This is a genomic window from Kluyvera genomosp. 3 (genome assembly GCF_011765685.1).
Taxonomy (GTDB): Bacteria; Pseudomonadota; Gammaproteobacteria; order Enterobacterales; family Enterobacteriaceae; genus Kluyvera; species Kluyvera georgiana_A.
In genome coordinates, this window is sequence record NZ_CP050321.1 from 1,199,245 (window position 1) to 1,256,915 (window position 57,671).

At 56.0% G+C, this 57,671-nt stretch carries 49 protein-coding genes and 1 rRNA gene (1 of these 50 running past the window's edge); 25 read left to right on the forward strand and 25 right to left on the reverse strand.

Features of this window, described 5'->3' with window-relative positions:
• The first annotated feature begins 272 nt into the window (after positions 1–272).
• A 5S ribosomal RNA gene (gene rrf, locus GY169_RS05695) occupies positions 273–388 on the forward strand.
• A 311-nt stretch (positions 389–699) separates the two neighbouring features.
• Positions 700–1,998: an MFS transporter gene (locus GY169_RS05700; RefSeq protein WP_167575212.1), complete on the forward strand. Its 1,299-nt coding sequence runs from the start codon at positions 700–702 to the stop codon at positions 1,996–1,998.
• A gap of 1 nt (position 1,999) precedes the next feature.
• Here the strand turns inward: GY169_RS05700 and GY169_RS05705 are convergent, their stop codons facing one another.
• From GY169_RS05705 to trxC, 5 genes are all read right to left on the reverse strand, one after another.
• Positions 2,000–2,308 carry a YfiM family lipoprotein gene (locus tag GY169_RS05705; protein WP_411908122.1) on the reverse strand — a complete coding sequence of 103 codons (309 nt, stop codon included), beginning with the start codon at positions 2,306–2,308 and terminating at the stop codon, positions 2,000–2,002.
• Positions 2,309–2,370: 62 nt separating this feature from the next.
• Complete coding sequence (gene pssA, locus GY169_RS05710; RefSeq protein WP_064543404.1) at positions 2,371–3,726, reverse strand: CDP-diacylglycerol--serine O-phosphatidyltransferase; 1,356 nt, start codon at positions 3,724–3,726, stop codon at positions 2,371–2,373.
• Positions 3,727–3,834: 108 nt separating this feature from the next.
• Positions 3,835–6,486, reverse strand: a complete 2,652-nt coding sequence (locus tag GY169_RS05715; RefSeq protein WP_167575213.1) for a bifunctional acetate--CoA ligase family protein/GNAT family N-acetyltransferase — start codon at positions 6,484–6,486, stop codon at positions 3,835–3,837.
• A 35-nt stretch (positions 6,487–6,521) separates the two neighbouring features.
• On the reverse strand, positions 6,522–7,220 hold the full coding sequence (locus tag GY169_RS05720) for a tRNA-uridine aminocarboxypropyltransferase (protein WP_167575214.1): 699 nt from the start codon (positions 7,218–7,220) through the stop codon (positions 6,522–6,524).
• A 69-nt stretch (positions 7,221–7,289) separates the two neighbouring features.
• Positions 7,290–7,715 carry a thioredoxin TrxC gene (gene trxC / locus GY169_RS05725; protein WP_064543411.1) on the reverse strand — a complete coding sequence of 142 codons (426 nt, stop codon included), beginning with the start codon at positions 7,713–7,715 and terminating at the stop codon, positions 7,290–7,292.
• A gap of 203 nt (positions 7,716–7,918) precedes the next feature.
• On the opposite strand from trxC, the gene GY169_RS05730 reads away from it, so the two are divergent.
• Positions 7,919–9,019: a tRNA/rRNA methyltransferase gene (locus GY169_RS05730; RefSeq protein ID WP_167575215.1), complete on the forward strand. Its 1,101-nt coding sequence runs from the start codon at positions 7,919–7,921 to the stop codon at positions 9,017–9,019.
• Between the two features lie 61 nt (positions 9,020–9,080).
• Here the strand turns inward: GY169_RS05730 and ung are convergent, their stop codons facing one another.
• The gene (gene ung / locus GY169_RS05735; RefSeq protein ID WP_167575216.1) at positions 9,081–9,767 is read right to left on the reverse strand and encodes a uracil-DNA glycosylase; all 687 of its coding nucleotides are present in this window, start codon (positions 9,765–9,767) and stop codon (positions 9,081–9,083) included.
• A gap of 318 nt (positions 9,768–10,085) precedes the next feature.
• Here ung and grcA point away from each other — a divergent pair, with 318 nt between their 5' ends.
• Complete coding sequence (gene grcA / locus GY169_RS05740) at positions 10,086–10,469, forward strand: autonomous glycyl radical cofactor GrcA (RefSeq protein ID WP_064543417.1); 384 nt, start codon at positions 10,086–10,088, stop codon at positions 10,467–10,469.
• A gap of 85 nt (positions 10,470–10,554) precedes the next feature.
• Here grcA and GY169_RS05745 read toward each other — a convergent pair whose 3' ends face one another.
• Complete coding sequence (locus tag GY169_RS05745; protein WP_163448330.1) at positions 10,555–11,922, reverse strand: PTS transporter subunit EIIC; 1,368 nt, start codon at positions 11,920–11,922, stop codon at positions 10,555–10,557.
• A 273-nt stretch (positions 11,923–12,195) separates the two neighbouring features.
• Between GY169_RS05745 and GY169_RS05750 the strand changes: the two genes are divergently transcribed.
• Positions 12,196–13,395, forward strand: coding sequence for an enolase C-terminal domain-like protein (locus GY169_RS05750; protein ID WP_167575217.1), 1,200 nt, complete (start codon positions 12,196–12,198; stop codon positions 13,393–13,395).
• A gap of 1 nt (position 13,396) precedes the next feature.
• Here the strand turns inward: GY169_RS05750 and GY169_RS05755 are convergent, their stop codons facing one another.
• Together GY169_RS05755 and srmB are read right to left on the reverse strand one after the other, a co-directional pair.
• Positions 13,397–14,116 carry a GntR family transcriptional regulator gene (locus tag GY169_RS05755; protein ID WP_163448327.1) on the reverse strand — a complete coding sequence of 240 codons (720 nt, stop codon included), beginning with the start codon at positions 14,114–14,116 and terminating at the stop codon, positions 13,397–13,399.
• Positions 14,117–14,174: 58 nt separating this feature from the next.
• A complete protein-coding gene (gene srmB / locus GY169_RS05760; RefSeq protein ID WP_167575218.1) occupies positions 14,175–15,509 on the reverse strand; it encodes an ATP-dependent RNA helicase SrmB in 1,335 nt (444 codons plus the stop codon).
• A gap of 127 nt (positions 15,510–15,636) precedes the next feature.
• Here srmB and trmN point away from each other — a divergent pair, with 127 nt between their 5' ends.
• Positions 15,637–16,377 carry a tRNA(1)(Val) (adenine(37)-N(6))-methyltransferase TrmN gene (gene trmN, locus GY169_RS05765; protein WP_167575219.1) on the forward strand — a complete coding sequence of 247 codons (741 nt, stop codon included), beginning with the start codon at positions 15,637–15,639 and terminating at the stop codon, positions 16,375–16,377.
• On the opposite strand, the gene nadB is transcribed toward trmN, so the two are convergent.
• Complete coding sequence (gene nadB, locus GY169_RS05770; RefSeq protein WP_163448321.1) at positions 16,362–17,981, reverse strand: L-aspartate oxidase; 1,620 nt, start codon at positions 17,979–17,981, stop codon at positions 16,362–16,364. The two genes, trmN and nadB, sit on opposite strands and share 16 nt — an antisense overlap.
• 417 nt (positions 17,982–18,398) lie before the next feature.
• On the opposite strand from nadB, the gene rpoE reads away from it, so the two are divergent.
• The 11 genes from rpoE to acpS all read left to right on the forward strand — a co-directional run bounded on the left by rpoE (position 18,399) and on the right by acpS (position 27,769).
• Positions 18,399–18,974, forward strand: a complete 576-nt coding sequence (rpoE, locus tag GY169_RS05775; protein WP_064543429.1) for an RNA polymerase sigma factor RpoE — start codon at positions 18,399–18,401, stop codon at positions 18,972–18,974.
• 31 nt (positions 18,975–19,005) lie between these two features.
• The gene (gene rseA, locus GY169_RS05780) at positions 19,006–19,653 is read left to right on the forward strand and encodes an anti-sigma-E factor RseA (RefSeq protein WP_167575220.1); all 648 of its coding nucleotides are present in this window, start codon (positions 19,006–19,008) and stop codon (positions 19,651–19,653) included.
• Positions 19,653–20,606, forward strand: coding sequence for a sigma-E factor regulatory protein RseB (gene rseB, locus GY169_RS05785; protein ID WP_163448318.1), 954 nt, complete (start codon positions 19,653–19,655; stop codon positions 20,604–20,606). Before rseA ends, rseB begins: the two co-directional genes overlap by 1 nt.
• On the forward strand, positions 20,603–21,079 hold the full coding sequence (gene rseC / locus GY169_RS05790; RefSeq protein ID WP_167575221.1) for a SoxR-reducing system protein RseC: 477 nt from the start codon (positions 20,603–20,605) through the stop codon (positions 21,077–21,079). The genes rseB and rseC overlap by 4 nt, the downstream gene beginning before the upstream one ends.
• A gap of 171 nt (positions 21,080–21,250) precedes the next feature.
• Positions 21,251–23,050 carry a translation elongation factor 4 gene (gene lepA, locus GY169_RS05795; RefSeq protein WP_163448316.1) on the forward strand — a complete coding sequence of 600 codons (1,800 nt, stop codon included), beginning with the start codon at positions 21,251–21,253 and terminating at the stop codon, positions 23,048–23,050.
• A gap of 16 nt (positions 23,051–23,066) precedes the next feature.
• On the forward strand, positions 23,067–24,041 hold the full coding sequence (gene lepB / locus GY169_RS05800) for a signal peptidase I (protein ID WP_163448315.1): 975 nt from the start codon (positions 23,067–23,069) through the stop codon (positions 24,039–24,041).
• 218 nt (positions 24,042–24,259) lie between these two features.
• Complete coding sequence (gene rnc, locus GY169_RS05805) at positions 24,260–24,940, forward strand: ribonuclease III (RefSeq protein ID WP_064543445.1); 681 nt, start codon at positions 24,260–24,262, stop codon at positions 24,938–24,940.
• A complete protein-coding gene (era, locus tag GY169_RS05810) occupies positions 24,937–25,842 on the forward strand; it encodes a GTPase Era (protein ID WP_064543447.1) in 906 nt (301 codons plus the stop codon). The genes rnc and era overlap by 4 nt, the downstream gene beginning before the upstream one ends.
• A gap of 11 nt (positions 25,843–25,853) precedes the next feature.
• Positions 25,854–26,561 (forward strand): DNA repair protein RecO, encoded by a 708-nt coding sequence (gene recO, locus GY169_RS05815; RefSeq protein ID WP_064543449.1) that lies wholly within the window; start codon positions 25,854–25,856, stop codon positions 26,559–26,561.
• A 96-nt stretch (positions 26,562–26,657) separates the two neighbouring features.
• Positions 26,658–27,389, forward strand: a complete 732-nt coding sequence (gene pdxJ / locus GY169_RS05820) for a pyridoxine 5'-phosphate synthase (RefSeq protein ID WP_163448314.1) — start codon at positions 26,658–26,660, stop codon at positions 27,387–27,389.
• A complete protein-coding gene (gene acpS, locus GY169_RS05825; protein WP_163448313.1) occupies positions 27,389–27,769 on the forward strand; it encodes a holo-ACP synthase in 381 nt (126 codons plus the stop codon). The genes pdxJ and acpS overlap by 1 nt, the downstream gene beginning before the upstream one ends.
• Here acpS and GY169_RS05830 read toward each other — a convergent pair.
• The gene (locus tag GY169_RS05830) at positions 27,766–28,026 is read right to left on the reverse strand and encodes a YfhL family 4Fe-4S dicluster ferredoxin (protein ID WP_163448312.1); all 261 of its coding nucleotides are present in this window, start codon (positions 28,024–28,026) and stop codon (positions 27,766–27,768) included. The two genes, acpS and GY169_RS05830, sit on opposite strands and share 4 nt — an antisense overlap.
• Before the next feature lie 93 nt (positions 28,027–28,119).
• A complete protein-coding gene (locus GY169_RS05835; RefSeq protein WP_064543458.1) occupies positions 28,120–28,968 on the reverse strand; it encodes a MurR/RpiR family transcriptional regulator in 849 nt (282 codons plus the stop codon).
• A 226-nt stretch (positions 28,969–29,194) separates the two neighbouring features.
• Here GY169_RS05835 and yfhb point away from each other — a divergent pair, with 226 nt between their 5' ends.
• Both yfhb and tadA read left to right on the forward strand, forming a co-directional pair.
• Positions 29,195–29,830 carry a phosphatidylglycerophosphatase C gene (gene yfhb, locus GY169_RS05840; RefSeq protein WP_167575222.1) on the forward strand — a complete coding sequence of 212 codons (636 nt, stop codon included), beginning with the start codon at positions 29,195–29,197 and terminating at the stop codon, positions 29,828–29,830.
• Positions 29,831–29,895: 65 nt separating this feature from the next.
• The gene (gene tadA, locus GY169_RS05845) at positions 29,896–30,399 is read left to right on the forward strand and encodes a tRNA adenosine(34) deaminase TadA (protein ID WP_163448310.1); all 504 of its coding nucleotides are present in this window, start codon (positions 29,896–29,898) and stop codon (positions 30,397–30,399) included.
• A gap of 9 nt (positions 30,400–30,408) precedes the next feature.
• On the opposite strand, the gene GY169_RS05850 is transcribed toward tadA, so the two are convergent.
• From GY169_RS05850 to mltF, 4 genes are all read right to left on the reverse strand, one after another.
• The gene (locus GY169_RS05850) at positions 30,409–31,245 is read right to left on the reverse strand and encodes a helix-turn-helix domain-containing protein (protein ID WP_167575223.1); all 837 of its coding nucleotides are present in this window, start codon (positions 31,243–31,245) and stop codon (positions 30,409–30,411) included.
• A gap of 19 nt (positions 31,246–31,264) precedes the next feature.
• Positions 31,265–33,244, reverse strand: coding sequence for an amylo-alpha-1,6-glucosidase (locus GY169_RS05855; RefSeq protein ID WP_223882146.1), 1,980 nt, complete (start codon positions 33,242–33,244; stop codon positions 31,265–31,267).
• The gene (locus tag GY169_RS05860; RefSeq protein ID WP_163448308.1) at positions 33,244–34,605 is read right to left on the reverse strand and encodes an MFS transporter; all 1,362 of its coding nucleotides are present in this window, start codon (positions 34,603–34,605) and stop codon (positions 33,244–33,246) included. The genes GY169_RS05855 and GY169_RS05860 overlap by 1 nt, the downstream gene beginning before the upstream one ends.
• A gap of 154 nt (positions 34,606–34,759) precedes the next feature.
• Positions 34,760–36,298, reverse strand: a complete 1,539-nt coding sequence (gene mltF / locus GY169_RS05865) for a membrane-bound lytic murein transglycosylase MltF (protein WP_167575224.1) — start codon at positions 36,296–36,298, stop codon at positions 34,760–34,762.
• A gap of 245 nt (positions 36,299–36,543) precedes the next feature.
• Here mltF and purL point away from each other — a divergent pair, with 245 nt between their 5' ends.
• The 5 genes from purL (at position 36,544) to glnB (ending at position 44,881) form a co-directional block, all read left to right on the forward strand.
• Positions 36,544–40,431 carry a phosphoribosylformylglycinamidine synthase gene (gene purL, locus GY169_RS05870; RefSeq protein ID WP_167575225.1) on the forward strand — a complete coding sequence of 1,296 codons (3,888 nt, stop codon included), beginning with the start codon at positions 36,544–36,546 and terminating at the stop codon, positions 40,429–40,431.
• Positions 40,432–40,997: 566 nt separating this feature from the next.
• Positions 40,998–42,434, forward strand: coding sequence for a two component system sensor histidine kinase QseE/GlrK (qseE, locus tag GY169_RS05875; protein ID WP_163448305.1), 1,437 nt, complete (start codon positions 40,998–41,000; stop codon positions 42,432–42,434).
• Between the two features lie 17 nt (positions 42,435–42,451).
• A complete protein-coding gene (qseG, locus tag GY169_RS05880; protein ID WP_167575226.1) occupies positions 42,452–43,144 on the forward strand; it encodes a two-component system QseEF-associated lipoprotein QseG in 693 nt (230 codons plus the stop codon).
• Positions 43,137–44,474 carry a two-component system response regulator GlrR gene (glrR, locus tag GY169_RS05885; RefSeq protein ID WP_163448303.1) on the forward strand — a complete coding sequence of 446 codons (1,338 nt, stop codon included), beginning with the start codon at positions 43,137–43,139 and terminating at the stop codon, positions 44,472–44,474. Before qseG ends, glrR begins: the two co-directional genes overlap by 8 nt.
• A gap of 68 nt (positions 44,475–44,542) precedes the next feature.
• On the forward strand, positions 44,543–44,881 hold the full coding sequence (gene glnB, locus GY169_RS05890; protein ID WP_002914032.1) for a nitrogen regulatory protein P-II: 339 nt from the start codon (positions 44,543–44,545) through the stop codon (positions 44,879–44,881).
• Positions 44,882–44,926: 45 nt separating this feature from the next.
• Here the strand turns inward: glnB and dtpD are convergent, their stop codons facing one another.
• The 5 genes from dtpD to hmpA all read right to left on the reverse strand — a co-directional run bounded on the left by dtpD (position 44,927) and on the right by hmpA (position 53,191).
• Complete coding sequence (gene dtpD / locus GY169_RS05895) at positions 44,927–46,381, reverse strand: dipeptide permease DtpD (protein WP_167575227.1); 1,455 nt, start codon at positions 46,379–46,381, stop codon at positions 44,927–44,929.
• A 59-nt stretch (positions 46,382–46,440) separates the two neighbouring features.
• On the reverse strand, positions 46,441–48,588 hold the full coding sequence (gene cadA / locus GY169_RS05900) for a lysine decarboxylase CadA (RefSeq protein WP_163448342.1): 2,148 nt from the start codon (positions 48,586–48,588) through the stop codon (positions 46,441–46,443).
• 90 nt (positions 48,589–48,678) lie between these two features.
• The gene (gene cadB / locus GY169_RS05905) at positions 48,679–50,010 is read right to left on the reverse strand and encodes a cadaverine/lysine antiporter (protein ID WP_163448301.1); all 1,332 of its coding nucleotides are present in this window, start codon (positions 50,008–50,010) and stop codon (positions 48,679–48,681) included.
• Positions 50,011–50,358: 348 nt separating this feature from the next.
• Positions 50,359–51,864 carry a lysine decarboxylation/transport transcriptional activator CadC gene (gene cadC / locus GY169_RS05910; RefSeq protein WP_167575228.1) on the reverse strand — a complete coding sequence of 502 codons (1,506 nt, stop codon included), beginning with the start codon at positions 51,862–51,864 and terminating at the stop codon, positions 50,359–50,361.
• 136 nt (positions 51,865–52,000) lie between these two features.
• A complete protein-coding gene (gene hmpA / locus GY169_RS05915) occupies positions 52,001–53,191 on the reverse strand; it encodes an NO-inducible flavohemoprotein (protein ID WP_167575229.1) in 1,191 nt (396 codons plus the stop codon).
• Positions 53,192–53,517: 326 nt separating this feature from the next.
• Here hmpA and glyA point away from each other — a divergent pair, with 326 nt between their 5' ends.
• Entirely contained in the window at positions 53,518–54,771 is a 1,254-nt protein-coding gene (glyA, locus tag GY169_RS05920; protein WP_024157213.1) for a serine hydroxymethyltransferase, read from the forward strand.
• A 118-nt stretch (positions 54,772–54,889) separates the two neighbouring features.
• On the opposite strand, the gene GY169_RS05925 is transcribed toward glyA, so the two are convergent.
• The 4 genes from GY169_RS05925 to hcaC all read right to left on the reverse strand — a co-directional run.
• Positions 54,890–55,312, reverse strand: coding sequence for a DoxX family protein (locus GY169_RS05925; RefSeq protein ID WP_065355942.1), 423 nt, complete (start codon positions 55,310–55,312; stop codon positions 54,890–54,892).
• Positions 55,313–55,460: 148 nt separating this feature from the next.
• The gene (hcaD, locus tag GY169_RS05930) at positions 55,461–56,663 is read right to left on the reverse strand and encodes a phenylpropionate dioxygenase ferredoxin reductase subunit (protein ID WP_167575230.1); all 1,203 of its coding nucleotides are present in this window, start codon (positions 56,661–56,663) and stop codon (positions 55,461–55,463) included.
• 9 nt (positions 56,664–56,672) lie between these two features.
• Positions 56,673–57,485, reverse strand: coding sequence for a 3-phenylpropionate-dihydrodiol/cinnamic acid-dihydrodiol dehydrogenase (hcaB, locus tag GY169_RS05935; protein ID WP_167575231.1), 813 nt, complete (start codon positions 57,483–57,485; stop codon positions 56,673–56,675).
• Positions 57,485–57,671: the 3' portion of a 3-phenylpropionate/cinnamic acid dioxygenase ferredoxin subunit gene (hcaC, locus tag GY169_RS05940; RefSeq protein WP_167575232.1), read on the reverse strand. It continues 131 nt past the right edge of the window; the window shows 187 of its 318 coding nt (coding positions 132–318); its start codon lies beyond the right edge, outside the window; its stop codon occupies positions 57,485–57,487. Before hcaC ends, hcaB begins: the two co-directional genes overlap by 1 nt.

Below are 57,671 nucleotides of genomic sequence, written 5' to 3' on the forward strand. Positions count from 1 at the left end.
AACTGTGCACCGAAGCTGCGGCAGCGACATTAGGTGTTGTTGGGTAGGGGAGCGTTCTGTAAGCCTGCGAAGGTGTCCTGTGAGGGATGCTGGAGGTATCAGAAGTGCGAATGCTGACATAAGTAACGATAATGCGGGTGAAAAACCCGCACGCCGTAATGAACCGTGAGGCTTAACCTTACAACGCCGAAGATGTTTTGGCGAAGAGACGAAGATTCAGCTTGATTACAGATGACATCGACATGCTAAGGCGTGTTGATAAACAGAATTTGCCTGGCGGCTGTAGCGCGGTGGTCCCACCTGACCCCATGCCGAACTCAGAAGTGAAACGCCGTAGCGCCGATGGTAGTGTGGGGTCTCCCCATGCGAGAGTAGGGAACTGCCAGGCATCAAATAGTGAAGAAGCCCATCCTGACGGATGGGCTTTTTTGCGTCCGTACGATCCCGTCTCACATGCCGGATGTTGGCGCTAACATCTCCTTATGTGCACGTGATGCACAATACTCCACTTTTTTTCCACTCCATTTCCCTCTATTCCTCCTGCAGCTAATCCTAAATCGTGATCCTGCTAACAGAAAATGTGACTCTCATCACTAATTTGCAAATAACAATTATATAACATTTCATTTACTAAAATATCTGCCTGCGTGACGTGTACGCCCGGTAAGGCAGGAGAGCGCTTTTGGCAGGAGTTAACAAATGGCCGTAACCAGTGTGACCCCAGAAGAATCGCTGACCAACAGCGATACTCGCCGTCGCGTGATGGCAATTGTCGGGGCATCATCAGGGAACCTTGTTGAGTGGTTTGATTTCTACGTCTACTCGTTCTGTTCCCTCTATTTTGCTCACATCTTTTTCCCGTCAGGCAATACCACTACCCAACTGCTGCAGACTGCTGGCGTATTCGCCGCGGGTTTTCTGATGCGCCCAATCGGTGGTTGGCTATTTGGCCGCATCGCAGACCGCCGTGGACGTAAGGTCTCGATGCTCATTTCCGTATGCATGATGTGCTTCGGCTCGTTAGTTATTGCTTGTTTGCCGGGCTACAGCGTGATTGGCACCTGGGCTCCCGCACTGCTACTGCTGGCGCGTTTGTTCCAGGGGCTGTCCGTCGGCGGCGAGTACGGTACCAGCGCCACCTACATGAGTGAGGTAGCGGTTGAAGGTCGTAAGGGCTTCTATGCGTCCTTCCAGTATGTCACGCTGATTGGCGGTCAATTGCTGGCTGTACTGGTGGTGGTAATTCTGCAAAATGTGCTTAGCAGCGAAGATCTTCACGCCTGGGGATGGCGAATTCCATTTGCCCTGGGGGCCGTACTGGCGATTGTCGCCCTGTGGCTGCGTCGCCAACTGGATGAAACCTCACAGAAAGAGACGCGCACGCTAAAGGAGGCCGGTTCATTTAAAGGGCTGTGGCGTAACCGCAAGGCATTTGTGATGGTGCTCGGTTTCACCGCCGCAGGCTCGCTGAGCTTCTACACCTTTACGACCTATATGCAGAAATATCTCGTTAACACCGCCGGGATGAGCGCCAATCTGGCAAGCGTCATTATGACCGCCGCGCTGTTCGTCTATATGCTGGTTCAGCCGTTCTTTGGCCTGCTGTCGGATAAAGTCGGCCGCCGTACCTCGATGCTCTGCTTTGGCGCGCTGGCAACCCTGTTTACCGTGCCGATTCTCTCCGCGCTGCAGAACGTCACATCACCGTACGCGGCATTTGCGTTAGTCATGTGCGCGCTGCTTATTACCAGCTTCTATACCTCTATTAGCGGGATCCTGAAAGCTGAAATGTTCCCGGCGCAGGTGCGCGCGTTGGGGGTAGGCTTGTCTTATGCGGTGGCTAACGCCTTGTTTGGCGGTTCAGCCGAATACGTGGCGTTGTCGATGAAGTCTGCGGGTATCGAAACCGCCTTCTTCTGGTATGTGACGGTAATGGCGGCGATTGCTTTCCTGGTCTCACTTAAGCTGCATCGCAAAGGAAAAGGTCTACGCCTGTAGTTTAATGTTGCGCGAGCTGCCACACCGCATAGCCGGTGGTGGCGCCGGCAACGTCCCAGGCAAAGTCCTTCCAGCTCCAGCCGCTCCCTGCCGGGCGGCTGTCCCAGAGCTCTTTCGTCGCCCCCAGGCTGACGGAAAACATCAGGCCAATCGCCGCGCTGCGATCGCGGCTGACTCCCTGGTGCTGCGCATACTCATTACCGGCGGCTGAAAGCATCGCCGAGGCAATAAAATGCTGAGCTTTATCCTGCCCGCTCCAGCTATCGTTTGCCATATGACTGCAACCGCTGAGCGCCAGCATTGTGCACATCAGAAGAGGGCGTAGCATAAAGACTCCAGTCATAAAAAAGCCCCGATGTGCGGGGCTTCAGTTTACAGGATACGGCTAATCAGCCTGTCGATACGAATTCGACGCAGACGGCGAATCAGCTTGCGCACTTTTACCGGATAGTCCGCGATGCTTTGCAGGTCGCGGAAGTGATTAACCACCGTTGTGTGCTTACGAATAAGATCCAGCTCTTTCTGGCGCATCGACGCCAGCTGCTTTTTCGGATCGTGAATCAGCACCGCGTTTTCCAGATCAAGACGCCACGCACGAGGGTTGAGGTTATTGCCGGTCAGCAGAATCCACTCGTTGTCGACCCACATCCCTTTCAGGTGATAGCTATTATCGCCGTCTTTCCACAGACGCACCGTCAGCTGATCGGTATTGATGTAATATTGCAGGCGGCTCAGGAAGCGGCGCAGGTTAATCTCGTACAGATACGGCAGCGCGCCGATAATTTTAAACGGCTCATTTTCCGGAATATAGAAGTCATTCGCCGTTTTGTCACCGACGATAATCTCCACTTTCTTCCCTTCGCGCAGCAGACGAATGATGCTGCGGACCAGCAGTGCTGGCAGGTTAAAGTAAGGGGTGCAGATAGTGAGCTTTTCTTCGGTGCACGGCATCAGGTGGAAAATCGCTTTATTCAGCTGGCTGGTTTTCCCCAGACCAACCAGCGGCGTAACCGTCAGCTCATCATCACCGGCATTACCTGTGAAATGGTAGCTGGTATCACGCAGTTCCTGGCGATACTGGCGGATATCATTTTTGATTTCCGGGCTTTTCGGACGCTCAGTGTTGTCCAGACGATTCACGCCACGGCCTTCGACCAGATTCTCCGATACCCAGTTGAACATGATATCGGCCATCTGCGGATTACGAATACACTGGTAGCGATCATAACGATATTTATCGTGCTGATGCAGATAGACATCATTGATGCTCGCGCCGCTATACAGCACGCAGTCATCAATGATGAAGCCTTTAAAGTGCAGTACGCCGAGCGCTTCACGGGTATTTACCGGCACGCCATAAACGGGAACCTCGACACCTGGGTTCTCTTTTGCGGTGCGGCAGTACCAGTCCGCGTTGGTATTGGATGCGGCAGCACCAATGCGCCCACGCTGTGCGCGATGCCAGTCAACCAGCACGCGAACATCGAGTTCCGGGCGTTGACGTTTGGCATCGTACAGGGCTTGCAGAATCATCTTTCCGGCGTCGTCCTGCTCAAGGTACAACGCGACGATACAGATTCGGCGCGTGGCGCTGGCGATTTTTGCGAGCAACGCTTCACGAAAATCTGCTGGAGCATAAAAAAACTCAATATCATCAACAGACTGTGAAAGCTTGGGTAGTTGGGCAAGGTGTTGTTGATGTTTATTACGCTTAAATTTTGACAACATCACAGTGCGTTTCTTCTCTGGTTTAGTGAAGGGTCCTCTGTACCACGCAGACGACGTAAGCGGTCAATGATACCATCTCTGTCGGGTAAGGGCAGCATTTCCAGCAGCTTAGTCATCACTTAGCCTTAATGACAGCCCGACAATGCCATCTTCCAGCTGAATATCTACGTCAAAACCGAGCTTCCTCGCCAGGGCAATCATTCCACGATTGTTTGGCATGGTAATACCATTCAGGCGCTGTAAACCATGGGATCGGGTGTAGCCAATAAGTTTGTCCAGCAGACGCCCACCCAGCCCCAGACCTTTCAAGTCGGAGCGCACTAACACAGCAAATTCCGCATCAATGTTGTCGGGATCGGAAATCGCGCGAGTCACTCCCAGGATCTCGGTACGATCGCCTGACGAATAGACTGCCACGAAAGCCATTTCTCGATCGTAGTCGATCTGCGTCATATTGGCTAAATCGTCATGGGTAAATTCGTTGATCTCGCTGAAATAGCGGTAATAAAGATCTTCTTTCGTCACCCGGGCGATAAACTGCTGCAATAGCGGCTCGTCTTCCGGAAGAATTGGGCGGAACAGGCAGCGCTCGCCGTTCTTCATAGTCACCCACTCTTCAAGGTGCTGCGGGTAAGGCCGCACCGCCAGTCGACTTTCGCTTGACCCGCTAAAAGGCGCAATATCCAGCGTCACGTCCAGAGCGGTGAATTCGTTGCCAGAGGCAAGCAGCGGGTGAATATCCAGCCGCTGAATTTCAGGGCAATCCACAATCAGGTTCGACACCTGTACCAGCAGTTGGCTCAATCCCGCAACATCCAGCGGCCGCAGCGCGCTACGCCCGCGGATTTTCTTGTTTTTAATCGCCTGAATGACCAGATAGCGCGCCAGCGTCATATTCAACGGCGGTAAGGCGACAGCGGCCTGATCCTCTGCGCGCCATTCCACACCGCCTTCACCCAGCATAATCAGCGGCCCGAAAACCGGATCGTGCTCGACGACGACGCGCAGCTCCTGAGCGCCAGCGCGGTTGGCCATACTTTGCACCAGCAGCCCGTGAATACGTGCCTGTGGCCAGGTCATTTTTACACGGTCAAGGATGGCGTCCGCCGCCTGCTGCACTTCGCTGGCGCTACGCAGGTAGAGCATGACGCCCTGAACTTCCGATTTATGCGGAATGTCCGGCGAACGGAGCTTAAGCGCGACCGGATAACCAATCTGCTCGGCAATGTGTACAGCCTCGGCGCTGTCTGCGGCAATCCAGGTGGGAAGCGTATTCAGGCCGTAAGCGGCTAAAATTGGCCGCACTTCGTGCGTGTCCAGTGCGCTGATGCCGTTATCAATCGCCTGCTGTAATAATTCATGCGCCTGGCCGGTATTGGCGGTCAGGCTGTGCGGTAGGGCCGGGGTTTCCCGTAGCTGCTTCTGGTTGCGCCGGTACTCCACCATATGCATAAAGGCAGTAATGGTGCCTTCCGGCGTGCGGTAGGTCGGGATCCCGGCATCGCTGAACATCCGGCGCGCTTCTATCGATGAATACTCGCCGCACCAGTTGGTCAGTACGCTGATGTAGTTGCCGCGTGGGTGTTGCTTAATCAGGTCAATCAAGGCCGCGGCGCTTTCGCTGCCTGGCGCGGTGGCGCTGGGTGAGTGGATGACCATCAGCGCATCGAGGTCCGGGCTATTCAGCAATACATTCACCGCCGCCAGATAGTGGCCAATACTGGCATCATCACGTAAATCCAGCGGGTTGTTGGCCTCGACGGTATCGGGCAATAGCTGTTGAAGCTGCTGGCGCGTCTCGTCGCTCAGCGTGGCCAGTTTGCCATTACGCGCCCAGTGTTCATCTAACGCCAGCGCCGCAGGCGCCGCGCCGTTGCTGATGATCATGAGTCGCTCGCCGCGTAGCGGCCGCATATGACTGAGCGTTTCAACGGCAGAAAACAGTTCGTGCGTGTCCTGTACGCGAAGCAAACCCGCGCGCTGGATAGCCGCATCCCAGGCCGGATCCATCCCCGAGTTCACGTGCAGCAGCCGCTGCGCCGCTGGGCTACGACCGCTTTTAATCACCAGAATGGGCTTATTACGCGATGCGCTACGGGCGGCAGAGACAAAGCGGCGTGCGTCGCTGAGTTGCTCGAGATACAGCAGAATAGCGCTGGTTTTACTATCGCGCGCCAGATAGTCGAGCAGATCGTCGACGTCGATATTGAGGCTGTCGCCGAGCGCGATAAAATAGGAGAAGCCCATTTCGCGCTGCTGCGCCCAGTCCAGTATCGTGTTGGAGACGGCGGCGGATTGCGAGATAAAGGCCAGCTTGCCCTTGCGGATGGGCACCGGCGAGAAGCTGGCGTTCAGCCCCTGCCACGGGGCCAGTAACCCGAGGCTGTTCGGCCCCAGTAGTCGCATCTGATAACGGGCGGCGCAAGCTTTTAGCTCGCTGAACTGGTCCGGAGGGGAGGAGAGAATAATACAGGTTTTGCAGCCTTTTTCGCCCAGTGACTCCAGCAGCTCAAGATTGCGGCGCGCATGGGTACACAACACCGCAAGATCGGGGGAGAAGGGAAGGCTTTCAATCGTCGGCCAGGCCAGCACGCCCAGCACGGCTTTCCACGCGGGCGTCACCGGCAATACCGGACCCGCGAAACCACCCGCCAGCAGGTTTTGCATCATCAGAAAACCGGCGCGCTGAGGTTTCATTGATGCGCCAATCACCGCAATCGATTTGGGTCTCAGCAGTGCTTCCAGCCCACGTTGGCTCATACCGGTCTTCCTTACGCGACAATGACGGTAAGAGTTTAACCGTTTTCCGCCTCGACTGCTGTGACGCTGCCCTGATGCTGAGATTTTCCTGCCAGATAGCGGCTACGAAAGCGGGTGAAATGCTCACTGAGTGCCGATGCAGCATGGGTATCATTCGCTAAATCGAGCAGCGCAATCGCCACTTCAGCGGTGCAATACTGCCCTTCGGCGTGCACTTCGCGCAGGCTGTAGGCTGATACGCGCGAAAGGTCGACGGAGATCAGCGGCAAATTGTCCAGCCACGGGCTTTTGCGAAACATTTTGCGCGCTTCCGGCCAGGTTCCGTCTAACATAATAAAGAGCGGTGGTTTACCTGATGGCGGGGCGCTCAACACTTGCCTGTCGGCATCGGCGTAGGAGGAAGGAAAGACGACCATCGGCTGATAATCGGGGTTGCTGACCAAATCCAGCAGCGCCTGGGGCGGTTCGGTACGCGACCATTGGAAAGCCTCGGTCTGTGGCAAAATATCGGCGATCAGACGGCCAGTATTACTGGGTTTCATCGGCTCGGTATCAAACATCACCAGGCAGAAACGACTTTTTGCCGGCTGCGGCGTGATGGTGTCACAGAGACAATAGCGCTGTACCAGCAGGCAACGCTGGCAGCGACGAACCCGGTTACCGCGGGCAAGAAAAGGACGAGTCGCGCGGGCAAGACGCTCGGCGCGCAACCGAAGAACGGCGTTATCAATCATGGGATTCGAACGGCAAAAACGCTATTGTCGCAGAGGCGGATTCGGGGCACAAGATGTGCCCCGAGGGTATCAGGCCTGCAGGGCCTCGTTCAGCCAGCTTTCAAACGGCGCTTTGGGGACGGCGCCGTTGAGCATATCGATCACTTCGCCATTTTTGAAAATCATAATGGTCGGGATACTGCGAATACGGAAGCGGGCGCTCAGTTCACGTTCGGCTTCGGTGTTCACTTTGACGAAGCGCATCGTGCTGCTGCGCTCTTCGGCGACGTCTTCAAATATCGGCGCAAAATTGCGGCAGGGGCCGCACCATGGCGCCCAGAAATCAACCACAACCGGGAGATCGTCCTTCAGCAGTTTGTCCAGCGTGCTGTCCGTGGCGTTAATAACATCGCCATCAAACAAGTCTTCACCACAGCGTCCACATTTTGCCGCCTCGTTAATGCGTTCTTCTGGAATGCGATTAAGCGCCTGGCAGTGGGCACAAACGGTATTCATAACTCACCTCTGGGTCTCGTGTTGCAGAACGGCAATGTTGCCGGATGTTTCTATAATGTTACACATTATCGTTCAGAGCGTATTAATCGACAATGCGTTTTATCCAATGGGTACAATAGTCGTGGTCTTTTGTACGAAGTCATAGCTAAGCGCTGGCACATCAGGTAATCTGCGCGCTTCGCGCAGCGCAGGTGGAGAAAAACATGAGCGACGAACTGAAAAACAAAAACGGCAAGGTCAAAGTGATGTACGTCCGCAGTGACGATGACTCGGACAAACGCACCCAAAATCCACGTACTGGTAAAGGCGGAGGCCGTCCAGGCGCATCCCGTGCCGGTACTTCCCGTGCCGAAGGCGGTCGTCGCCCTGCCCGTGATGAGAGAAAGGGTCAAAACAGCGATCGTGGCCGTGAGCGCGGTCGCGATCGGGATGTTGAACGCGATCGCGAACGTGGTGAAGGCTCCCCATGGCGTACGGTTTCCCGTGCGCCGGGTGACGAAACTATCGTTAAGCCCGATCACGGCGGCATCAGCGGCAAAAGCTTTATCGATCCGGAAGTTCTGCGTCGTCAGCGTGCGGAAGAAACCCGCGTCTACGGTGAAAACGCCTGTCAGGCGCTGTTCCAGAGCCGTCCGGACGCGATTGTCCGCGCCTGGTTTGTGCAGAGTGTCACCCCGCGCTTTAAAGAAGCGCTGCGCTGGATGGCGGCAAACCGTAAAGCCTACCACGTGGTGGATGAAGCCGAGCTGGCGAAAGCGTCCGGCACTGAACATCATGGTGGCGTTTGCTTCCTGATTAAAAAACGTAACGGCACTTCCGTACAGCAGTGGGTCGCGAAAAGCGGCGAAGATGATTGCGTACTGGCGCTGGAAGATGCGGGTAACCCGCACAACCTCGGCGCGATGATCCGCAGCTGCGCGCACTTTGGTGTGAAAGGCGTGGTATTGCAGGATGCGGCTTTGCTGGAGTCTGGTGCCGCGATCCGTACCGCTGAAGGCGGCGCTGAGCATGTTGAGCCGATTACCGGCGACAGCTTCATTGCTGCACTGGAACAGTTCCGCGATGCGGGCTACACCATCGTCACGACCAGCAGCAACGGCCGCGGTCTGCCGCTGTTTAAATCAGAACTGCCGAAGAAAATGGTGCTGGCGCTGGGCCAGGACCGCGATGGCGTTTCCGAAGCGGCTGCCTCTATTGCTGACATGAGCGTGTCAATCGACGGGACGCGCGCCGTTGAAGGCCTGAACGTCTCCGTGGCGACGGGCGTGCTGCTGGCGGAATGGTGGCGTCAGCATAAAGCGTAAGTACGTGAATGAAAAAAAACCGGTAGAGGCGACTCTACCGGTTTTTTTATGCCTGCTTTAGCTAGACTTGCTCCGGCAGCACCGGCATCCAGTCAATCGGCTTCTCGCCGCGCTGTTCAAGCCACTGGTTGGCCTGCACAAAGTGATTACTGCCAAAGAAACCACGATGCGCCGACAGCGGCGACGGGTGCGGCGCTTTCAGCACGCGATGACGCTGAGGGTCAATAATTGCCCCTTTCTTCTGCGCGTGCGATCCCCACAGTAAAAAGACCACGCCTTCACGATGTTCGTTAATCAGCGCAATCACCTTATCGGTAAAGGTTTCCCAGCCAAGGCTGGCGTGAGAATGCGCCTGTCCGGCACGCACGGTGAGCACGGTGTTGAGCAGCAGCACACCCTGGCGCGCCCAGCTCTCCAGATAACCGTGGTTCGGACGGGTAAAGCCGGGAATGGTGCCTTCCAGCTCTTTATACATATTCAGCAGCGACGGCGGTATGGCAATGCCCGGCTGGACAGAAAACGCCAGTCCGTGTGCCTGATTGGGGCCGTGGTACGGGTCCTGGCCCAGAATCACGACTTTCACATCGCTCAGTTCGGTATAGCGAAAAGCGTTGAAAACATCTTTTTGCGGCGGATAAATGGTCACGCCCGACTGGCGCTCGCTGGCCACGGTCGCCAGCGTGTTAACAAAATAGGGCTGCTCTTTTTCGGCGGCCAGCACGTCGTGCCAGGTTAATGGGGTTGTCATCTCGCTCTCCTGCGAATTTCTCTCGCTATAGCTTAACTGCTTCTTTCTCCATCACAAAATCGGATAGTGGAAGGGGAAGTCTGTAGAATAAAAAAAGTTGAATATTTACAAATGTTTTTAGTGCTTACAGGGTGCGTAACTTGATGCAAAACAAGTATTTTCCTGTATCACCACTTTCATGGTGTGGTTTTTGTTGATTTAAATCAAAGAATCAAGGGTGTTCGAGGGGTATATATACACTCAAGCAACAATGGTTTTACCAATTGGCCGGGTAGCGGCCAGTTAAAAACGAATATAAAGAGCCTAGGGAGGCATCAAATGATTACTGGTATCCAGATTACTAAAGCTGCAAACGACGACCTGCTCAACTCATTCTGGCTGCTCGACAGCGAGAAAGGTGAAGCCCGTTGCCTGTGTGCGAAAGGCGGTTTTAAAGAAGATGACGTCGTTGCCGTTAGCGCGCTGGGCGATATCGAATACCGTGAAATCCCGGTTGAAGCGAAACCAGAAGTTCGCGTAGAAGGTGGTCAGCACCTGAACGTCAACGTACTGCGTCGTGAAACTCTGCTGGACGCCGTTGAGCATCCGGAAAAATACCCGCAGCTGACCATCCGTGTTTCCGGTTATGCGGTACGTTTCAACTCTCTGACTCCGGAACAGCAGCGCGACGTTATCGCCCGTACTTTCACCGAGAGCCTGTAATTTCTCAGGGGTGGGAAATGGAGGCGTTGGGTTAATCCGGTGCTAACAGACAAATCCCCCGCAGGATACCTGCGGGGGATTTTTTTTATCTGGACTGCTCGCGCCCGACCAGAATGGTGGTTAGCGTGAAGGAGAGCACCAGCGCGATGGCCACGCCAGAGATGGCGAAAATAAAGTAAGGGCCGATGTACGCGGGCAGGCTGAAAATACTCGATAAAATATAGCCATACAGTCGTACGCCAAAGAAGGCGATAAACGCTGAAGCCAGTGAGCTGGCGATCGTGGCGGCGATAAATGCTTTCTTGTAGCGGGTCAGTACGCCGAACAGCGCCGGTTCCGTAATGCCCAGCAGCGCGGAGATCGCAGCGGAAAGCGTCACCGTGCGGTTTTCTTTGTTCAGACGCCAGATGGCAAACGTGGCTCCGGCAATCGCCATATTGGCCATAAACATCATCGGCATCAGCATGTCGTAACCGCGATCGCTGAAGTTTTGTAGCGCGATAGGCGTCATCGCGTGATGCATCCCGGTCAGAATAGCGACCGGACGAATGGCGCCCACGACCAGCCCGGCGAAGCTCGCCGAAACGCCAAACAGCCCTTCGATAAACCACGCCAGCATTTTACCCAGCCAGATACCAATCGGCCCAATCACCACCAATGCCGCCAGCGCGCCGAGGAACAGCGTTAGCGTGGGCGTAAAGACGGTTTTCAGCACGTCGGGCATGATCTTGTCGACCGCCTGGTGAATGTACTTCAACGCCAGAATGGAGAAGATCACCGGGATCACGCTGGAGGCGTAGTTGAATACCGATACCGGAATGGCGTTAAACAACCAGAGCGCGGAGGCGGCGTCGGCTTGATGCGTGGCGAGCGCTTTCGCTGCGTCAATCAGCGTAGGGTACATCAAGCAGGCGGCGACGGCGGCGGCCAGGTATTCGTTGGTTTTAAAGATCTTCGCCGCCGAGACGGCAAGGAAGAACGGCAGGAAATAAAATACGCCGCTGGCGATAAGATCGATGATCATCACCGTTTCGCTTTTCGGCGATACCACTTTTAGCGCAATCAGCCCCGCAAGCAGGCCTTTGATCATCCCGGCACCGGCGATGGCGGGGACGATCGGGCCGAATACCCCGGAGACGGTATCCATAAACAGTGAAACCAGGCTTTTGCGTTCTTTGCTTTTGCCGCTAACAGTCGACTGGCCGCTATCGCCGAGGGCTTCCTGCAGCGCTTCATACCAGCTGTTCACCTTCGGGCCGATAATAATCTGGAACTGATCGCTTTGTAGCTGTGCGCCCAACACGCCGGGCAGTTGCTTAATTTCATCCTGCGCCACTTTATTATCATCAATTAAATCAAAGCGCAGCCGGGTCATACAGTGCCAGACTTTATTGATATTCTCCTGTCCACCTACCAGACGAATAATCCTGCTGATAGCCTCTTGCGTCCCCATAATGGCTCCTGCGGTATGTTTGTTGTTTTGTTTGTCTCGCTGAATGGTAAGTAAGCTCATCTTTAAAAACAAACCAATAGAATATGATTTCAATCACAAATTACGTATATAAGGTGGCTAAAACATGGTTTGTGTTTAAATTGGTTCGTTTTTTAAATAAAAACAAACCTGTTTTTGGACCAAAAAATATATTGAATAAAAAGGTTTACCGAACGCCGGAAATAGAGTGAAGATAATGGCAATCCTATTATTATTTTCCACAGGGAGCCTTCTGTGAAACCTACGCTGATTACTGCGATAGATTGTTTTATCACGCGTCCGGACCGCCACAACCTCGTGACGGTACGGGTGACGACCGACAACGGCACCATTGGTTACGGCTGCGCCACTTTCCAGCAACGCCCGCTGGCGGTAAAGACGATGGTCGATGAATATCTGCAACCGCTGCTGGTGGGGCGTGATGCCAACAATATCGAAGATCTCTGGCAAATGATGAACGTCAACGCCTACTGGCGCAACGGCCCGGTCATGAACAACGCCATCTCCGGCGTGGATATGGCGCTGTGGGATATCAAAGCAAAACTGGCCGGGATGCCGCTATATCAGCTGCTGGGAGGAAAATCGCGGGATGCGATTGCCGCATACACTCACGCCAGCGGCGAAACGCCGGAGGAACTGTTTGTCTCCGTGGATAAGCTGCTGGAGCAGGGGTATCGCCATATTCGCTGCCAGCTAGGCTTTTACGGTGGGACGCCGCGCGAAATGCAAACGCCGGAAAATCCGACGCCGGGAGCCTGGTTCGATCAGGATGAGTACGTTCGCAATACGGTAGAAATGTTCCTTCTGCTGCGCGCGCGTTACGGTCATCGTTTCCATATTCTGCATGATGTCCACGAGCGACTCTTCCCACAGCAGGCGCTCCAGATGGCAAAGCTGCTGGAGCCTTATCAGCCGTGGTTTATCGAAGATATTTTACCGCCGCAGCAGAGCGCGTGGCTGGCGCAGATTCGCCAGCAGACCTGCGTGCCGCTGGCGATGGGGGAGCTGTTTAATAATCCGGCGGAGTGGCATGACCTCATCGTCAACCGGCAGATTGATTTTATTCGCTGCCATATTTCGCAGATTGGCGGCATCACCCCGGCCCTGAAGCTGGCGGTGCTGTGCCAGGCCTTTGGCGTACGTTTGGCGTGGCATGGTCCGGGCGATATGACGCCTATTGGGGTCGCGGTGAATACGCATCTCAACATTCATCTGCACAATGCCGCGATTCAGGAGTTTATTCCGCGTTCCGCCGCCACGGATGCCGTTTTCCCCGGCGCGCCAGAGGTGAAAAACGGCTTTATCTATCCGCCGACGGCACCGGGTATTGGCGTGGGCTTTGACGAGGCGCAGGCGCTGGCGCATCCGGTCGTTTATCGCCCGCATGAGTGGACGCAGAGCCGCCTGCCGGACGGCGCGATACACACGCCGTAGGCTAACTCTGCGGCTGCTGGCGAAAAGCGAGATTGTCGCGATTATGGGGGATGACGTAGGTGCAGGAGTAGTTGATATCGACGATGTCGCTTATCTCATAAACCTGCCCGCCGTCGAGGATCCCCCGATTGTTGATGTGCATGGCCGGACTGCCTTTTTTACAGCCCAGTAGCGCAGCCTGCTCGCGGCTGACGCTAATCGCCCGATAGCTGGTGAGCAGGTGGGAGATGGGATAACCTTTTTCCAGCACGTACTGCTGAAGCGAGCGTTCAATCACCTCCTGGTTAAGGTCACTGAACATCGCCGCAGGCATCCGTGAGACTTCAATCTGGGTGGCAATATCATCGACGAAACGCAGGCGGCAGAACTGCCAGATAAAATCATCGTCGGTCAGGCCGAAAATCTGCCGGTCCTCCCGCTCGGGCCGTTTCTTGTGCAGGCTGATCATCCGGTAACGCATTTGGTCAAAGCGTTTTTCGGTAATCGAGTTATAGACCAGCGGATTGCCTCGCGTTTGCTCGTTAATCCAGATGCCAGAACCCTGCACGATGCGCACCACGCCAATGCTGGCAAGCTTTTCCAGCGCCTGGCGAATGGTGAAGCGCGAGACGCCGTACTCCTCGGCCAGCTGGCGCTCCGGCGGCAGCTTGCGCGGCCCATCGCCAGGCTGTTGGTAAATTTTGCTGAGGAGATCCTGAGTCACGAACTCTTTTTTCTTCATGGCCGCTGTCCCTTACTCTTCAATATAAAAACGCCGGGAACATGTCCCGGCGTTTGTTTTACTCTTCGGTGCTCTTTTCCGCTGCACCGGTACCGCTCGGCTTGCGGCGCTTGCCAACGTTTTTGAGATCGCGGTGACGTACCTTCACGCGCGGTTTTTCTTTATCTTTCTCTTTTTTCTTCTCGGCACGTCTCGCCAGCACTTTCTTCGACGGTTTGCCGGTCATCTTCTCGCTTGGCGCTCGCGTAGTGGGGCGCAGCCCGTCGATGACCCGCGCTTTCAGCTGTTCTTCGATATAGCGGCCAATCTTCAGCAACAGCAGATGATCGTGCGTTTCAACCAGCGAAATCGCCGTGCCTTTACGGCCCGCGCGGCCGGTACGGCCAATGCGGTGCAGGTAGGTATCGGCGCCGCGCGGCATATCGAAGTTAATCACGTGGCTGACATCAGGGATATCGATCCCGCGCGCTGCGACATCCGTCGCAACCAGCACATTCACGCGGCCATCGGTCAGACGTTTGATACCTTCGTTACGCTTAATCTGCGGCATTTCGCCTTCGAGATAGCAGTTGTTGATCCCGGCCAGACGCAGCGTTTCCGCCAGCTCATGCACGCGCTCGCGTTTGCGCACAAAGACGATGGTACGGGTGGCGTCTTCCTGCTTGAGCAGGTGCTTGAGCAGCTCAACTTTGTGCTCATAGTTGTCGGCACGGTAGTACCACTGGTGGATCTTCTTGCGCTCGCGGGTGGACGGCGTCGCGGAGACTTCCACCGGATCTTCCAGCAGACGCTCGGCGAAGTCTTTAATCGCTTCGCCTTCCAGCGTCGCGGAGAACAGCAGCGTCTGTTTGCGCCAGCGGGTTTCACCGGCGATGTGTTCGATATCCTGGGCGAAGCCCATGTCCAGCATGCGGTCGGCTTCATCGAGGATCAGCGTCTCAACGGCGCGGCAGTCGAAGTTTTCTTCTTTGATGTACTGCAGCAGACGGCCCGTGGTGGCGACCACGATATCCTGGTTTTCGCTGAACACTTCGGCGTGGTTCATATACGCCACGCCGCCAGTAATGGTGGCGATGTCCAGATGGGTGTTTTTCGCCAGTTCGCGGGCATGGTCAGCGACCTGCATTGCCAGCTCACGCGTCGGCGTGAGGATCAAAATACGCGGCGGACCGGATTTTTTACGCGGAAAGTCGAGCAGGTGCTGCAACGCAGGCAGCAAATACGCCGCTGTTTTACCGGTGCCGGTTGGCGCAGAACCGAGAACATCACGTCCATCGAGCGCAGGCGGAATGGCGGCAGCCTGAATGGCAGTCGGGCGTGTAAAGCCTTTACTCTGGAGGGCTTCCAGCAGGCTTTCGTCAAGTTCAAGTTCGGAAAAAGTCGTTACAGTCATGATTACCTCTGTGTGAGGCGCTGATTATAGACGTTACGGCTGTAATCTTCATCTGTTTGTATGGCTATCTGTTCTCGGGTATTGTTCATAGCCGAATGCTTATGTGGATTGGCCTGCAAGGTTACTTATGACGTCTGATTCTAAATCCGCGCTGCGCCGCAACGGATTTACCTTTAAAAAGTTTTTTGTTGCCCACGACCGCTGTGCGATGAAAGTGGGCACCGACGGCATTTTACTCGGCGCCTGGTCGCCGATCGCCCGGGTGAGCCGAATCCTCGATATTGGCACGGGAAGCGGGCTGCTGGCGCTGATGCTGGCGCAGCGTACCGAAGAGAACGTGACGATCGACGCCGTCGAGTTGGATGAAGAGGCGGCGGATCAAGCGCGGGAAAACGTGGCGGAATCGCCGTGGGCCGGGCGAATTGAGGTGCATACGGCGGATATCCAGCAGTGGGTTGCCGGGCTAACCACGCGCTACAACCTGATTGTCAGCAACCCGCCTTACTACGAGCTGGGGGTGGAATGCGCCACGCCGCAGCGAGAACAGGCGCGCTACACCACCACGCTCGACCATCAGGCGCTGTTGGCCTGTGCCGCGAATGCGGTGACTGAAGACGGCTTTTTCTGCGTGGTGCTACCGGAAAATATCGGCCAGACTTTTACCCAGCAGGCGCTGTCAATGGGCTGGCATTTACGTCTGCGCACCGACGTCGCGGAGACGGAGATGCGCCTGCCGCATCGCGTGCTGCTGGCTTTTTCACCGAAAGGCGGAGAGTGCTATAGCGACAGGCTGACGATCCGTGGGCCAGAGCAGCAGTACTCGGAAGGCTACACTGCGCTGACCCAGGCGTTCTATTTATTTATGTGAACCAGCGGCGAGAGCACCGATGGGCCGGATTCCGCGAGCAGTTCCGGGTAGTCCAGCGTGTAATGCAGCCCACGGCTCTCTTTACGCATCATCGCGCAGCGTACAATCAGCTCGGCCACCTGCACCAGGTTGCGCAGTTCCAGCAGGTTATTGGAGACGCGGAAACGTGAGTAATACTCGTCCAGCTCCTGCTGCAACATGGTGATGCGGCGCAGGGCACGCTCCAGCCGCTTGGTGGTGCGCACGATACCGACGTAGTCCCACATAAACAGGCGCAGCTCGTGCCAGTTATGCTGAATCACCACCAGTTCGTCAGAGTTTTCCACCCGGCTTTCGTCCCAGGCGGGTAGTTTCTCCACCTGACGGGCGTACGGCATGCGCTTATGAATATCTTCCGCCGCCGACCAGCCGTAAACCAGGCACTCCAGCAGCGAGTTTGACGCCATGCGGTTCGCGCCGTGCAGGCCGGTATAGCTCACTTCGCCAATGGCGTACAGGCCGTCAACGTCGGTGCGTCCATAGTCGTCGACCATCACGCCGCCGCAGGTGTAGTGCGCTGCCGGAACAATCGGCACCGGCTCTTTGGTGAGATCGATACCTAGCCCCAGCAGCTTCTCGTAAATCATCGGGAAGTGCTGGCGTACAAAGGCTTCCGGTTTGTGGCTGATGTCGAGGTACATGCAATCAACGCCGAGGCGTTTCATCTCGTGGTCAATGGCGCGCGCCACGATATCGCGTGGTGCAAGCTCGCCACGTTCATCAAAGTCCGGCATAAACCGGCTACCGTCGGGGCGCTTCAGATGTGCGCCTTCGCCGCGCAGGGCTTCGGTGAGCAGGAAATTACGCGCCTGCGGGTGATACAGCGCGGTCGGGTGGAACTGGTTAAACTCGAGGTTAGCGACGCGGCAACCCGCGCGCCAGGCCATGGCGATGCCGTCGCCGGAGGAAATATCCGGGTTGGTGGTGTACTGATACACCTTCGAGGCGCCGCCGGTAGCAAGCACTACGGACTTCGCCGAACAGGTTTCCACCTTCTCTTTATTACGGTCCCAGATCCACGCGCCAACAACCCGGCGAGTGCCCGGCAGGCCGACTTTATCCGACACGATAAGATCGACGGCGTTACAGCGTTCCAGCACGCGAATATTCGGGTGGCTCATCGCTTTACTGACCAGCGTGTTCTCGACTTCGCGTCCGGTGGCGTCCGCCGCGTGCAGGATACGGCGATGGCTATGGCCGCCTTCGCGCGTCAGATGATAACTCTCTTCCCCGTTAGCCTGGATTTGCGTATCGAACAGCACGCCTTGATCGATCAGCCACTGCACGCAGTGTCTGGCATTGCTGGCAACAAACGACACCGCCTGACGGTCACAGATGCCCGCGCCGGCAATCAGCGTATCCTCAACGTGTGATTCAATGCTATCCGTCTCGTCAAAAACGGCGGCAATGCCCCCCTGTGCATAAAAGGTGGATCCTTCGCTCATCGGGCCTTTGCTGAGGACAATCACGGAACTGTGCTCCGCAAGGCGCAATGCCAGCGAAAGCCCAGCAGCGCCGCTGCCTATAATCAATACATCACAGGAAAGTTCTGGAAGTGAGTTCATCTTCTTTGTTTAATTTACTAAACACGGTAATCGAAGATTAGCACTATAAAAGCGACATGTGCAGGGTTTTTTTACGTCAGGGTTATAATGGCTAAACATGCTGGCTGAAAAGGCGGCGTGGGCGAGGGCAAAAAATCTGAATAAAGCCAGGTGTTATCACCGCTATTTATGGTGAAATCAAGGCCGGGTTACGATACTCTTCACTGGATTTGCGTTTTTATTTCGCAACTTACACATCTGTTCACATCAGCAGACTTATAATGACAGACAATGAACGGCCTGCTGCGAAACAAAAAACAAAGCGTAACGGAACTTTACGAAAACCGGACACTCTAACCTTCTGCTTGCTCATAATGCAGTGTTGGAGTGGCATTCTGATTACGCATGGGAATAGGGTTTGGGGAGACATTACCTCGGATGAGCGAGCAGTTAACGGACCAGGTCCTGGTTGAACGGGTCCAGAAAGGAGATCAGAAAGCTTTTAACCTTCTGGTAGTACGCTACCAGCATAAGGTCGCGAGCCTGGTTTCCCGCTATGTGCCATCCGGCGACGTGCCGGATGTCGTACAAGAGTCTTTTATTAAGGCCTATCGTGCGCTGGATTCTTTCCGGGGAGATAGTGCTTTCTATACGTGGCTGTACCGCATTGCGGTGAATACGGCTAAAAATTACCTGGTTGCTCAGGGGCGTCGTCCGCCGTCCAGCGATGTGGACGCGAACGAGGCCGAAAACTTTGAAAGCGGCGGCGCTTTGAAAGAAATTTCGAACCCTGAGAACTTAATGTTGTCAGAAGAACTGAGACAGATTGTTTTTCGCACCATTGAAGCGCTTCCGGAAGATTTACGCATGGCAATTACCTTGCGGGAGCTCGATGGCCTAAGCTATGAAGAGATAGCGGTCATTATGGATTGTCCGGTAGGTACGGTTCGTTCACGTATCTTCCGTGCGCGAGAAGCTATCGATAATAAAGTTCAACCGCTTATCAGGCGTTGACGGAAGCGGGATACTGGAAAAGGTATTAGGCATGCAGAAAGAACAACTTTCCGCCTTAATGGATGGTGAAACGCTGGATAAAGAACTGTTAACTGAGTTAACACGTTCCACAGAGTTGCAGAAAACCTGGGAGAGCTATCACCTCATTCGTGACTCGCTGCGCGGCGAAATGAGTGAAGTCCTTCATTTTGATATCTCCTCTCGCGTGATGGCCGCCATCGAAAATGAGCCCGTTCGTATACCGACTGCGCCGCTCATTCCTGAAGCCCAGCCAGCACCTCATCAATGGCAGAAAATGCCGTTCTGGAACAAGGTCCGTCCATGGGCCAGCTCGCTCACCCAAATGGGCGTGGCGGCTTGCGTATCACTGGCTGTTATTGTCGGCGTTCAGCACTATAATGGGCAACCAGATTCCTCTCAACCTGAGTCACCGGTATTTAACACGCTGCCGATGATGGGCAAAGCCAGCCCGGTTAGCCTGGGCGTTCCTTCGGACGCGTCGGCGGGTAACGGTCAGCAGCAGGTTCAGGAACAGCGTCGTCGTATTAATGCTATGCTGCAGGACTATGAATTGCAGCGTCGCTTGCATTCAGAACAGCTTCAGTTTGAGCAGGCACAAACTCAGCAGGCTGCTGTTCAGGTGCCAGGCTATCAAACTTTAGGAACGCAATCGCAGTAATGAAGCAACTTTGGTGTGCCATGTCACTTGTGGCTGGTAGCCTGTTCTTCTCCGCAAACGCCTCGGCTGATGTATCGTCCGGGGCGTTGTTGCAGGAAATGAATCTGGCCAGTCAGTCACTCAATTACGAGCTGTCGTTCGTCAGCATCAATAAATCCGGCGTGGAATCGTTACGCTATCGTCACGTGCGTCTGAACGGTCAGCCGCTGGCGGAGCTGCTGCAAATGGACGGTCCGCGTCGCGCGGTGGTCCAGCGCGGTAACGAGATCAGCTATTTTGAACCGGGTCTCGATCCCTTCACGCTGAACGGCGACTACATTGTCGACTCCTTGCCTTCGCTGGTCTATACCGATTTCAAACGTCTGGCGCCTTACTACGACTTTATCTCCGTCGGGCGTACGCGTATTGCCGATCGCATGTGCGATGTGATTCGCGTTGTGGCGCGAGACGGCACGCGCTACAGCTATATCGTCTGGGTTGATTCCGAAAGCAAATTGCCGATGCGCGTCGATCTGCTTGACCGCGATGGCGAAACGCTGGAGCAATTCCGGGTGATTGCGGTCACCACCGGCGATCAGGTCAGCGGCACGATGCAGAACCTGGCGAAGGCTAATCTGCCGCCGCAGCTCTCTGTGCCGACCAACAACAATGTTGATCTGAATTGGTCCGCTGGCTGGGTGCCGCAGGGCTTTAAAGAGATTTCCAGCAGCCGCCGCACGTTGCCGAGCGTTGATAGCCCGGTCGAGTCGCGCCTGTTCTCCGATGGGCTCTTTAGCTTCTCAATTAACATCAATCGCGCCACAGCCAACAGCAGCGATCAAATGCTGCGTACCGGACGCCGGACGGTGAGCACCACGGTGCATAACCAGGCTGAAATCACCATCGTTGGCGAACTGCCGCCGCAAACCGCGAAGCGGGTCGCAGACGGTATTCAATTCAAGGGCGCGCAATGATTAAAGAGTGGGCCACCGTTATCGCGTGGGACAACGGCCTGGCGCAGGTCAGCTGCGATGTGAAAGCCTCTTGCAACAGCTGCGCCTCGCGCGCGGGCTGCGGCAGTCGGGTGCTGAATAAGTTAGGCCCGCAAACCACCCACACCATCACTGTACCGAGTGCGGAACCGCTGGTGGCGGGGCAAAAGGTCGAGCTGGGCATTACCGAAAGCAGCCTGTTGGGTTCCGCGATGCTGGTATATATGTCTCCGCTGCTCGGTTTGTTTGTGGTCGCGGCGCTATTTCAGGTGCTGTTCGGCACCGATATCGCCGCGCTGTGTGGTGCGGTGCTGGGCGGTGTCGGTGGATTTCTTATTGCGAAAGGGTTTTCACCACGCCTTGCCGCGCGGCAAACCTGGCAGCCGGTCATCATCAGCGTGGGGCTTCCCCCCGACCTGATTCGCACGGCATCTTCATCTGAAATGAGCCAGTGATTACACTGGCTTTATTTTTTGGAACGCTCCTCGCAGGAAGCGCTATGCTTGCGGGAAGAGCATTTCCTGGTTGCGCGGTTGTAGTGTAGAATGCGGCGTTTTCGAACGACAACAATGTCAGGCTCCGTACCGCGGCCTCAAAGTATCCGTAAGGCATAAATATTTTAATATATGAAGAATATACGTAACTTCTCCATCATTGCACATATCGACCACGGTAAATCAACGCTGTCTGACCGTATTATTCAGATTTGCGGCGGCCTTTCCGACCGCGAAATGGAAGCCCAGGTTCTGGACTCAATGGATCTGGAACGCGAGCGTGGCATTACCATCAAAGCGCAGAGCGTGACGCTGGACTTTAAAGCGGCCGATGGCGAGACCTATCAGCTGAACTTTATCGACACCCCAGGCCACGTCGACTTCTCTTATGAAGTTTCCCGTTCTCTGGCGGCCTGCGAAGGCGCACTGCTGGTGGTTGACGCCGGGCAGGGCGTAGAAGCACAGACGCTGGCGAACTGCTACACCGCCATGGAAATGGATCTGGAAGTCGTGCCGGTTCTCAACAAAATCGACCTGCCTGCCGCCGATCCTGAGCGTGTTGCGGAAGAAATTGAAGATATCGTCGGCATCGATGCGACCGACGCTGTACGCTGCTCGGCGAAAACCGGCGTGGGCGTTACCGATGTACTGGAGCGTCTGGTGCGCGATATTCCGCCGCCGGAAGGCGATCCGGAAGGCCCGCTGCAGGCGCTGATCATCGACTCCTGGTTCGATAACTATCTGGGCGTGGTTTCGCTGGTGCGTATTAAAAACGGCACCATGCGTAAAGGCGACAAGATTAAAGTGATGAGCACCGGTCAGGTTTACAACGCTGACCGTCTGGGCATCTTCACGCCAAAACAGGTTGATCGTACAGAGCTGAAATGCGGCGAGGTAGGTTGGCTGGTTTGTGCGATTAAAGATATCCTCGGCGCGCCGGTTGGCGATACCCTGACGCAGGCGCGTAACCCGGCGGACAAACCGCTGCCAGGCTTCAAAAAAGTGAAGCCGCAGGTTTATGCCGGCCTGTTCCCGGTCAGCTCTGACGACTACGAAAACTTCCGTGACGCGCTCGGCAAGCTGAGCCTGAACGATGCCTCCCTGTTCTACGAGCCGGAAAGCTCAACCGCGTTGGGCTTCGGCTTCCGCTGTGGCTTCCTCGGCCTGTTGCACATGGAGATCATTCAGGAACGTCTGGAACGTGAATACGATCTGGATCTGATCACCACCGCGCCGACCGTAGTGTATGAAGTGGAAACCACGGCGAAAGAGACTATCTACGTCGATAGCCCGTCCAAACTGCCGCCGCTGAACAACATCTACGAACTGCGCGAGCCGATCGCTGAGTGTCACATGCTGCTGCCGCAGGCTTACCTCGGTAACGTCATTACGCTGTGTATCGAGAAGCGTGGTGTGCAAACCAACATGGTTTACCACGGTAACCAGGTGGCGCTGACCTATGAAATTCCGATGGCGGAAGTGGTACTCGACTTCTTCGACCGTCTGAAGTCGACTTCCCGCGGCTATGCGTCGCTGGACTACAACTTCAAGCGTTTCCAGGCCTCTGACATGGTGCGCGTTGATGTCCTCATCAACAACGAACGTGTCGATGCGCTGGCGCTGATTACCCACCGCGACAATTCCCAGAGCCGTGGCCGTGAACTGGTTGAGAAGATGAAAGATCTGATCCCTCGCCAGCAGTTTGATATCGCGATTCAGGCGGCCATCGGCACGCACATCATCGCGCGTTCAACGGTGAAGCAGCTGCGTAAAAACGTTCTGGCGAAATGCTACGGTGGCGATATCAGCCGTAAGAAAAAGCTGCTGCAAAAACAGAAAGAGGGTAAAAAGCGCATGAAGCAGATCGGTAACGTCGAACTGCCGCAGGAAGCGTTCCTCGCCATTCTGCATGTCGGTAAAGACAATAAATAATCTCTAAGGAGTTGGCATGGCGAACATGTTTGCCCTGATTCTGGTGATTGCCACACTGGTCACGGGCATTTTGTGGTGCGTTGATAAGTTTATCTTCGCGCCCAAACGGCGGGAACGCCAGGCGGCGGCGCAGGTTGCCACCGGCGAAGCGCTGGATAAAAAGACGCTGAAAAAAGTCGGCCCGAAACCGGGTTGGCTGGAAACCGGCGCGTCGGTCTTTCCGGTGCTGGCGATCGTGCTGATCGTGCGTTCATTTATTTATGAGCCGTTCCAGATCCCCTCCGGTTCGATGATGCCAACGCTGCTGATTGGCGACTTTATCCTGGTGGAGAAATTCGCCTACGGGATTAAAGACCCGATCTACCAGAAGACGATTATTGAAACAGGCCATCCGAAACGCGGCGATATCGTGGTGTTCAAATACCCGGAAGATCCGCGTCTGGACTACATCAAACGTACCGTCGGCCTGCCGGGCGATAAGGTCACTTACGATCCGATTGCGAAACAAGTGACAATTCAACCGGGATGCAGCTCCGGCCAGGCGTGCGGTAGCGCGCTGCCGGTCACTTACTCCAACGTCGAGCCGAGTGATTTCGTTCAGACGTTCTCCCGCAGCAACGGCGGCGAGGCGACCAGCGGCTTCTTTGAAATGCCGCAGGGCGAGCGCAAAGCAGACGGCGTACGGCTGGATCAACGTCAGGAAACGCTGGGCGATGTGAACCACCGTATTCTGACCGTGCCGATTGCTCAGGATCAGGTGGGGATGTACTACCACCAGTCCGGTCTGCCGCTGGCAACCTGGATCGTCCCACCGGGGCAGTACTTCATGATGGGTGATAACCGCGATAACAGCGCGGACAGCCGTTACTGGGGCTTTGTGCCGGAAGCGAACCTGGTCGGTAAGGCAACCGCTATCTGGATGAGCTTTGAAAAACAAGAGGGCCAATGGCCTACCGGCGTGCGTTTAAGCCGCATCGGTGGGATTCATTAATCCTCCGTTTGACTTCACGCGGCGGCCAGGCGTGCGCCGCGTGAATTATTTAGTTTTAATCTATTCAAACTAACGACATCCCTTGTCGTTGCGTATAGAATATCCCCCCGAAGTTTCGGATGTCTCTTATGGGAGACACGGCACACGAAACCGCGTTGGTTTCCCTCAGGTCTGTTTCGTGTGCTGCATTGTGGACGCATTTATTTATTTGGTATCGCATGAACCCCATCGTAATTAATCGGCTTCAACGGAAGCTGGGCTACACTTTTCTTCATCAGGAGCTGTTGCAACAGGCGTTAACGCACCGCAGTGCCAGCAGCAAACATAACGAACGCTTAGAGTTCCTGGGCGATTCCATTTTAAGCTACGTGATTGCCAACGCGCTCTATCATCGTTTTCCGCGCGTGGATGAAGGCGATATGAGCCGCATGCGTGCGACGCTGGTGCGTGGTAACACGCTGGCCGAGATCGCGCGTGAGTTCGAGCTGGGCGAATGTTTGCGCCTGGGGCCGGGCGAGCTGAAAAGCGGCGGCTTCCGTCGGGAATCTATCCTGGCGGATACGGTTGAAGCATTAATCGGCGGGGTGTTCCTCGACAGCGATATTCAAACCGTCGAGAAGCTAATCCTCTCCTGGTACCAGACGCGTCTGGACGAAATCAGCCCGGGCGATAAGCAAAAAGATCCAAAAACACGCTTGCAGGAGTATCTGCAAGGCCGCCATCTGCCGCTGCCGTCTTATCTGGTGGTTCAGGTGCGTGGGGAAGCACACGATCAGGAATTTACTATCCACTGCCAGGTTAGCGGCCTGAGTGAACCGGTGGTCGGCACAGGTTCCAGCCGTCGCAAGGCGGAACAGGCTGCCGCCGAACAGGCGCTGAAAAAGCTGGAGCTGGAATGAGCGAAGAAAAAACCTATTGCGGATTTATTGCCATCGTCGGTCGTCCGAACGTCGGCAAATCCACGTTATTGAACAAGCTGCTCGGGCAGAAGATCTCGATTACCTCCCGTAAAGCGCAGACCACGCGCCACCGCATCGTGGGCATCCATACTGAAGGTGAGTATCAGGCGATCTACGTCGATACCCCGGGCCTGCATATGGAAGAGAAGCGTGCCATCAACCGCCTGATGAACAAGGCGGCCAGCAGCTCTATCGGTGACGTTGAGCTGGTGATTTTCGTGGTCGAAGGCACCCGCTGGACGCCGGACGACGAAATGGTGCTGAACAAACTGCGCGAAGGTAAAGCGCCGGTGATTCTGGCGGTGAACAAAGTGGATAACGTGCAGGAAAAAGCGGATCTGCTGCCGCACCTGCAGTTCCTCGGTAGCCAGATGAACTTCCTCGATATCGTGCCTATCTCTGCGGAGAGCGGGCTGAACGTGGACACCGTTGCCGGTATCGTGCGTAAGCACCTGCCGGAAGCGACACACCACTTTCCGGAAGACTACATCACCGACCGTTCTCAGCGCTTTATGGCCTCGGAAATCATCCGTGAAAAGCTGATGCGTTTCCTGGGGGCTGAACTGCCATATTCGGTGACCGTTGAAATCGAGCGCTTCGTTTCTAACGAACGTGGCGGCTACGACATCAATGGCCTGATCCTGGTTGAGCGTGAAGGGCAGAAGAAGATGGTGATTGGCAACAAAGGCGCCAAGATCAAAACCATCGGTATTGAAGCCCGTAAAGATATGCAGGAGATGTTCGAAGCGCCTGTTCACCTGGAACTGTGGGTGAAAGTGAAATCAGGCTGGGCGGATGACGAGCGCGCGCTGCGCAGCCTCGGTTACGTCGACGATCTCTGAGAATAACCCCGATGGAGGGCTGGCAGCGCGCATTTGTTCTGCATAGTCGCCCCTGGAGCGAGACCAGCCTGATGCTGGACGTCTTCACGGAAGAATCGGGTCGCGTGCGCCTTGTGGCGAAAGGCGCACGTTCCAAACGTTCCAACCTTAAAGGCGCGCTTCAGCCCTTTACCCCACTGTTAGTCCGTTTTGGCGGCCGTGGCGAAGTGAAAACGCTGCGTAGCGCTGAAGCGGTTTCGCTGGCGCTTCCTCTGAGCGGCATTACGCTGTATAGCGGTCTGTACATCAACGAACTGGTGTCGCGCGTGCTCGAGCACGAAACCCGCTTTTCTGAACTCTTTTTCGACTATCTGCACTGTATCCAGGCGTTGGCTGGCGCAACGGGCTCGCCTGAACCGGCGCTGCGCCGCTTTGAGCTGGCGTTGCTAGGGCACCTCGGCTATGGCGTCGACTTCCTGCACTGCGCCGGCAGCGGTGATGAGGTTGACGACACCATGACCTACCGCTACCGGGAAGAGAAAGGATTTATTGCCAGCGTCGTTATCGATAACAACACCTTTACCGGCCATCAGCTGAAAGCGCTGGCTAACCGTGAGTTTCCGGATATTGATACGCTGCGCGCAGCGAAACGCTTTACCCGCATGGCGTTAAAGCCGTATCTTGGCGGGAAACCGTTAAAGAGCCGCGAGTTGTTTCGACAGTTTATGCCGAAGCGGTAACCCTGATTGCACCCATCCCGCTTTTCCCCTCGCCCCTTTAGGGAGAGGGCCGGGATGAGGGGAAACGAAGTTAAAAATAAAAACACGAGGATTGTCATGGCTGAATTACTGTTAGGCGTCAATATTGACCACATTGCCACCCTGCGTAACGCACGCGGCACCGCTTACCCGGACCCGGTACAGGCCGCGTTTATCGCCGAGCAGGCCGGTGCGGATGGTATCACCGTGCATTTACGTGAAGATCGTCGCCATATCACCGACCGCGATGTGCGTATTCTGCGTCAGACGCTGGACACCCGCATGAACCTGGAGATGGCCGTGACTGAAGAGATGCTGGCCATCGCCTGTGAAACCAAACCGCATTTCTGCTGCCTGGTGCCGGAAAAACGTCAGGAAGTGACCACCGAAGGCGGTCTGGACGTTGCCGGTCAGTTCGACAAAATGCGTGATGCCTGCAAACGCCTTGCCGATGCGGGCATCCTGGTGTCGTTGTTTATTGACGCCGATGATGCGCAGATTAAAGCCGCCGCTGATGTGGGTGCGCCGTATATCGAAATCCACACCGGCTGCTACGCCGATGCCGTCACTGATGCGGAGCAAGCCAAAGAGCTTGAGCGTATCGCGAAAGCCGCGACCTACGCCGCAAGCCTGGGCCTGAAGGTTAACGCGGGCCACGGTCTCACTTACCACAACGTGAAAGCGATTGCCGCGCTGCCGGAAATGCACGAGCTGAATATCGGCCACGCCATTATTGGCCGGGCGGTGATGAGCGGCCTGAAAGACGCGGTGGCGGAAATGAAGCGCCTGATGCTGGAAGCGCGCGCGTAATGGCGATTCTGGGGCTTGGAACAGACATTGTCGAAATCGCCCGTATTGAAGCGGTGATTGCCCGTAGCGGCGACCGCCTTGCGCGTCGGGTACTTAGCGATAATGAGTGGGCCATCTGGGAGACGCACCAGCAGCCGGTGCGTTTTCTGGCGAAGCGTTTTGCGGTGAAAGAAGCGGCGTCGAAGGCGCTGGGCACCGGCATTCGTAACGGCCTGGCGTTTAATCAGTTTGAAGTTTTTAACGATGAACTGGGCAAGCCGAAGCTGCGTTTATGGGGAGAAGCAAAGTTACTCGCCGAGCGTATGGGCGTGGCCCATCTGCATGTGACGCTCGCTGATGAGCGCCACTACGCTTGCGCGACGGTGATTGTCGAAAGCTAGATTTTGTCCGCGTGATGCATCTGGACAAATTTATCCCACAGCTGCTCTTCACTTTCTAAATGTGCCGGGTCCTTGAGAATGGTATTCGGGATCGGGCACACTTTCTGGCAGGTCGGCGTTTCGTAATGGCCGATGCACTCGGTGCAGCGATCGTGGTCGATCTCATAGATGCTATCACCCATCGAAATGGCCTGGTTCGGGCATTCCGGTTCGCACATATCGCAGTTGATACATTTTTTGGTGATTAACAGCGCCATCAGTAAATTCTCAGTAACTCGATAAACAGGGCGCGCATTATACGCGCATTTTCCGCGCAGGCCATACCTTTTCTGTGGTCATCGCACCGCAGATCAAACCAGCTTTTTCACCAGCGCCTCGCTATGGCGAATACGCTCCGGCGCCTTTTCCAGATCCTGCTGCACCAGGCCCATAAACAGCAGGTCGGTGAGCATCATCTGTGCGCTGGTGGAGGAAATCGCGGCGCTGCGCGTTGCCTGCTCTTCGGCAATGGTATACAGGCAATGCGTCGCGCGCTGCTGTAGCGCGTTGGGCGAAAAGCCGGTAATGGCGAGCACTTTGCCGCCTACCCGTAACGTTTCGTCGGCGGCGAGATTGATCTCGCGACGCGCGCCGGAATAAGAGATTGCCAACAGCAGATCGTCCTGCGCCATTGCCTGAACGGTGGCGAGCAGGGCGTGCATATCAAGCTCCGCCACGGCGTTGAAGCCAATTTTCATCAGCTTCCAGCTAAAATTGCGCGCCACCAGCCCGGAAGCGCCGATGCCGGTGAGGATGATGCGCCGCGCGCCTCGCAGCAGGTTGATGGTCTCCAGCAGTTTGTCTTCACTGTTGACGTCCAGTGAAGCATGCATTGCCGCGACGTTATCTTTAATCAGCTTCTCGCCGACCAGCCGTAGCGGATCGTCGCCGCAAATCTGATTATGCACCGGCACCGAGTGCGGGTTGACGTTACTCGCCAGCGCCTCGCTGAGCGCCAGCTTCAGCGCCGGGAAACCCTTGAAGCCGAGCTTCTGGGCGAATTTCACCACGCTGGACTGGCTAACGCCTGCCTGGCTGGCTAGCTGCTGTGAACTTAAATGACGCGCCTGATCCGGCTGCGCCAGAATAAAATCCGCCAGCTTACGATCGCTTTGCGCCAGTTGAGGATAACGCTGGCGGATACTGATTAGACAATTCATAAGAACCTCATGGGCAAGATCGCCATCTCGCGCCAGAACACTGTTCTGATCATCTGCAAGAATTATGTATTCTATTATACCGGAATATACCGAATTAAATATTCCATGCGCCGCTAAAAACGCAACTCTTTTCGCGCATCAGGTCCGTTAACTCGCCGTTTGGCGAAAGACGGTCGACAATCTGCTAGTCTGTGGGCTGGCCCGCTAAGGAATACAGGAGGCTCTTTTGACTAGCCACTCTCGCCGCGTGGTGTTTTTCGACCTTGACGGTACGCTACATCAGCAGGATCTGTTCGGGGCGTTTATCCGCTATTTATTGCGTCGTATGCCGCTTAACGCGCTATTAGTGCTGCCGCTGCTTCCCGCCATTGGCCTGACGATGCTCATTAAAGGGCGTGCGGCCCGCTGGCCGATGAGCGTATTGCTGTGGGGCTGCACCTTTGGGCGTCGCGAAGCCACGCTCAATGCGCTGGAGGCGAGCTTCATTATCTGGTTTCGCGCTACGGTGACGCCCTTTCCGGTGGTGCAGGCGCGTTTAGACAACTATCTTCAGCATCATGATGCCGACGTCTGGCTGATCACCGGCTCGCCGCAAACGTTGGTAGAGCGCGTCTATGCCGATGCGCTCTGGATGTCGCGCGTGAACCTTATCGGCAGCCAGATGCAACGTGCGCTGGGAGGTCGGGTACTGTCGGTGCGCTGCCTTGGCCATGAAAAGGTGGTGCAACTGGAACAGCGCCTTGGCGCGCCGCTGCGCCTGTACAGCGGTTACAGCGACAGCAAGCAAGATAATCCACTACTCTTTTTCTGTGAGCATCGCTGGCGCGTCACGCCGCACGGCGAGCTGGAACAGCTGGAATAGCGGGCGCTGCGCTTTGCTGGATATTGTGTATAATGCGCCGCGTTTGAAAACCTGGAGTCCCGACGTTGTCCGACATTGAACAAAATCACGAATACTGGATGCGCCACGCGCTGGTGCTGGCTCGTCGTGCCTGGGAAGAGGGTGAGGTGCCGGTTGGCGCGGTGCTGGTACACAACAATCAGGTAATTGGCGAAGGCTGGAACCGGCCGATTGGCCGCCACGATCCCACTGCACACGCGGAAATTATGGCGCTACGTCAGGGCGGGGTGGTGCTGCAGAACTATCGGCTGATCGACACGACCCTCTACGTCACCCTGGAACCGTGCGTGATGTGCGCAGGAGCGATGGTACATGGGCGTATTGGCCAGCTGGTGTTTGGCGCGCGTGATGCTAAAACCGGCGCGGCCGGTTCGCTGATTGACGTCCTGCATCACCCTGGGATGAACCATCGCGTGGAAATCACCGAAGGGGTGCTGGCGGATGAGTGTTCGGCCATGTTGAGCGACTTCTTCCGCCATCGTCGCCAGCAGCAGAAGGCGCTGAAGCAGTCGCTGAAAAATAGCGTTTAACGGGCGAGTCTACGCCACCGTTCGTTTTTCTCTTTCCGCACTCGGCGAATGCTGAAAAAAACGACTGTAGGCCTCGGTTAAACGGGGCAATGAGCTAAATCCGCAGGCGCGGGCAATACTGGCTACCGAGCGTTCGGTGGTGCGCAGCAGTTCCTGCGCTTTCAACAGGCGGTAGCGCTGGACGAACTGATCCGGCGTAAAGCCAGTAAACTCCTTGATAAACCGGTACAACGTGCGTTTGGGAATGGCGCACTCTTCTGCCAGATGCTCCCAGATGACGGCCTGCTGCAAATTGTCCCGAATGCTGCGCAACAGCCGTCGTTTTTTATCATCATAACGACCGCCCCGCGGTAATCTGACGCTGTTCTCCATCAGCATGCCCACGATCGTCAAAAGTATGGCTTCGGTGGTGACGAAATAAGTGCTGTCATAATCATCATCCGTTTTGCTGTGAATCTCCCCCGCCAGCTGGACCACACGCGCCAGCGTCGCTTCGTTTAATGAGGCCGGCCGCTCGCGGGTCTGCGTCTGAAGCTGCATCAGCAGCGGCAGCAGCGATTTTACGAACTGAAACTCGCCGTCGCGGCGCAGCAGGATATTAATCAGCGACAGATGGCGGGTGGATTCGTAATAGTGAATGTCGTTGGCGGAGACGAAGAAAAAATCGCCCTTAAACACCAGATTGACGCGATCGTTGATGATGTGAAACCCGCAACCCTCTTTCACGATGACGATTTCGTGAAAATCATGGCCGTGAATATCCGCCATCTCCTGATCGCGCGAGCTGAACAGCGAAAACGCGTGGGTATCGGAGAGGAAGTAGTCCTGGGCGAGCATAATCTTCATTCTTCCTCTCCTGACATCGTTAGTTAACAGGCAGCGTTAACGCTTGCCCGGCGCTAAGCGGCCAGCTTTCGCCGCTCAGCCGCAGCACGCCGCCGCCGCGGGAGGCGCGAACCGTCAGCTGATTGTCGCGTAAGGTGAGCGTGACTTCACCCTCTTTAATCGGCAATGTGCAGTCCAGCACGCTAAAAGGTGCAAGCCACGGTTCAATGGCGAAGGTTTCATAGCCCGGCGTTAGCGGATGCAGGCCGACATAGTAGCGCCCCAGCAGGTAGAGCGGGCTCGCTCCCCAGGCGTGGCACAGGCTCTTGCCAAACTTGTCGCCGTACATCGCGTAGTGTTCGTCGCCTTTAATATCCGGGTTGTACTCTTCCCAGAAGGTCGTGGCACCCAGCGCCAGCATACCGCCCCAGTAATCGCGCATCCGTTGCCAGACCACATCCTGTCGGCCGCACTGGCAAAGCGTATCCAGCTCGAAAAAGGTGAAGTAGGGGGTGACGATGGGGGCAATGGCCTCGTTCATCAGTACTCGCTCGACGATGGTCTGTCGCCGCTCGGGGGTTACGGTATCAAACATCAGCGCGAAGATGTTGGCATGACGAGTCACGTGACGTTTGCCGCTCTCATAGCTATCGATATAGGCGCCTTGCTCTTCGTCCCAGAAGAAGAGGTCGATGCTTTCTGCCAGTTTATCGGCCCGCCGCTGCCACTCGGCAGGATCCGCGCCGACGATCTCCGCGCACAGCGCCAGCGAACGCCAGGCCTTCAGCAGCAGCATCTGTTCGGCGCACACCGCGCCGGTTTTATCGATCTCGGCCCAGTCGATAAAAATCCAGTCGCCTTCTTTACCGCGAATAAAACCGCTTTCGTCGATATCGGGCATCAGCCATTCCATCAGGCTGACCATTTTGCCGTATACCTGACGGACAAACGCCGCGTCGTTGCTCATCAGGTAGTGCTTCTCAATGTTGATCACCCACAGCAGCGAGTAGTCGACGATGGTATTGATATGCTGGCGCATCGGGTCGCGGCCGCGAAGGGCGAGCAGGGTGCGGCGGTTGATATCTTCATCGAAAAACAGATACGGGTTGATCAGCGTGCACTGCCAGGCATCGCCCGACCAGATCCAGCGGTCGCGTTTCACGCCGTCGATGAAAAACAGATCGCTGCACAGGGCGAAAGTCTCGCGTGAAACCTGCCAGATCTGGTCGATCAGCGGATCGTTGCTGTGGAAGCTGGCGCAACGCGGTTTGGCGATAAATTCATGCTCCGCCGCCAGGCTGACTGCGCCAGGTGCGACATCGGGAATAAAAACGTAGCGGAAGGCGCGTTTACGGATGGCGGAATCCGGCGTGACGTTGGTCTGTGAGTAGTAGCAATATTGGGTGTCCAGCGCTTCCGCCTGGGATTCGCCATAGCACAGCGTCACCGGCGGTTGCTTATCGCTGTTGAAGCTGACCGCGAGCTCCCCATTAACCACGCGCACGAAATCGAAAAGCACGCCGCCATTCATCGCGCGTTCGCTTACCGGCAGCCGTGGTTCACGCTCAAAGTTAACGGCGTTAGGAGAGGTCTGCGCCGAGGTATAGAGCGCATCACAGCCCACCGGGGCGGTGTCGATATAGTCACTGGCAAACCAGCTTTCATCGCTGAAGACCTGCTCGCCTTCGACGCGCAACGCGGGAAGCCCGCTGGCATTGGCGACGTAGAAGGTGAGCGTTTGCTCGCCCACCGGGCAGGTGAGAAGGCCGTTGAGCGGCTGTTTTTTGCCGTCAATCAGCGCGTAGCCGGAACCTTCTACCTGTACCGTGAAGGTCTGCGGTTCGCTAAAACAGTAGCGGCGGGTAAAGACGACGCTTTTGCAGCAGTCCTCTACGTGCCAGTAGGCGGGCCAGTCGAAACCGCGCTCTTCGCGCTGCAGGTTTTGCAATAACGCGTGGCGGATCTCAAAGTCTCCGGCCAGCCAGATCCATTTTGCGCGAGCATTACGCCTTGTCATCATCAATTCCCCAGACCTTCTGCATTCAGTAATTTTTGTTCTGCGAGCTGCTTCTTAATCTCTTCATACTGGTTATCGAGGGTATAAAAACGCCCCATCCACAGCATCGAGACCACAATTAACCCCGCCGGGATCCACAGATAGCAGGCTTTAATCGCCATAATCGCCGCCGCCGACTGCTGCGCTTCCGCAACGTAACCGGTAGCCGAGAGCATAAAGCCGCTTAATGCCCCGGCTGCTGCCATCGCCACCTTGCCGATAAAACCGTTTACCGAGGTGAGAATGCCCGCCGTGTTGATGCCGGTTTTCCACTCGCCGTAGTCCACCGGATCGGCCTGCATGGAAAAATAGATAGCATTACGTTGCCCGAAGCCCAGCGCCAGCAGCACCGCGCCGGACATCAGCCCCCAGACGTTGACGCCGGAGAGCATCATAATGACCATACCGCCGAGGTTGATGGCGCAGGCCAACTGATACACCTGAATCTTACGCAGCCGTTTGGCGAGGAACGGCACGGTCAGCGTGCCCAGCAGCGGTACAAACGAGGCGATACCTGCCGCCACGGAGGTGAGCGCAGTGTTACCCACGTAATATTTAAAGAAGTAGATAAGCGCGCCGGACTGTAAAAAGAACGCGCCCCACATAAAGAGAATATTGATGGCGAACACCTTCCACGGCGTGTTCTCTTTGAGCCCCTGCCAGGCGCGACGCAGGGTCATTTTTTCCGGCGTAATAGCGTAGCGCTCTTTCACGTTGCAAAAGCTGACAAACAGAAAGAAAGTCGACAGCACGCCGAACAGCGTGGCGGTATAGATAAACCCACGATCCTGATTACCGTTGCCCAACCAATTGACCAATGGCAGCGTGGCGACCGAGACAATCGTCGAACCAATAAAACTGAACATTATTCTCACGGAGGAAAGCACGGTACGTTCATGCGCATCGTTGCTTAAGAAAGGGAGCATCGCGTTATACGGAATATTGACTACCGTAAACATCACCGACAATAAAAAATAGGTGATAAACGCCCATATTAGTTTGCCGGTAGTGCCGAAGTCTGGAATATAAAAGGCGAGAATACATAACAGGCCAAAAGGGATGGCGCCAATCGCCAGCCACGGACGACAGCGGCCCCAACGGGTACTGGTATTATCAATGAGGATCCCCATTAATACGTCCGTAACCCCGTCGGCCAGCCGCGTGATCAAAAACATAATGCCGATATAATAGGCTGGGAGCTTCATTATATCGGTATAGAAATACATTAAATATAATGAAATTAATTGCCACACTAAATTACAGGAAATATCGGCTACGGAAAAACCAAGCCGTAATCTCCAGGGAGACGCCGTTTTTGTTTCCATACAAACCTCATTAAACTCATGGGATAGTTGGCCGTATTAGCGATCCGGCCTGAGTATAGAGGTATTAGATAACAGCGTCTTTGCCGAGTCATCGGCTTGATTTGGCACTGGCGCGGAAACGAGCGTGACGCTGTCGGCGTTTTTGAACGGTAATCTAGTGTTTCGCCGGAAAATAGAGCAAAGAGGCGTCGTTGCCGCTCTGGCTGTCCTGGCGTAAAAAGGAGAACAGCCCGAAAAGGTTGCTGTCGCGGTGAAGCTCATCAAGGGTCACCACCGGGTAAGCCTCTGCGATCTCCAGCCGCTCCGTCGCCTTCTTCTCTTTCTCCTGCAAATAGCCCACCAGGCTTATCTGGTACTTACGGATGTTCTCGACGTAGGTATAGGCCTCATGGCCGCGCGCGTAGCCATAGGTCAGCTTACTGTACCATGGCTTCTGACTGAGCAACGGCAGGCGCTGTTTTACGTCCGCCCAGCTGTCCGGGTTGCCTTTTTGCTTCGCCGTCAGCGCGCGGGCGTCGAGCATATGCGCGTAGCCCATGTTATAGGCGGCGAGCGCAAACCAGATTTTCTCTTCCTGCGGCACGCTGTCCGGCACCTTATCCATCATGTCCTGCAAATAACGCATACCGCCGCTGATACTCTGCTCGGCGTCGGTGCGATCGCTCAGGCCTAAGCTCTGGGCGGTATTTTTGGTCAGCATCATCAGGCCGCGTACCCCGGTCGGCGATGTTGCCAGCGGGTCCCAATGCGATTCCTGGTAGGAGATGGCCGCCAGCAGCTTCCAGTCTATTGCGCTGGCGTACTTTTCAAAGAGCGGTTGCAGGTCGGGCAGGACGTTATCGACCGCGCGCAGGAAAGAGCGCGTATCGACGTAATCAAAGTCGTCGCCGTGACCAAGGTACTTTTCCTCCAGGCGGGCGAGGGTGCCGTCTTCATTCATATTATTGAAAAAGTCGAGCATCGCCGCTGAAAGCGTATTGTCGCCGTCTTTCAGGCTAAACCAGGTCACCGGCTGTTCGTCGGTGACGTCGAGCGCGACGGCCAGCTCGGGATGTACGCGCTGGAACAGTCCGATGGCGACGGAATCCGCGATCGTGTAGTTGAGTTTACCGTCGATGACCGCCTGCATAAGATCGACCGAACCGCGTTTGTCATCCACCGTCCAGGCGAGGTCGGGGTATTTCTTCTCTTTTAACGTCTGGAGATCGTTGATGACCACCTGTCCCGGCGCGACGGTGAGTTGCTCTGCGGTGACATTACTCAGGTTACGCGGGCGGTTGCTGCCCACACGGTAGACCAGCTGTTGTGAGACGGAGTAGTAGGTTGGCCCCGCCTGGTAGTTCTGTACGCGTTCAGTGTTATAGACCAGCCCAGCGGCCAGTAAATCGGCATCGCCGTGGTCCAGGTCGTCAAACAGTTGGCTGATATTCTGACGCACGGTTATCTTCAGTTTGACGCCGAGGTAGTCGGCAAACTGTTGGGCCAGCTCGTAATCAAGCCCATACACTTTGCCGTTAATGGTGGCGTAGGTCAGCGGCGACTGGACGGTACTGACGCGCAGCTCCCCCCGCTCCACAATGGCGGCGATGCGATTCTCTGGTTTGCCAAACCAGGGGAGTGAGGGCCAAAGGGCCGCTGCCAGCAGCAACGTGACAACGCCGATCAGCAGATAATTAATCTTTAATTTTTTCAAACGGTTAATTCGCTGAAGTACCCGAGTGTGTCTCTGATAACATTACGGTTTGTTACAGAATGAGCGGCATTTTGCTTAAGATTACGCCAGTTGGCAACTGATTCGCGATGTGCGTCACACCTATTGGTAAAGACGAGAGATGATTTTATTTCGACGCAAACGGTTTCGTCAGGCCGCAGGATTCTCTATAATAGCCGCCGTTCTCCCCCATTGCGCACACTGAAAGCTGAGAAGACGAGAGACTTATGATGGAAATTCTGCGTGGTTCGCCTGCACTGTCTGCATTTCGTATTAACAAACTGCTGACGCGGTTTCAGGCAGCCAACCTCCCGGTAAGCAATATTTACGCCGAGTATGTCCATTTTGCCGACCTGGACGCGCCGCTGACCGAAGACGAGCGGGCCCGACTCGAGCGACTGTTGCAGTATGGCCCAAGCCTCAACAGCCATACCCCTACCGGTAAACTGCTGCTCGTCACTCCCCGTCCTGGCACTATCTCTCCCTGGTCTTCCAAAGCTACTGACATCGCCCACAACTGTGGCCTGCAGCAGGTGCTGCGTCTGGAACGCGGGGTGGCCTACTACGTTGAAGCCGCAAGCCTGACCGACGCGCAGCTGAACGCCGTGGCGGCGGAGCTGCACGACCGCATGATGGAGAGCGTGTTTGCTTCCTTACAGGATGCCGAAAAACTGTTTGCGCATCATCAGCCTGCACCGGTCTCCAGCGTCGATCTGCTCGGCCAGGGCCGTCAGGCGCTGATTGACGCCAACGTGCGTCTCGGCCTGGCATTGGCGGAGGATGAAATCGACTATCTGCAGGATGCGTTCAGCAAACTGGGGCGCAACCCGAACGACATCGAGCTGTACATGTTCGCGCAGGCCAACTCCGAACATTGTCGCCACAAGATTTTTAACGCCGACTGGATTATCGACGGTAAACAGCAGCCGAAGTCGCTGTTTAAAATGATTAAAAACACCTTCGAAACCACCCCGGATCACGTGCTGTCGGCCTATAAAGACAACGCCGCGGTGATGGAAGGCTCTGAAGTTGGACGTTACTTCGCCGATCACAAAACCGGTCGCTACGATTTCCATCAGGAACCAGCCCATATCCTGATGAAGGTGGAAACTCACAACCACCCGACGGCCATCTCTCCATGGCCGGGCGCGGCAACCGGCTCTGGCGGTGAAATTCGTGATGAAGGCGCCACCGGGCGCGGCGCGAAGCCGAAAGCCGGGCTGGTAGGCTTCTCTGTTTCCAACCTGCGTATTCCTGGCTTCGAACAGCCGTGGGAAGAAGATTTCGGCAAGCCGGAACGTATCGTTACCGCGCTGGATATCATGACCGACGGCCCGCTGGGCGGCGCGGCGTTCAACAACGAATTTGGTCGTCCGGCGCTGACCGGTTACTTCCGTACCTACGAAGAGAAGGTCAACAGCCATAACGGCGAAGAGCTGCGCGGCTACCATAAGCCGATCATGCTGGCGGGCGGGATCGGCAACATTCGCGCCGATCACGTGCAGAAAGGCGAGATCGTCGTTGGCGCGAAGCTGATCGTCCTTGGCGGCCCGGCGATGAATATCGGCCTCGGCGGCGGGGCGGCTTCGTCAATGGCCTCCGGTCAGTCTGACGCTGACCTCGACTTTGCTTCCGTACAGCGCGACAACCCGGAAATGGAGCGTCGTTGCCAGGAAGTTATCGACCGCTGCTGGCAGTTGGGCGATGCCAACCCGATTCTGTTTATTCACGACGTCGGCGCGGGCGGTCTGTCTAACGCCATGCCGGAGCTGGTGAGCGACGGTGGGCGCGGCGGTAAATTCCAGCTGCGCGACATCCTGAGCGATGAGCCGGGCATGAGCCCGCTGGAAATCTGGTGTAACGAATCCCAGGAACGCTATGTGCTGGCGGTCGCCGCCGATCAGTTGCCGCTGTTCGACGAACTGTGCAAGCGCGAGCGCGCACCGTACGCGGTGATTGGTGAAGCAACCGAAGAGCAGCATTTAACCCTGAGCGATAGCCATTTTGACAACCAGCCGATCGACATGCCGCTGGATGTGCTGCTGGGCAAAACGCCGAAGATGACGCGCGACGTACAGACGCTGAAAGCGAAGGGCGAAGCGCTGGCGCGTGAGCAGATTACGCTGGCTGACGCGGTCAACCGCGTGCTGCACCTGCCGACCGTCGCCGAGAAAACCTTCCTCGTGACCATCGGCGACCGTACCGTTACCGGTATGGTGGCGCGCGACCAGATGGTTGGCCCGTGGCAGATCCCGGTAGCCAACTGTGCGGTCACGACCGCCAGCCTCGACAGCTACTACGGTGAAGCGATGTCTATCGGCGAACGCGCGCCGGTCGCGCTGCTGGACTTCGCTGCCTCCGCCCGTCTGGCGGTAGGGGAAGCGCTGACCAACATCGCCGCCACGCAGATCGGCGATATCAAACATATTAAGCTGTCGGCAAACTGGATGTCCGCCGCCGGTCACCCGGGTGAAGACGCCGGTCTGTACGAAGCGGTGAAAGCCATCGGTGAAGAGATGTGCCCGCAGCTGGGCCTCACCATTCCGGTGGGCAAAGACTCGATGTCGATGAAAACCCGCTGGCAGGAAGGCAACGAACAGCGCGAAATGACTTCGCCGCTGTCGCTGGTGATTTCCGCCTTTGCTCGCGTGGAAGACGTTCGTCACACGATCACGCCGCAGTTGGTGACCGAAGACAACGCCCTGCTGCTGATTGATCTCGGCAAGGGCCACAATGCGCTGGGCGCAACGGCGCTGGCGCAGGTGTACCGTCAACTGGGAGACAAGCCGGCCGATGTGCGCGACGTGGCGCAGCTGAAAGGCTTCTACTACGCGATTCAGGCGCTGGTGGCGCAGCGTAAACTGCTGGCCTACCACGACCGTTCCGACGGCGGCCTGCTGGTCACCCTGGCAGAGATGGCGTTTGCCGGTCACTGCGGCGTCGAAGCCGACGTGGCGGCGCTGGGCGACGATCGCCTGGCCGCGCTGTTCAACGAAGAACTGGGTGCGGTGATTCAGGTCCGCGCCGCTGACCGCGAAGCGGTGGAAGCGATTCTGGCGGCCAACGGTCTGGCCGACTGCGTGCATTACCTTGGTAAAGCCGTTGAAGGCGACCGCTTCACCCTGACCGCCAACGGTCAGCCGGTGTTTAGCGAAAGCCGCACCACGCTGCGTATGTGGTGGGCAGAGACCACCTGGCAGATGCAGCGTCTGCGCGATAACCCGGAATGTGCCGATCAGGAACATGAAGCGAAAGCGAACGATAACGATCCTGGCCTCAACGTGAAGCTCACCTTCGATATCGATGCGGATGTTGCGGCACCGTATATCGCTACCGGGGCGCGTCCAAAAGTAGCCGTACTGCGCGAGCAGGGCGTGAACTCCCACGTTGAGATGGCGGCCGCCTTCCACCGTGCGGGCTTCGACGCTATCGACGTCCACATGAGCGACCTGCTGGCAGGGCGCACCGGTCTGGCGGACTTCCAGGCGCTGGTGGCCTGCGGCGGTTTCTCCTACGGCGATGTACTGGGCGCGGGTGAAGGCTGGGCGAAATCCATCCTCTTCAACAACCGCGTGCGCGATGAGTTCGCCACCTTCTTCCATCGCCCGCAGACGCTGGCGCTGGGCGTATGTAACGGCTGCCAGATGATGTCAAACCTGCGCGAGCTGATTCCGGGCAGCGATCTGTGGCCGCGCTTTGTGCGTAACCATTCCGACCGTTTTGAAGCGCGCTTCAGCCTGGTGGAAGTGACCAGCAGCCCGTCGCTGCTGCTGGCAGGTATGGAAGGCTCCCGCATGCCGATTGCCGTTTCCCACGGTGAAGGTCATGTGGAAGTGCGTGACGGAGCACACCTCGCTGCGCTGGAAAGCAAAGGTCTGGTGGCGCTGCGCTTCGTCGATAACTTCGGTAAGGTAACCGAAGCCTACCCGGCGAACCCGAACGGCTCCCCGAACGGCATTACCTCGGTCACCAACGAAAGCGGCCGCGTTACTATCATGATGCCGCACCCGGAACGCGTGTTCCGTACCGTGGCGAACTCCTGGCACCCGGAAAACTGGGGCGAGGATAGCCCGTGGATGCGTATCTTCCGCAATGCGCGTAAGCAGCTTGGCTAATCCTTCCAGCCCCTCTCCGGAGGGGCTTTTTTTATTCTGCGGTTTAGGTAGGGCGGCAACGCGATACTGAAATTTCGCAGGTGTCGGTAAATCCCGACATATCCCTCAGGTGAGTGTCTCCAAATGGAGACGTTTAATTATTTGATTTTAATGTGATTTATTTTTATTGAAAAAGAGTGTCTCTGATTGGCGACGTTGTGGGTAAATTACGTGCAATTCGTTAACTGCGCTTTTTAAATATATTTTCCATATATTTCATTGTGTTAATTTATTGTTTTGTATATTGGCACACATCGTGCATAATATTAACCAGTGGCTCATTCACCTTCTTATGTCAGCCCCTTCGGGACGTGCTACATAAACTTCGAATGACGCACAACAAGGTGCCTGCCGTCCAGCAACTGATAATAGCGCTGCTTTATCAACCATCGGGCGAAACGTTGAGTTAGGCACCGCCTTATTCCATAACAAAGCCGGGCTTTTGCCCGGCTTTGTTATTTCTGGCCTTTCCCTCGCTGATATCCTCAGTTAGCATGCCGGTACGTTGATTTACTGAGACACCTCCGTTGAAACGCCTCTCTCTTTCGCCCCGATCGCTGCGCCAATTGGTGACGCTGGCCTTTCTGCTGATTCTGCTGCCGCTGCTGGTGCTGGCGTGGCAGGCCTGGCAGAGCCTGAATATCCTGAGCGCGCAGGCTGAACAGACTAACCGTACCACGCTTATCGATGCTCGTCGTAGCGAAGCGATGGCTAACGTCGCGCTGGATATGGAACGGAGCTACCGTCAGTATTGCGTGCTGGATGACCCGACCCTGGCAAAGGTGTATCAGAATCAACGTAAGCGCTATAGCGATATGCTGGACGCACACGCGGGCGTGCTGCCTGATGAAACCCTCTACCAGCGGCTGCGCCAGAATCTGCACGACCTGACGCAGCTTCAGTGTACCAACAGCGGCCCGGAGAAGGCGGCGCTGGCCCGGCTGGAAGCATTCTCTACCGCTAACGCCGAGATGGTGCAGGCCACTCGCACCGTGGTCTTCTCCCGTGGGCAGCAGCTACAGCAGGCGATTGCCGAGCGCGGTCAGTTCTTTGGCTGGCAGGCGCTGGTGCTGTTCCTGGTGAGTCTGGCGATGGTGTTGCTGTTCACCCGCATGATTATCGGGCCGGTGAAGGGCATTGAGAGTATGATTAACCGATTAGGGGAAGGGCAATCGCTGGACGGCGAGGTGATGTTCCGCGGGCCGCGCGAGCTGCGATCCGTCGGGCAGCGTATTATCTGGCTCAGCGAGCGTCTGTCGTGGCTGGAGTCCCAGCGCCATCAGTTTCTGCGTCATCTTTCCCATGAGCTAAAGACGCCGCTGGCCAGCATGCGTGAAGGTACCGAACTGCTGGCCGATCAGGTCGTAGGGCCGCTCAGCGCCGAGCAAAAAGAAGTGGTAGCCATTCTTGATAGCAGCAGCCGCAACCTGCAAACGCTAATCGAGCAGCTACTGGACTATAACCGTAAACTCAGTGAAACCGCGGTGCGGATGGAGTATGTGGCGTTGGCGCCGTTGGTTGAGATGGTGGTTTCCGCGCACAGCCTGCCAGCGCGAGCTAAAATGATGCACACGCAGGTCGACCTGCAGGCGGCTGGCTGTCTGGCGGAGCCAACGCTATTAATGAATGCGCTGGATAATCTCTACTCGAATGCGGTGCACTACGGCACTGAATCCGGTAACATTTATCTCCGAAGCCGTCGGGAAGGAGCTCGGGTTTATATTGATGTTATCAATACCGGCTCACCTATCCCGGACGCAGAAAAATTAATGATTTTCGAGCCTTTCTTCCAGGGCAGCCAACAGCGCAAAGGCGCGGTGAAAGGGAGCGGTCTGGGGTTAAGCCTTGCGCGCGATTCCGTGCGCAAAATGCACGGCGAACTGCATCTTCTTGATCCTCAGGACGGCAACGTCTGTTTTCGCATCGAGCTTCCGGCCCCTGGGCTTGAAAAAACAATCACCTGAATCGATATCGAGTGACTATGCCCCAACGATTAGCACGTACGGGTCAACGACGACGGCAGTGGCGAGACGGCCTGTTAGGCCTGGCCTGTCTGATGCTCTCCGGATGTAACGCCACGCTTCTACCGCACAATGCGGGGGCCAGCGGCGAGGTCAGCGAACCGCGCCAGCAGGTGGCGGATTACCTGTCGACCGATTGCGATGATATCTGGTCGCTAAACGGCGGTACTGCCGAAAACAATCCACTCTACTGGTTGCGCGGTATGGACTGTGCCGACCGTCTAATGGCGGCCCGCGCCCGTTCTGAAGCGAGCTCTCTGGCTGCCGACAGCTGGCAGGGCGCGTTTAAGCGCGGCATCCTGTTGGCGAATGCCAAAATTGCCCCCGCAGAGCGGCGTCAACTGGTCAACGACATTGACGCGCTGAGCCCGCAAATTCCTACTCGCATTCGTCCGCTCTACCAGGTATGGCGCGATGGTCAGGCGCTGCAATTGTCATTATCCGAAGAGCGCCTGCGCTATAGCAAACTGCAGGAAACCAGCGATGGTCAGCTCGACGCGCTGCGTCTGCAACAGCAGCAGCTCCAGGCTGAGCTGGACCTCACCACCCGCAAACTGCAAAACCTGACGGACATTGAACGCCAGCTTTCCAGCCGTAAGCCGGGCGCTGATATGTCACATCCGGCGGCATCTGATGAGGATAAACATGAGTAACCGTAAACCTGCGCACCTGCTGCTGGTGGATGATGATCCCGGCCTGCTTAAGCTGCTGGGAATGCGCCTGGTCAGCGAGGGCTACCGGGTGGATACGGCGGAAAGCGGTCAGCAGGGGCTTCGCGTACTGGCAAAAGAACGTATCGACCTGGTGATTAGCGATTTGCGCATGGACGAAATGGACGGCATGCAGCTGTTCAGCGAAATTCAAAAAGTACAGCCAGGTATGCCGGTGATTATCCTCACGGCGCATGGCTCTATTCCGGATGCGGTCTCCGCCACTCAGCAAGGCGTCTTCAGCTTCTTAACCAAGCCGGTGGATAAAGACGCGCTCTATAAGGCTATCGACGAGGCGTTAGAACGCTCTTCGCCTGCCAATGATGAGCAGTGGCGGGAAGCCATCGTTACCCGTAGCCCATTGATGCTGCGCCTGCTGGAGCAGGCGCAAATGGTGGCGCAATCGGACGTCAGCGTGCTGATTAACGGCCAGAGCGGCACCGGCAAAGAAATTCTGGCGCAGGCGATTCACAATGCCAGCCCGCGCCACGCGAAACCGTTTGTGGCGATTAACTGCGGCGCGTTGCCGGAACAGCTACTTGAGTCCGAGCTATTTGGTCACGCTCGCGGGGCTTTTACCGGCGCGGTCAGCAATCGTGAGGGGCTGTTCCAGGCGGCTGAGGGCGGCACGCTGTTTCTTGATGAAATTGGCGATATGCCCGCGCCGCTGCAGGTGAAGCTGCTGCGCGTGCTGCAGGAGCGTAAGGTGCGCCCGCTGGGCAGCAACCGCGATCTGGACATTAACGTGCGGATTATTTCCGCCACCCATCGCGATCTGCCGAAGGCGATGGCGCGCGGCGAGTTCCGTGAGGATCTGTTCTATCGCTTGAACGTGGTGAATCTGAAGATTCCAACGCTTGCCGAACGTACCGAAGATATCCCGCTGCTGGCGAACTACCTGCTGCGCCAGGCCGCCGACCGGCACAAACCGTTTGTGCGCGCGTTTTCTACCGATGCGATGAAGCGCCTGATGGCGGCCAACTGGCCGGGTAACGTGCGTCAACTGGTGAACGTGATTGAGCAGTGCGTGGCGCTGACCTCTTCGCCGGTGATCAGCGATGCGCTGGTGGAACAGGCGCTGGAAGGGGAAAACACCGCGCTGCCGACCTTTGTTGAGGCGCGTAATCAGTTTGAGCTCAACTACCTGCGCAAGCTGCTGCAAATCACCAAAGGTAACGTTACCCACGCCGCGAGGATGGCGGGTCGCAACCGCACTGAGTTCTATAAATTACTCTCGCGCCATGAACTGGACGCCAACGATTTTAAAGAGTAGCACCGTACATACGAGTGATTTATGATACGGTAAGCAACCGGTTACGCGATAAAAACGACAGGAACACCATGAAAAAGATTGATGCGATTATTAAACCCTTCAAACTGGATGACGTCCGTGAAGCGCTGGCGGAAGTGGGCATCACCGGGATGACGGTAACGGAAGTGAAAGGCTTTGGTCGCCAGAAGGGCCACACCGAGCTGTACCGCGGCGCCGAGTACATGGTCGACTTTCTGCCGAAAGTAAAAATTGAAATCGTGGTCACCGACGATATCGTCGATACCTGTGTGGATACCATTATCCGTACTGCTCAGACCGGCAAAATCGGCGACGGTAAAATCTTCGTCTTTGATGTGGCGCGCGTGATTCGTATCCGTACCGGCGAAGAGGACGACGCGGCTATCTAAGCCCGTAGTCAGCTGCCTGCGGCGATATGCAGGCAGCTCATCACGTTATTCCGCTAATGCTGCTGCCGGGCTACCGAGCAGGCGGCGCAGCGCGACCAGCGCCACAATGAGCGCCACGCAACCCAGCGTCCATTCCCCCATCTGTGAGAAAAAGTGCCCATAGGCGTCGATCGCCGTTTCGCTGATCTGCGATTCGGTGGTTTTTTGCGCCACTACGCCCGCCAGCCAGTTAGCGACGGAGCCGGTCGCCAGCATGTAGATACCAGTCAGTACGCCAGTAACGCCGGGCAGATTCAGACGGGTAATCTGTGCCATCGCTACCGGGTCAATAAACAACTCCGCGAACCCCATTAGCGCCAGACCTACGATCATCATCCCCATCGACGCCTGTCCGTGAAGTTGGGCGCCACGCGCGTTCAGCGCCAGCAGCATAAAGCCTGCGGCCATCAACGCCAGCCCAAAGGCGAACTTCAGCCACACTCGCAGCGTCGAACTGGCGCCGCCTTCCGGACGCGCAAGCCAGGCCAGCAGCACGCCAGCCGCCATAACTGCGATCGCGTTGACCGACTGGAAGAGCGCGGTCGGCACTTCGATATTCAGCCAGCGGCGGTTGACGAAGTGGTCGATAAACAGGCTGATAGAGCTGCCGCCCTGCTGCGCCAGTACCCAGAACAGCGTACCGGTGAGCATCAGCAGAACGATTTGCCACAGCGCGCGGCGGTGCTGCGGAAAACGCAGCATGATTCGCGCGACGATGCCGGCGGCAATCGCACAGACCAGCGCCAGCAGATAGCCTGACCAGTCATGTTCCAGCAGCAGTGTAAAGAATAGCGGCGCGATGCACAGCATCAGCACCAGCCAGCCCCAGGTCGGTAACGCGAACCTGACTGCGCGTAATGCCGGCTGGTTCACGCCCTGCGTGTGGCGGAAGTGACGGTGGCCGCTTAAGAACACCATCAGGCCGATAAACATCCCGACGCCCGCCAGCGCAAAACCGACGTGCCAGCCATACCACTGCGCCGCCAGCCCGCAGGCGATCGGCGCGGCGATGGAGCCGATATTACCCGCGGCATACAGCAGCGAGAAACCGCCGTCGCGGCGATGGTCGTCCGGCGCGTAAAGCTCGCCGAGCAGGCAGCTGATATTGGATTTAAACAGGCCGTAGCCGCAGATAATTATCGCCAGCGCCAGATACAGGCCCCAGGTCGCGTCAGATTCGACACCGAGCACCACGTGGCCGAGCGTCATTAATAACGCACCGGCAATTACCGCCGTGCGGTTGCCGAGCAGGCGGTCGGCGAGCCAGCCGCCCAGAATAGGGGTCACATAGACCAGAGAAGCGTAAGCGCTGAAAAGATTGATTGCGTGGCTGTCGTTAAAGCCGAGCTGATGGGTGAGATAAAGGATGAGGAGGGCGCGCATGCCGTAAAAGCTGAAGTATTCCCAGATTTGAATCGCCACGATGTAGTAGATCGCGCGCGGTTGTGAGGGTGTTTTCATGTGAACTCCTTGCGGCGTGAAAAAAGGGAAGCGGCACGCCGCTTCCCTCTACTTTTTTATTATTTGCTGTTTTCAGCTTTCAGTACTTTTACGGTGTAACGGCCGTCAGCCTGACGATAAGCGCCATGGATGTCGGTTTCGAAGCCCGGATAGTGCGCGCCGATTTCGCACAGCATCTGCAGGAACTCCAGCACCGGACGGCTCTGTTCGGTGATTTTTTCACCCGGCATCACCAGCGGAACACCCGGAGGATACGGCAGGATCATATTGGCGTTGACGCGGCCAACCATCTCTTCCAGATATACCTCTTCGGTTTCACCGTGCAGCTCTTTCTGGAAGGCGGTATACGGCGTCATCTCCATTTCTGGCAGCACTTCAAACGCGCGGAACATCAGGTCCGGCAGGTTGTGATGCTCAACCAGTTTATGGATATTCTGCGCCAGTTCCTGAATACGCATGTTTTCATAAAACTCCGGTGCCTCGCGGTACAGCGCCGGCAGGATGTTTTTCACACGCAGGTTCAGGTCGAACGCGCGTTTGAACTCGGTCAGCGCGCGCAGCAGGCTCAGGGCCTTGGTTTTATCGATCCCGATGCTGAACAGGAACAGCAGGTTGTACGGGCCGGTTTTCTCAACGATGATGCCGCGCTCGTCGAGATACTTCGCCACCAGGCTTGCCGGAATACCGAACTCGTCCATGGTGCCGTCTTTCTTCATCCCCGGGGTCAAAATGGTGACTTTGATCGGGTCGAGGTACATGTGCTCGTTATCGATGTTTTTGAAACCGTGCCACGGGCTGTCGGAGCGCAGCGGCCAGCATTCCGGGCCATCGATATGATCCGGCTGCCAGACATCAAAGAACCAGCCTTCGGATTCGCCTTTCAGACGTTTGATCTCTTTACGGAACTTGATCGCGCGTTCAATAGAGCCATTAATCAGGCGCTTACCGGCATTACCTTTCATCATCGCCGCAGCGGTTTCGGTGGAGGCCACGATACCGTAGTGCGGAGAGGTGGTGGTGTGCATCATGTAGGCTTCGTTGAAGGTCTCTTCGTTGACGTCACCCTTCACGTGAATCATCGAAGCCTGAGAGAACGCGGCCAGCAGTTTGTGCGTGGACTGGGTTTCGTAAATCACTTTACCTTCCACACGGCCGCCGCTCATCCCGCATTTACCGGCATAAATCGGCGAGAAGTTGGTGTAAGGCACCCACGCGGAGTCGAAGTGAATGGATTTCACATCCAGCGTTTTCTTGATGTAGTCAGTGTTGTACAGCAGGCCGTCGTAGGTGGAGTTGGTGATAACGGCGTGTACCGGCCAGGTGGCGTTCGGCGTCTCTTTCACGCGTTTAGCAATCGTCGCGTGCTGGAATTCGCTTTGCGGAATCCCACCCAGGATGCCGTAGGCGTTACGGGTCGGGCGGAAGTAGATTGGCGTAATGTCGCTCATCATCATCAGATGGGTCAGCGATTTGTGGCAGTTACGGTCAATCAGTACGGTGCTGCCCGCCGGCGCGGAGTACATGCCGACGATTTTGTTGGCGGTAGAGGTGCCGTTGGTCACCATGTAGCTACGTTCGGCGTTAAAGACGCGGGCAATATACTCTTCCGCTTCTTTGTGCGGGCCGGAGTGATCGAGCAGAGAACCCAGTTCGGAAACGGAAATCGACACGTCAGACTTCATGGTATTCGGGCCGAAGAAGTCATAGAAGATGCTGCCGACCGGGCTTTTCTGGAAGGCGGTACCGCCCATGTGGCCTGGCGTACAGAAGGTGTATTTTCCTTCGCGAACGTATTTGAACAGCGCTTTGGTTAGCGGCGGCAGAATGGTGTCGATGTACTCGTCGGTGTTCTGGCGAATTTTCGCGGCGATATCGTCGGCGGCGCCCAGCGCATACTCGAAGAAGCGAACCTGCATGCGCAGATCGTTGAGGCTCACGTCGAGGGTGGAGTAGCTGTTCGCGAAAGCGTAAACGGGCATGTACTCGTTCATCGCGCTGATCTCTTCACACAGCTCGAGATTATATTTGTCCCAGTCGAAGATCACGCCGCACAGACGGGCGTTGTTTTCGATCAGCTTCAGCAGGTCTTCGCGGTCATTCGGGTAAACAATCTGGAAGTTCAGGCCTTCCAGGGCGCGGTGAAGCTCACGGATAGGCTCTTCTTTAAAGTAGACGCCCATGTGGTTCATGATAGCAATAACGTTCATAGTCATAGTCATGTTTCCAGGTAAAGGAGGCCCTTCCCACCGCGTTAGCGGCAGGGGAGGAAGGGCCTGTAGAAATAGGGGAGTTAGCGGTTAGAGCGCTTCAGCCGGTTTGTTGTCGTGGTCGTCATGCTGACGCTGATGCATTTTGCGGCCATAGAACATCAGGATGACCAGGCTGACGATAAAGGTGCCGGACAGCTCGAAGGAGTTGGCCCCCATCAGCGCGATAAAGCAGAACGCACAGCCCAGTACGGAGCACACGAGGCTCGCCGAGTTACGGATGTTGAAGCCTTCGAAGCGAATCAGGTCAACGCAGGAGTAGAAGTACGGCAGCATGGTCAGCAGAACCGCAATACCGGTCAGTTCACCGAACAGGTCAGAGGCTTTACCGCCGCTGGAGTTCATGATGGTGATGATAATCATCAGCGCGGTCATTTTGACGGCGGCCAGCAGCAGGCCTTTTTTCGGGATGCCGTTTTTATCGACTTCGCCGTACACTTTCGGGAAGTTACCATCGTTAGCGGCACGAACGCCTGCCTGGCCAACCAGCATCATCCAGGAGCCTAGAGAAGTCAGACACGCAAAGGCGGTAAAGGCAGACACCATTGGCGCAGCCCAGCTACCCATAATAGTCGAGGCGCTGACGGCGAACGGCGCGCCGGAAGAGGCCATCACGGAAGCCGGATACATACCGGAGATCACCTGGGTTGCGGCGATGTAAATCACGCCCGCAATCGCGGTACCGAGCATAGTGGCCAGCGGTACGGTACGTTTCGGGTTTTTCACCATACCGGTACTGACAGCGGCAGATTCCACGCCAACGAACGCCCACAGGCACAGCAGAATACTTTTGATCACCGCGTGCGGATCGGTGGTTGCCGAGGTGTTCCAGTTAGCCTGATAGGTTGCCATATCAAACCAGTGCCAGCCGATAACGGCGGTGATGACAACCGGGATAAGCACCAGTACCAGACCAATGGTCGTCAGACGGCTTACCCAGGTCCCACCGAGCATATTCACGAAGGTGAACAGCCAGACGATGGCAATACAGGCGATACCCGCTGGAATCGGGTCATTTAATACTGGGAAGAAGGTCGATAAATAAGAGACGGCGGTAATCCCGATTGCCAGGTTACCAATCCAGTTGGCATGGTAATAAAGTACGCCGGTCTGGAAACCAAATGCCGGAGATAATTCACCCGCATACGCAATTGGGCCACCCTGCTGCGGGTTTTTGGTCGCCAGTCGGGCATAAACATATGCCAGCGACATTGCGCCAATAATAGAAATTACCCAGCCCCAAATAGCAATACCACCGATGCTGGCGAGGTTTGCAGGTAATAAAGCTATGCCGCTCCCCATCATATTCCCGGCGACAACGCCGGTGCAGGCAAATAGCCCAATCTTCTTAGCGGAACTCATGTTCGTTTCTCCTGAGCAGTATTTTTAAGTCCGGACCGCGAGGTGAGCTATGGCGAGCGACCCGACCAACTGACGGCAATATTACTGAGCAGGCTAAGAGAAGTCCTAAAGTTAAAGTGAAATAAACACAAACATCGAAAAGATGAGGTGTTTAGCTTTTTGCATTAACATATCAGGATAAAAAGTTTATATCACGGAAAGGTAAATATTGAGTAATTACAAAGGAGTATGTTTTATCCTTGCAGGAAGGGTGATGTTGCTGCAAAGTAACAATAAAAACCTTGCAACAACATCAATATTACATCTAGTGTGGCCTTATTTAACCATGATAATGGCGGTCAACGCCCGCTAAGCGGTTTTGGGCAGGAAAGTTTGCAGATAAGGAACAATTTTTTCTATCGACGTCTGGAATATTCCGTTCTGAATCCAGTACAGCGTATTGTCGCCGGGACGTAAATTAAAGGCAGTGATATAGGCGTCAGCGGCAAGCCGATTCTCACCTTTCATTTCGTACACTTTTCCCAGCACTACATAATTAAGCCATGACATTTCCAGCTCAATGCTTTTATTAATAGCCTCGTACGCGTTATCAATACTGCCTTTGCCTAACGCATCAATTGCCCGAATACGATAGAGCACTGCGCTATTTTGCAGTTCCGGCATGTTGGCCACGTGATCTAATTCGTGGCTTAACGCCACCAGTTGGCTGCTATCAAACGGTTGCTGCGAATGGCGTAATACATCCACCATCGCTTTCTGGGCATAGCCATAGGCGAAATCGGGCGACAGCTTAATAATACTGTCGAGCATGGCGCTCGCCTTAGTTAAAGACGGCGCGTCGCCCTGGGAAATTAATAACAGTGCCTGATAGAACTGGGCGAGTGACATCGGCTGGGGCATATCCAGATGGGCCAGCATGGTTTGCATCTGTGCTGGCCATGGCTGCGTCAGCGCGGTAGAAAGGCTGTCAAAAAGATCGCGCTGAATAGACACCAGGTTTCCGTCGGTGACGAAATAACGCTTATCAAGCATCTTTGAACTGTCGGCGTTATCCACCAACAGTACCGACATAAAGCACTGCTGGGCGCGGTAGTGACGCTGGTTGACGAAGCTGATGGTCAGCGTTTTCCCGGAACTGCTGGGTTCATTGACGTTGTAGTTGGTTTTGTCATGCACCATAAAGGTGGAGTAGGTATTCAGCGAGGTGGTGATCAGCGTTCCCAGCCCAATGGCGTAGGCCTGCTGTGATACCCAGTTATTGCACGATGCGCCCGGCTCAAAGCGTACGTCGATGTCGCGCGGGTTGAGCAACAGATGTGAGCGGGTGATCTGCGGATGGGGACGAATGACGGTCAGTAACACCATCGCTATCAGCACGCCCAACGAAAGCAGGAAGGCAAACTGAGTCCAGACGTTGGAGTACCAGCGGCGTTTCGCTTTGAGTCGCGGGGCTGCTGACGCGTTTGCCGGCGCGGCCGTGGGGGCTGGCGAAACGACCGGTGCCTCAGGTGTTTGATTCTCTTCTGTTTCATCAAGCCAGGTGACTTCAGCCGTGAGCTGATAGCCGCGTTTGGGAACGGTAATAATATAATCAATGTGCCCATCGTCGCCGTCACGCAGCGATTTGCGCAGCTCAGAAATGCTCTGGGTGACCACATGGCTGGTCACGATGTTACGCATCCAGATGTTATCGATCAGTTCATCACGGCTCAGTACCTCCCCCGGATGCTGGGCAAAGTACATCAGCAGATCGATTAATCGCGGTTCCAGAGTGAGGTGTCGGCCTGCGCGGCTGATTTGATTAATAGAAGGCGTGATCAGCCATTCGCCAACGCGTACAACCGGTTGTTGCATATAAATGAATCGCCAAAGGATAAAAAATGGGACAGGAGATTAATCATAACACAATTCGCTGTCCGGTTTTTTGACCTTGCAGAGCGTACGATGGGGGAGGAAGACGGGCAAAATATGCCCGTCTGGAAAGAAAAGATTACAGTACTTTATGCGGACCGAAGCATTCATAGTGAATACGATCGCTGCTGACGCCTAGCGCCACTAGCTGTTTGGCTGCGTGCTGCATAAAGGCTACCGGGCCGCAGAGGTAGAACTGCATCTCTGGGTTCTGTAGATCCGCGGCCAGTGGTTCCAGCGCCATCAGCCCTTCGCCATCAAAAGCGGCGGCTTGACGGTCTGCCTCGGTAGGCGCGCGATACCACAGGTGTGAAGTGAAATGCGGCAGCTCTGCGCCCAGCGCGTTGACTTCATCGGCAAAGGCATGAACCTCGCCGTTTTCCGCGGCGTGGAACCAGTTCACCTGCGCCGGATGATGATTCTTCGCGAGCGTGTCGAGCATCGCCAGCATCGGTGTCTGGCCGACGCCGCCGGAAATCAGGGTCACCGGCGTTTGTGGCGACACGTCGAGGAAGAAGTCGCCAGCCGGCGCGGCCAGATGGACAATATCACCTTCTTTTGCCTCGTTATGCAGCCAGTTTGATACCTGGCCGCCATTTTCGCGCTTCACCGCAATGCGGTAACCCTTGCCATCTGCCTTGCGGGTCAGTGAATACTGACGAATTTCCTGAAACTCAAAGCCCTCGGGCTTCAGCCATACCGCCAGATACTGGCCCGGTTGGTAATCCGCTACCGGCTGGCCGTCTACGGGTTCCATTTCAAAGCTGGTAATCAGCGCGCTGCGCGGGGTTTTCTTCACGATACGGAAGGCGCGGGTGCCTTCCCAGCCACCGGTTTTGCCGGCGTTATCCTGGTAGATCTCTGCTTCACGCTTGATAAACACGCCTGCCAGTACCCCGTAGGCTTTGCCCCACGCGTCCAGCACTTCCTGGCCCGGGCTGAACATCTCATCCAGAGTCGCCAGCAGGTGTTCGCCGACAATGTTGTACTGCTCAGGTTTAATCTGGAAGCTGGTGTGCTTCTGGGCGATTTTCTCCACAGCCGGCAGCAGGGCAGGCAGGTTTTCAATATTGCTGGCGTAGGCGGCAATAGCATTGAACAGCGCTTCACGCTGGTCGCCGTTGCGTTGGTTGCTCATATTGAAAATCTCTTTCAGCTCCGGATTATGGGTAAACATCCGGTCGTAAAAGTGGGCGGTGAGCTTCGGGCCGGTCTCTACCAGCAGCGGGATCGTGGCTTTAACGGTGGCGATAGTATGAGCATCAAGCATGGCAGGTCTTCCTTTCGTATTATCAATTGTTGCATGTAAAATGCATCTTATAAAAATAACCCTGCTATGTAAATGGTTCTTTGTAATAATGCGTTGCTGACGTTACAACGTGAATTATTTGCATCACAATCCTGAAAAGAAATCCGTTTGCGCCCTGAAGCGCTTTATTGCTCAATCCCTTGTGTGGCTTGAAGGTAAACGTTTGCGTAATTTCGTTTGTCAAGACCTGTTATCACAGAACTAATCAGTTATACTGTGGGCCGTTGTCCAACAGGACTGCCTTTTTCAGGTCAAAATTTTATTGTTAGCTGAGTCAGGAGATGCGGATGTTAAAGCGTGAAATGAACATTGCCGATTATGATGCCGAACTGTGGCAGGCTATGGAGCAAGAAAAAGTACGTCAGGAAGAGCACATTGAACTGATCGCCTCCGAAAACTACACCAGCCCGCGCGTCATGCAGGCGCAGGGTTCTCAGCTGACCAACAAATACGCTGAAGGTTATCCGGGCAAGCGCTACTACGGCGGCTGCGAATACGTTGATGTCGTTGAGCAGCTGGCTATCGACCGCGCGAAAGAGCTGTTCGGCGCCGACTACGCTAACGTGCAGCCGCACTCTGGCTCTCAGGCTAACTTCGCTGTTTACACCGCGCTGCTGCAGCCGGGCGATACCGTTCTGGGTATGAACCTGGCGCAGGGTGGCCACCTGACTCACGGCTCCCCGGTCAACTTCTCCGGTAAACTGTATAACATCGTCCCTTACGGTATTGATGAGTCCGGTAAAATCGACTATGACGAAATGGCGAAGCTGGCCAAAGAACACAAGCCGAAGATGATTATCGGTGGTTTCTCTGCCTACTCCGGCGTGGTTGATTGGGCAAAAATGCGCGAAATTGCTGACAGCATCGGCGCATACCTGTTCGTCGACATGGCGCACGTGGCTGGCCTGATTGCCGCTGACGTGTACCCGAACCCAGTTCCGCACGCTCACGTTGTTACCACCACCACCCACAAAACCCTGGCGGGTCCGCGCGGCGGCCTGATCCTGGCGAAGGGCGGCGATGAAGAGCTGTATAAAAAACTGAACTCTGCTGTCTTCCCAAGCGCGCAGGGCGGCCCGCTGATGCACGTGATCGCCGGTAAAGCAGTCGCGCTGAAAGAAGCGATGGAGCCGGAATTCAAAGTCTACCAGCAGCAGGTTGCGAAAAACGCGAAAGCGATGGTAGAAGTGTTCCTGAACCGCGGCTACAAAGTGGTTTCTGGTGGTACTGAGAACCACCTGTTCCTGCTGGACCTGGTGGATAAAAACCTGACCGGTAAAGAAGCTGACGCAGCCCTGGGCCGCGCTAACATCACCGTGAACAAAAACAGCGTCCCGAACGATCCAAAGAGCCCGTTCGTGACCTCCGGTATCCGTATCGGTTCCCCGGCTGTTACTCGTCGCGGCTTCAAAGAAGCGGAAGTGAAAGAGCTGGCTGGCTGGATGTGTGACGTGCTGGACAACATCAATGATGAAGCCACCATTGAACGCGTGAAAGCGAAAGTGCTGGATATCTGTGCACGCTTCCCGGTTTACGCGTAAGCGTGAATCGTGTGATGTGAAAAAGGCCGCGTATGCGGCCTTTTTTATGCCCGATGGCGCTACGCTTATCGGTCCTACTTGTAGGCCTGATAAGGCGAAGCCGCCATCAGGCAAACCATCAACGCTTATCTAACGAAATTTTGCCCGGCCCGACAATTGCCAGCAGCAGGAACGCCCCCGAGATACTGATATTTTTGTAGAAGTTAATCATATTTGGCATCACCGCATCGCCGGTCATGTTCCAGTAGTGGTGGCCAATCACCGCTGTCCCCAGCGTATAGAACAGAAAAATCACCGCCAGCGGACGCGTAAAGAACCCCAGAATCACCAGAATAACGGCGGGAACTTCCATCACGATCGCGATGATAGCCGCCAGCGCCGGCATCGGTGTGCCGATGGAGGCCATGTACTGCACCGTGCCGTCATAGTGGAGCATTTTGGGATAGCCGGAGAGAATAAACAGCAGCACGATAGCGATACGGGCAATCAGCAGCAGCAGATCGCGCGAAGCGCCAAAGTCGAGATAGCGAAGCGAGTTCATGGCAGTTCCTTTGGGTAAGTACGTTTGATTTAAACGTAATACACAATTTTATGGCCTGCCACACAGGGGCGAAAAATCAGTAGATTGGATGGTACTTTGGTATGGCCCCTTCGCCGTAGCGATAAGAAGGGGCCGTCATGCGCACCTGCTATAGCGATTTTAAGGGTACGCTTTCATCACAAAGGGCGTCTTCACTGACTACGTGTCCTGACTGAATCAGCTTACGCAGCACGCGTACTTCGCGTCCGTTGTTCAGTGCTACCGCGCCTGCCAGCGCGCCTTCACGTAGCTGAAGCCAAATGGCTTTCCTGTCGCCCGGTTCACCACGACATAACCAGTTTTCTCCCTGCATTTCGCCAACAAACTGCAGGTTATCACTGTATTGATCGGTCCAGAACCAGCCCGGCGTGGCATCCGGCACGGGTAAACCGAGCATGGCAGCGGCGGCGACCTGCGCCTGGAAGTTGGCATTTTCCCAGCTTTCTATACGCCTTAACGAGCCGTCTGGCTGACGAGTGAGCGCCACATCACCGGCGGCGAAAATGGCTGGGTCGGCGGTGGCACAGGTGCTATCGACAATAATACCGTTAGCAGTTTCCAGCCCCGCGTCGCGGGCCAGCGCATCGTTGGCCACGATCCCGATACCGTAAACCACGGCATCAGCCTGTAGCGTTTCGCCATTTTGCAGGGTAAGCGAGAGGAACTCGCCCGCTTCGGCGTGCTCAATGGCGCTGTTGAGCAGCACCCGCACGCCGGCTAGCTGATGGCGTGCCAGCAGATAATCGCGTACCGGAGCAGGAGCATTGCGGCCCATTACCGTATCCGCCAGTTCGACTACCGTGACGCGGCAACCGCGCTGGGTGGCGCTGGCCGCCAGCTCCAGGCCGATGGTGCCTGCGCCGACGATGACGATCGATTTTCCCGGCTGTAGCGCTGCCCGGAGACGCTCGGCATCGCCGGCATGACGCAGGGTAAAGCAGCGCTCGCCCAGCGCATCCAGCAGCGGCAACGGCCTGGCGGCGGCGCCGGTAGCCAGCAGCAGCTGTGACCAGCGGTAGGTTTGCCCATCGGCGAGCGTTAGCGTGCGGGTAGCGCGATCGATCGCGCGTATCGTGACGCCCATATGCAACTGCACGTTGTGTTCCTGCCACCAGTTGGCGGGCAGAACGGGCTGAAGCTGTGGGTTATCGTCCAGCAGCATGGCCTTCGAGAGCGGTGGGCGCTCGTAAGGCAAATGCATTTCGTTGGAGAAAAGATGCAGCGGCCCGCTAAACCCCTGCTGTCTCAGCGCGGCGGCGGCCATCGCCCCCGCCTGGCCGCCGCCGATAATGGCAATAATCTGTTCGCTCATGCTCGCTCCTTACAGATCCAGACCGGCGGCCACGTGGCGGATCCCACGGATCCCCAGCCCGGCATCGGCGTTGATCATCACGCCGCTTAGCGTACGGTTGTTGCGGCGTGAAGCCAGCATCACGTACGGGCCGGTGAAGTCAGCCGGTTCCGGGAAGAACTGCAGCGGCAGAATGGCGGCAATTTTCTCCGGCGTCAGCGACTGCATTATTGAGGTATCGTTCTGACCGAGCGCCTGCGGGCCACGCAGATCGGTGGCCATGCCGCATGGGCCGACACCGTTCACCCGCACCTTCGGCGCCAGCTCGTAGGCCAACTGGCGAATCAGCCCGGTGGCCGCGTGCTTGCTGGCGGTATACAGCGGCCCACCGCCGCCCGGATACCAGGCCGCGTTAGAGAGGGTAAAAATCATGCTGCCTTCGCTGGCGATAAGTGCGGGAGCGCAGGCTTTCGCGCCCAGCAGATAGCCCAGCACGTTAACGTTAAACAGTTCGTGGAAGCCGCTCTCCAGCGCATCCGCAGGCGTATTAACCAGGGAAGCGTTGTGATCCCAGATCCCGGCATTGCCGATAAAGCAGTCCAGTTTGCCAAAATTGCTGAGGATCTGATCTACCGCGCGCTGGTAGTCGGCGTAACAGGTGACATTACCTTCTACTGCCAGCAGATGATCGCCAAAGCGCTGGCGCAGGCTGGCGACTTTGGCTGGCGAAAGTTCCAGCGTGGCAACCTTCGCACCTTCTTCAATAAAGCGTTCGACCAGTGCCAGGCCCAGGCCGGAACCGCCGCCAGTAATAAACACAACGTTATCGCGTAAATCGCTCATCAGGCCTCCTCGGGAATATCGATAAACACTTCGCCGCCTTCCACATGTACCGCATAGGTGGTCAGCGGATCGGTGGCGGGCAGGCACAGCGCTTTGCCGGTTTTCAGGCAGAAGCTGGCGGCGTGCAGCGGGCATTCCACCGTCGCATCATCTTCCAGATAGCCCTCTGACATCGAGGCGTTGCCG

What these genes read in the sequence shown, in the direction of transcription:
- GY169_RS05700 (WP_167575212.1), top strand. Translation starts at nt 700, where the DNA reads ATGGCCGTAACCAGTGTGACCCCAGAAGAATCGCTGACCAACAGCGAT.
- GY169_RS05705 (WP_411908122.1), bottom strand. Translation starts at nt 2,308, where the DNA reads ATGTGCACAATGCTGGCGCTCAGCGGTTGCAGTCATATGGCAAACGAT.
- pssA (WP_064543404.1), bottom strand. Translation starts at nt 3,726, where the DNA reads ATGTTGTCAAAATTTAAGCGTAATAAACATCAACAACACCTTGCCCAA.
- GY169_RS05715 (WP_167575213.1), bottom strand. Translation starts at nt 6,486, where the DNA reads ATGAGCCAACGTGGGCTGGAAGCACTGCTGAGACCCAAATCGATTGCG.
- GY169_RS05720 (WP_167575214.1), bottom strand. Translation starts at nt 7,220, where the DNA reads ATGATTGATAACGCCGTTCTTCGGTTGCGCGCCGAGCGTCTTGCCCGC.
- trxC (WP_064543411.1), bottom strand. Translation starts at nt 7,715, where the DNA reads ATGAATACCGTTTGTGCCCACTGCCAGGCGCTTAATCGCATTCCAGAA.
- GY169_RS05730 (WP_167575215.1), top strand. Translation starts at nt 7,919, where the DNA reads ATGAGCGACGAACTGAAAAACAAAAACGGCAAGGTCAAAGTGATGTAC.
- ung (WP_167575216.1), bottom strand. Translation starts at nt 9,767, where the DNA reads ATGACAACCCCATTAACCTGGCACGACGTGCTGGCCGCCGAAAAAGAG.
- grcA (WP_064543417.1), top strand. Translation starts at nt 10,086, where the DNA reads ATGATTACTGGTATCCAGATTACTAAAGCTGCAAACGACGACCTGCTC.
- GY169_RS05745 (WP_163448330.1), bottom strand. Translation starts at nt 11,922, where the DNA reads ATGGGGACGCAAGAGGCTATCAGCAGGATTATTCGTCTGGTAGGTGGA.
- GY169_RS05755 (WP_163448327.1), bottom strand. Translation starts at nt 14,116, where the DNA reads ATGAAGAAAAAAGAGTTCGTGACTCAGGATCTCCTCAGCAAAATTTAC.
- srmB (WP_167575218.1), bottom strand. Translation starts at nt 15,509, where the DNA reads ATGACTGTAACGACTTTTTCCGAACTTGAACTTGACGAAAGCCTGCTG.
- trmN (WP_167575219.1), top strand. Translation starts at nt 15,637, where the DNA reads ATGACGTCTGATTCTAAATCCGCGCTGCGCCGCAACGGATTTACCTTT.
- nadB (WP_163448321.1), bottom strand. Translation starts at nt 17,981, where the DNA reads ATGAACTCACTTCCAGAACTTTCCTGTGATGTATTGATTATAGGCAGC.
- rpoE (WP_064543429.1), top strand. Translation starts at nt 18,399, where the DNA reads ATGAGCGAGCAGTTAACGGACCAGGTCCTGGTTGAACGGGTCCAGAAA.
- rseA (WP_167575220.1), top strand. Translation starts at nt 19,006, where the DNA reads ATGCAGAAAGAACAACTTTCCGCCTTAATGGATGGTGAAACGCTGGAT.
- rseB (WP_163448318.1), top strand. Translation starts at nt 19,653, where the DNA reads ATGAAGCAACTTTGGTGTGCCATGTCACTTGTGGCTGGTAGCCTGTTC.
- rseC (WP_167575221.1), top strand. Translation starts at nt 20,603, where the DNA reads ATGATTAAAGAGTGGGCCACCGTTATCGCGTGGGACAACGGCCTGGCG.
- lepA (WP_163448316.1), top strand. Translation starts at nt 21,251, where the DNA reads ATGAAGAATATACGTAACTTCTCCATCATTGCACATATCGACCACGGT.
- lepB (WP_163448315.1), top strand. Translation starts at nt 23,067, where the DNA reads ATGGCGAACATGTTTGCCCTGATTCTGGTGATTGCCACACTGGTCACG.
- rnc (WP_064543445.1), top strand. Translation starts at nt 24,260, where the DNA reads ATGAACCCCATCGTAATTAATCGGCTTCAACGGAAGCTGGGCTACACT.
- era (WP_064543447.1), top strand. Translation starts at nt 24,937, where the DNA reads ATGAGCGAAGAAAAAACCTATTGCGGATTTATTGCCATCGTCGGTCGT.
- recO (WP_064543449.1), top strand. Translation starts at nt 25,854, where the DNA reads ATGGAGGGCTGGCAGCGCGCATTTGTTCTGCATAGTCGCCCCTGGAGC.
- pdxJ (WP_163448314.1), top strand. Translation starts at nt 26,658, where the DNA reads ATGGCTGAATTACTGTTAGGCGTCAATATTGACCACATTGCCACCCTG.
- acpS (WP_163448313.1), top strand. Translation starts at nt 27,389, where the DNA reads ATGGCGATTCTGGGGCTTGGAACAGACATTGTCGAAATCGCCCGTATT.
- GY169_RS05830 (WP_163448312.1), bottom strand. Translation starts at nt 28,026, where the DNA reads ATGGCGCTGTTAATCACCAAAAAATGTATCAACTGCGATATGTGCGAA.
- GY169_RS05835 (WP_064543458.1), bottom strand. Translation starts at nt 28,968, where the DNA reads ATGAATTGTCTAATCAGTATCCGCCAGCGTTATCCTCAACTGGCGCAA.
- GY169_RS05850 (WP_167575223.1), bottom strand. Translation starts at nt 31,245, where the DNA reads ATGAAGATTATGCTCGCCCAGGACTACTTCCTCTCCGATACCCACGCG.
- GY169_RS05855 (WP_223882146.1), bottom strand. Translation starts at nt 33,244, where the DNA reads ATGATGACAAGGCGTAATGCTCGCGCAAAATGGATCTGGCTGGCCGGA.
- GY169_RS05860 (WP_163448308.1), bottom strand. Translation starts at nt 34,605, where the DNA reads ATGGAAACAAAAACGGCGTCTCCCTGGAGATTACGGCTTGGTTTTTCC.
- purL (WP_167575225.1), top strand. Translation starts at nt 36,544, where the DNA reads ATGATGGAAATTCTGCGTGGTTCGCCTGCACTGTCTGCATTTCGTATT.
- qseG (WP_167575226.1), top strand. Translation starts at nt 42,452, where the DNA reads ATGCCCCAACGATTAGCACGTACGGGTCAACGACGACGGCAGTGGCGA.
- glrR (WP_163448303.1), top strand. Translation starts at nt 43,137, where the DNA reads ATGAGTAACCGTAAACCTGCGCACCTGCTGCTGGTGGATGATGATCCC.
- glnB (WP_002914032.1), top strand. Translation starts at nt 44,543, where the DNA reads ATGAAAAAGATTGATGCGATTATTAAACCCTTCAAACTGGATGACGTC.
- dtpD (WP_167575227.1), bottom strand. Translation starts at nt 46,381, where the DNA reads ATGAAAACACCCTCACAACCGCGCGCGATCTACTACATCGTGGCGATT.
- cadA (WP_163448342.1), bottom strand. Translation starts at nt 48,588, where the DNA reads ATGAACGTTATTGCTATCATGAACCACATGGGCGTCTACTTTAAAGAA.
- cadB (WP_163448301.1), bottom strand. Translation starts at nt 50,010, where the DNA reads ATGAGTTCCGCTAAGAAGATTGGGCTATTTGCCTGCACCGGCGTTGTC.
- cadC (WP_167575228.1), bottom strand. Translation starts at nt 51,864, where the DNA reads ATGCAACAACCGGTTGTACGCGTTGGCGAATGGCTGATCACGCCTTCT.
- hmpA (WP_167575229.1), bottom strand. Translation starts at nt 53,191, where the DNA reads ATGCTTGATGCTCATACTATCGCCACCGTTAAAGCCACGATCCCGCTG.
- glyA (WP_024157213.1), top strand. Translation starts at nt 53,518, where the DNA reads ATGTTAAAGCGTGAAATGAACATTGCCGATTATGATGCCGAACTGTGG.
- GY169_RS05925 (WP_065355942.1), bottom strand. Translation starts at nt 55,312, where the DNA reads ATGAACTCGCTTCGCTATCTCGACTTTGGCGCTTCGCGCGATCTGCTG.
- hcaD (WP_167575230.1), bottom strand. Translation starts at nt 56,663, where the DNA reads ATGAGCGAACAGATTATTGCCATTATCGGCGGCGGCCAGGCGGGGGCG.
- hcaB (WP_167575231.1), bottom strand. Translation starts at nt 57,485, where the DNA reads ATGAGCGATTTACGCGATAACGTTGTGTTTATTACTGGCGGCGGTTCC.